Origin of the sequence: Pontibacter litorisediminis (assembly GCF_029360645.1) — a bacterium.
GTDB classification, from domain to species: Bacteria; Bacteroidota; Bacteroidia; order Cytophagales; family Hymenobacteraceae; genus Pontibacter; species Pontibacter litorisediminis.
The window spans coordinates 115,343-173,013 of sequence record NZ_JARDUA010000002.1 but is presented as its reverse complement, the minus strand read 5'-3'; the positions used below and the strand labels follow the sequence as shown (position 1 = coordinate 173,013).

General features: G+C 51.7%; 43 protein-coding genes and 1 tRNA gene (2 of these 44 running past the window's edge). 27 read left to right on the top strand and 17 right to left on the bottom strand.

Annotation, left to right across the window (positions count from 1 at the left end):
• The 8 genes from PXG97_RS06980 to PXG97_RS06945 all read left to right on the top strand — a co-directional run.
• Positions 1–147, top strand: the 3' portion of a protein-coding gene (locus PXG97_RS06980; RefSeq protein ID WP_276497031.1) for a hypothetical protein. The gene continues 111 nt to the left of window position 1, outside the view; only the last 147 of its 258 coding nucleotides appear in the window; its start codon lies beyond the left edge, outside the window; it ends in the stop codon at positions 145–147.
• 495 nt (positions 148–642) lie between these two features.
• The gene (locus PXG97_RS06975) at positions 643–1,866 is read left to right on the top strand and encodes a PP2C family protein-serine/threonine phosphatase (RefSeq protein ID WP_276497030.1); all 1,224 of its coding nucleotides are present in this window, start codon (positions 643–645) and stop codon (positions 1,864–1,866) included.
• A 147-nt stretch (positions 1,867–2,013) separates the two neighbouring features.
• Positions 2,014–2,601: a polysaccharide deacetylase family protein gene (locus PXG97_RS06970; RefSeq protein ID WP_276497029.1), complete on the top strand. Its 588-nt coding sequence runs from the start codon at positions 2,014–2,016 to the stop codon at positions 2,599–2,601.
• Positions 2,598–3,689 (top strand): glycosyltransferase, encoded by a 1,092-nt coding sequence (locus tag PXG97_RS06965; RefSeq protein ID WP_276497028.1) that lies wholly within the window; start codon positions 2,598–2,600, stop codon positions 3,687–3,689. Before PXG97_RS06970 ends, PXG97_RS06965 begins: the two co-directional genes overlap by 4 nt.
• Before the next feature lie 207 nt (positions 3,690–3,896).
• Positions 3,897–4,664, top strand: coding sequence for a TatD family hydrolase (locus tag PXG97_RS06960; RefSeq protein ID WP_276497027.1), 768 nt, complete (start codon positions 3,897–3,899; stop codon positions 4,662–4,664).
• Position 4,665: 1 nt separating this feature from the next.
• Entirely contained in the window at positions 4,666–5,736 is a 1,071-nt protein-coding gene (locus PXG97_RS06955; protein WP_276497026.1) for an asparaginase, read from the top strand.
• 64 nt (positions 5,737–5,800) lie between these two features.
• Positions 5,801–5,888, top strand: a tRNA-Ser gene (locus PXG97_RS06950).
• A gap of 450 nt (positions 5,889–6,338) precedes the next feature.
• Positions 6,339–8,075 (top strand): glycoside hydrolase family 15 protein, encoded by a 1,737-nt coding sequence (locus PXG97_RS06945; protein ID WP_338088600.1) that lies wholly within the window; start codon positions 6,339–6,341, stop codon positions 8,073–8,075.
• A gap of 243 nt (positions 8,076–8,318) precedes the next feature.
• Here the strand turns inward: PXG97_RS06945 and PXG97_RS06940 are convergent, their stop codons facing one another.
• Positions 8,319–9,266 carry a sterol desaturase family protein gene (locus tag PXG97_RS06940; protein ID WP_276497024.1) on the bottom strand — a complete coding sequence of 316 codons (948 nt, stop codon included), beginning with the start codon at positions 9,264–9,266 and terminating at the stop codon, positions 8,319–8,321.
• Positions 9,267–9,812: 546 nt separating this feature from the next.
• On the opposite strand from PXG97_RS06940, the gene PXG97_RS06935 reads away from it, so the two are divergent.
• The 4 genes from PXG97_RS06935 to PXG97_RS06920 all read left to right on the top strand — a co-directional run bounded on the left by PXG97_RS06935 (position 9,813) and on the right by PXG97_RS06920 (position 19,250).
• Positions 9,813–11,366, top strand: coding sequence for a GAF domain-containing protein (locus PXG97_RS06935; protein WP_276497023.1), 1,554 nt, complete (start codon positions 9,813–9,815; stop codon positions 11,364–11,366).
• A gap of 76 nt (positions 11,367–11,442) precedes the next feature.
• Positions 11,443–15,540, top strand: coding sequence for a chemotaxis protein CheB (locus PXG97_RS06930; protein WP_276497022.1), 4,098 nt, complete (start codon positions 11,443–11,445; stop codon positions 15,538–15,540).
• A gap of 302 nt (positions 15,541–15,842) precedes the next feature.
• Entirely contained in the window at positions 15,843–18,434 is a 2,592-nt protein-coding gene (locus tag PXG97_RS06925; RefSeq protein WP_276497021.1) for a phosphoenolpyruvate carboxylase, read from the top strand.
• 117 nt (positions 18,435–18,551) lie between these two features.
• On the top strand, positions 18,552–19,250 hold the full coding sequence (locus tag PXG97_RS06920) for a response regulator transcription factor (RefSeq protein WP_276497020.1): 699 nt from the start codon (positions 18,552–18,554) through the stop codon (positions 19,248–19,250).
• 77 nt (positions 19,251–19,327) lie between these two features.
• Here the strand turns inward: PXG97_RS06920 and PXG97_RS06915 are convergent, their stop codons facing one another.
• Positions 19,328–19,687 (bottom strand): STAS domain-containing protein, encoded by a 360-nt coding sequence (locus tag PXG97_RS06915; RefSeq protein ID WP_276497019.1) that lies wholly within the window; start codon positions 19,685–19,687, stop codon positions 19,328–19,330.
• Positions 19,688–19,974: 287 nt separating this feature from the next.
• On the opposite strand from PXG97_RS06915, the gene PXG97_RS06910 reads away from it, so the two are divergent.
• The 5 genes from PXG97_RS06910 to PXG97_RS06890 all read left to right on the top strand — a co-directional run bounded on the left by PXG97_RS06910 (position 19,975) and on the right by PXG97_RS06890 (position 24,152).
• Positions 19,975–20,661, top strand: a complete 687-nt coding sequence (locus PXG97_RS06910) for a response regulator transcription factor (protein ID WP_276497018.1) — start codon at positions 19,975–19,977, stop codon at positions 20,659–20,661.
• 296 nt (positions 20,662–20,957) lie between these two features.
• Entirely contained in the window at positions 20,958–21,587 is a 630-nt protein-coding gene (locus PXG97_RS06905; RefSeq protein ID WP_276497017.1) for a carbonic anhydrase family protein, read from the top strand.
• 844 nt (positions 21,588–22,431) lie between these two features.
• Complete coding sequence (locus PXG97_RS06900) at positions 22,432–22,770, top strand: hypothetical protein (protein WP_276497016.1); 339 nt, start codon at positions 22,432–22,434, stop codon at positions 22,768–22,770.
• A 92-nt stretch (positions 22,771–22,862) separates the two neighbouring features.
• Complete coding sequence (locus PXG97_RS06895) at positions 22,863–23,759, top strand: cyanophycinase (RefSeq protein WP_276497015.1); 897 nt, start codon at positions 22,863–22,865, stop codon at positions 23,757–23,759.
• 159 nt (positions 23,760–23,918) lie between these two features.
• On the top strand, positions 23,919–24,152 hold the full coding sequence (locus PXG97_RS06890) for a hypothetical protein (protein ID WP_276497014.1): 234 nt from the start codon (positions 23,919–23,921) through the stop codon (positions 24,150–24,152).
• A 660-nt stretch (positions 24,153–24,812) separates the two neighbouring features.
• On the opposite strand, the gene PXG97_RS06885 is transcribed toward PXG97_RS06890, so the two are convergent.
• The 3 genes from PXG97_RS06885 to PXG97_RS06875 all read right to left on the bottom strand — a co-directional run bounded on the left by PXG97_RS06885 (position 24,813) and on the right by PXG97_RS06875 (position 29,285).
• The gene (locus PXG97_RS06885; RefSeq protein WP_276497013.1) at positions 24,813–25,727 is read right to left on the bottom strand and encodes an isoaspartyl peptidase/L-asparaginase family protein; all 915 of its coding nucleotides are present in this window, start codon (positions 25,725–25,727) and stop codon (positions 24,813–24,815) included.
• A gap of 174 nt (positions 25,728–25,901) precedes the next feature.
• Complete coding sequence (locus tag PXG97_RS06880; protein WP_276497012.1) at positions 25,902–26,978, bottom strand: SDR family oxidoreductase; 1,077 nt, start codon at positions 26,976–26,978, stop codon at positions 25,902–25,904.
• A gap of 201 nt (positions 26,979–27,179) precedes the next feature.
• Positions 27,180–29,285 carry a sensor histidine kinase gene (locus tag PXG97_RS06875; protein WP_276497011.1) on the bottom strand — a complete coding sequence of 702 codons (2,106 nt, stop codon included), beginning with the start codon at positions 29,283–29,285 and terminating at the stop codon, positions 27,180–27,182.
• Between the two features lie 260 nt (positions 29,286–29,545).
• Here PXG97_RS06875 and msrA point away from each other — a divergent pair, with 260 nt between their 5' ends.
• The gene (gene msrA / locus PXG97_RS06870; protein WP_276497010.1) at positions 29,546–30,088 is read left to right on the top strand and encodes a peptide-methionine (S)-S-oxide reductase MsrA; all 543 of its coding nucleotides are present in this window, start codon (positions 29,546–29,548) and stop codon (positions 30,086–30,088) included.
• A gap of 263 nt (positions 30,089–30,351) precedes the next feature.
• Here the strand turns inward: msrA and PXG97_RS06865 are convergent, their stop codons facing one another.
• The 4 genes from PXG97_RS06865 to PXG97_RS06850 all read right to left on the bottom strand — a co-directional run bounded on the left by PXG97_RS06865 (position 30,352) and on the right by PXG97_RS06850 (position 34,754).
• Positions 30,352–30,618, bottom strand: coding sequence for a hypothetical protein (locus PXG97_RS06865; RefSeq protein ID WP_276497009.1), 267 nt, complete (start codon positions 30,616–30,618; stop codon positions 30,352–30,354).
• Positions 30,619–30,907: 289 nt separating this feature from the next.
• On the bottom strand, positions 30,908–31,993 hold the full coding sequence (locus PXG97_RS06860) for an ABC transporter permease (RefSeq protein WP_276497008.1): 1,086 nt from the start codon (positions 31,991–31,993) through the stop codon (positions 30,908–30,910).
• The gene (locus tag PXG97_RS06855) at positions 31,990–33,105 is read right to left on the bottom strand and encodes an ABC transporter permease (protein WP_276497007.1); all 1,116 of its coding nucleotides are present in this window, start codon (positions 33,103–33,105) and stop codon (positions 31,990–31,992) included. Before PXG97_RS06855 ends, PXG97_RS06860 begins: the two co-directional genes overlap by 4 nt.
• A gap of 2 nt (positions 33,106–33,107) precedes the next feature.
• Positions 33,108–34,754, bottom strand: coding sequence for an ABC transporter substrate-binding protein (locus PXG97_RS06850; RefSeq protein ID WP_276497006.1), 1,647 nt, complete (start codon positions 34,752–34,754; stop codon positions 33,108–33,110).
• Between the two features lie 658 nt (positions 34,755–35,412).
• On the opposite strand from PXG97_RS06850, the gene PXG97_RS06845 reads away from it, so the two are divergent.
• From PXG97_RS06845 to PXG97_RS06825, 5 genes are all read left to right on the top strand, one after another.
• Entirely contained in the window at positions 35,413–36,888 is a 1,476-nt protein-coding gene (locus tag PXG97_RS06845; RefSeq protein WP_276497005.1) for a hypothetical protein, read from the top strand.
• 928 nt (positions 36,889–37,816) lie between these two features.
• A complete protein-coding gene (locus PXG97_RS06840) occupies positions 37,817–38,389 on the top strand; it encodes a hypothetical protein (protein WP_276497004.1) in 573 nt (190 codons plus the stop codon).
• Positions 38,390–38,393: 4 nt separating this feature from the next.
• Positions 38,394–39,887, top strand: a complete 1,494-nt coding sequence (locus PXG97_RS06835; RefSeq protein ID WP_276497003.1) for a hypothetical protein — start codon at positions 38,394–38,396, stop codon at positions 39,885–39,887.
• 4 nt (positions 39,888–39,891) lie between these two features.
• Positions 39,892–41,385: a hypothetical protein gene (locus PXG97_RS06830; RefSeq protein WP_276497002.1), complete on the top strand. Its 1,494-nt coding sequence runs from the start codon at positions 39,892–39,894 to the stop codon at positions 41,383–41,385.
• Between the two features lie 37 nt (positions 41,386–41,422).
• Positions 41,423–42,757: an MFS transporter gene (locus PXG97_RS06825; RefSeq protein WP_276497001.1), complete on the top strand. Its 1,335-nt coding sequence runs from the start codon at positions 41,423–41,425 to the stop codon at positions 42,755–42,757.
• Between the two features lie 113 nt (positions 42,758–42,870).
• Here the strand turns inward: PXG97_RS06825 and PXG97_RS06820 are convergent, their stop codons facing one another.
• Positions 42,871–44,532: an amidohydrolase gene (locus PXG97_RS06820; protein ID WP_276497000.1), complete on the bottom strand. Its 1,662-nt coding sequence runs from the start codon at positions 44,530–44,532 to the stop codon at positions 42,871–42,873.
• A gap of 9 nt (positions 44,533–44,541) precedes the next feature.
• The gene (locus PXG97_RS06815) at positions 44,542–45,315 is read right to left on the bottom strand and encodes an AMP nucleosidase (RefSeq protein ID WP_276496999.1); all 774 of its coding nucleotides are present in this window, start codon (positions 45,313–45,315) and stop codon (positions 44,542–44,544) included.
• 90 nt (positions 45,316–45,405) lie between these two features.
• Here PXG97_RS06815 and PXG97_RS06810 point away from each other — a divergent pair, with 90 nt between their 5' ends.
• Entirely contained in the window at positions 45,406–45,855 is a 450-nt protein-coding gene (locus tag PXG97_RS06810; protein WP_276496998.1) for a type I restriction enzyme HsdR N-terminal domain-containing protein, read from the top strand.
• Between the two features lie 185 nt (positions 45,856–46,040).
• Here the strand turns inward: PXG97_RS06810 and PXG97_RS06805 are convergent, their stop codons facing one another.
• The 3 genes from PXG97_RS06805 to PXG97_RS06795 all read right to left on the bottom strand — a co-directional run bounded on the left by PXG97_RS06805 (position 46,041) and on the right by PXG97_RS06795 (position 50,259).
• A complete protein-coding gene (locus PXG97_RS06805; protein WP_276496997.1) occupies positions 46,041–47,915 on the bottom strand; it encodes an LTA synthase family protein in 1,875 nt (624 codons plus the stop codon).
• A gap of 131 nt (positions 47,916–48,046) precedes the next feature.
• On the bottom strand, positions 48,047–49,159 hold the full coding sequence (gene ald, locus PXG97_RS06800) for an alanine dehydrogenase (RefSeq protein ID WP_276496996.1): 1,113 nt from the start codon (positions 49,157–49,159) through the stop codon (positions 48,047–48,049).
• 227 nt (positions 49,160–49,386) lie between these two features.
• Positions 49,387–50,259: a DUF1573 domain-containing protein gene (locus PXG97_RS06795; protein ID WP_276496995.1), complete on the bottom strand. Its 873-nt coding sequence runs from the start codon at positions 50,257–50,259 to the stop codon at positions 49,387–49,389.
• 112 nt (positions 50,260–50,371) lie between these two features.
• Between PXG97_RS06795 and PXG97_RS06790 the strand changes: the two genes are divergently transcribed.
• Positions 50,372–52,780, top strand: a complete 2,409-nt coding sequence (locus PXG97_RS06790) for an alpha-ketoacid dehydrogenase subunit alpha/beta (RefSeq protein WP_276496994.1) — start codon at positions 50,372–50,374, stop codon at positions 52,778–52,780.
• Between the two features lie 139 nt (positions 52,781–52,919).
• On the opposite strand, the gene PXG97_RS06785 is transcribed toward PXG97_RS06790, so the two are convergent.
• From PXG97_RS06785 to PXG97_RS06775, 3 genes are all read right to left on the bottom strand, one after another.
• On the bottom strand, positions 52,920–54,179 hold the full coding sequence (locus PXG97_RS06785) for a serine hydrolase domain-containing protein (RefSeq protein WP_276496993.1): 1,260 nt from the start codon (positions 54,177–54,179) through the stop codon (positions 52,920–52,922).
• A 127-nt stretch (positions 54,180–54,306) separates the two neighbouring features.
• Complete coding sequence (locus PXG97_RS06780; protein WP_276496992.1) at positions 54,307–55,302, bottom strand: hypothetical protein; 996 nt, start codon at positions 55,300–55,302, stop codon at positions 54,307–54,309.
• 84 nt (positions 55,303–55,386) lie between these two features.
• Positions 55,387–55,929, bottom strand: coding sequence for a hypothetical protein (locus PXG97_RS06775; protein ID WP_276496991.1), 543 nt, complete (start codon positions 55,927–55,929; stop codon positions 55,387–55,389).
• A gap of 69 nt (positions 55,930–55,998) precedes the next feature.
• Here PXG97_RS06775 and PXG97_RS06770 point away from each other — a divergent pair, with 69 nt between their 5' ends.
• Together PXG97_RS06770 and PXG97_RS06765 are read left to right on the top strand one after the other, a co-directional pair.
• Positions 55,999–56,994 (top strand): acyl-CoA synthetase family protein, encoded by a 996-nt coding sequence (locus tag PXG97_RS06770; protein ID WP_276496990.1) that lies wholly within the window; start codon positions 55,999–56,001, stop codon positions 56,992–56,994.
• Between the two features lie 34 nt (positions 56,995–57,028).
• On the top strand, positions 57,029–57,671 hold the 5' portion of the coding sequence (locus PXG97_RS06765; protein WP_276496989.1) for a zinc-dependent peptidase. It continues 272 nt past the right edge of the window; the window shows 643 of its 915 coding nt (coding positions 1–643); its start codon is at positions 57,029–57,031; its stop codon lies off the right edge, out of view.

Below are 57,671 nucleotides of genomic sequence, written 5' to 3'. Positions count from 1 at the left end.
TCGCTTATACATAGAGGCTATGTTAAAATACTGTATCCTGACCCCGACACTGAGCTGGAATACGAGGAGGCAACCTTTGGGAAGCAGTGCCAGGAGTACTTCTTTCTGGCCACAAAGGCCGGCCTGGTGGTGCATAACTCTATTTAGGCTCCTGCCTTCCCCGAAATATTTGACTGTATTCTGATAAATATTTGATTACAAGATATTTAGTAGTTAAAGGGATGTGGCATGGTGAAGGGCATGGTTAGCAGGCTTTTTTGCTTCTTGGATTTTTCCGCCGGCAGACCTCAAACATTCTGGGTTTAGTAACTGTTATAAAGGCAATATGTAATATACTGATTTACATATGTATAAACCAGGAGGGCTCTTGTTGATGAACCGTGAACGAGGTGGCCAGGTGGTCAGAAACGCTCTTGTGCCGCTTTACTATCGGGCTGTCAGGGCTTTGGTTTTACTTGCGAAAACAGAAGCTTCTGATTCTTTGAAGGAAAGGTGCTGATGCGGGAAGGTTTTTAGTGAAGAAGTGCCGGTGGTAGCCTTTTTTTAGTACTTTTACCAAGTATACGTATTCGTCTTCTGGTACTTTCTGATATACTTATGAGTGGCGAATTACGTAGTGCTGAAGACCAAAAAAGATTCTGAATGTCTGATATAACTGTACCGAACCCGCAGCAAGAGCTTAGCCTGAAGAAACTGGAATTGTCGGCGCTGCTGGAGATCACACAGGCGATCAACGCTAACCTGCCCGAGGCTTCGCTGTACAAGATATACCGCTTTACTCTACTTGCCCAACTCAACATCGCGCGACTGACCCTGTTTGTGCATGACGAGAACTGGCAGTGTAAGATATGCGCCGGGTCCGACCAGGACTTTACGAGAGCATCGTTGCCGAAGGAGATTCTGCAGGTGAAGGAGATCACGAAGATGTCGAAACTGGCGGTGGAGAAGAAGTGGCGCTGCTTTGATATCCTGATCCCTATTTTGCACAATGGCAAGGTGCTGGCCTTCGTGATGATCGGTAAGATAGAGAAATATTCCAGCAGCCTGGATGCCCTTAACTTCATCCAGACGATCAGTAACATCATGCTCGTAGCCATCGAAAACCTCCGGATGGCCCGGCAGCGTCTGGCCCAGGAGTCTATTCGCCGCGAGATAGAGATTGCGCGCGAGGTGCAGTCCATGCTGTTCCCCAAGAGCCTGCCCAACGACAAGGATGTTACCATACATGCCAGTTACATTCCGCACTCCTCCATCGGCGGCGACTACTATGACTTTATTGAAATAGATGCCGACCAGTTCCTTTTCTGTGTGGCCGATGTGTCGGGTAAGGGGGTGCCGGCCTCGCTGCTGATGTCGAACTTCCAGGCAGGCCTGCGCACCATCCTGCGCCAGACCTCAGACCTCAACACGGTGGTGTCGGAGCTGAACCACCTGATCTTCCGCAACGCGATCGCTGAGAAATTCATCACCACGTTTGTGGCTATTTACAACCGCAGCACCCGTGAGCTGAGCTATGTGAACGCCGGCCATAACGCGCCCATATTACTGTATGAAGACAACACGCACACCCTATTGAACGATGGCTGCACCATGTTGGGCGTTTTCGATGTGCTGCCCTTTATGAAAGTAGGAAAGGTGCATGTGCCCGAGAAATCTATGGTGCTGGCCTATACCGATGGCCTGACGGAGGTGTTTGATGAGGAGGAGGCAGAGTTTGGCGTGGAGGGCACGATCAAGTTTATGATGAGCCACCGTTTCCTGAGCTCTAAAATGCTACACCTGCAGTTGCTGCACGAAATCAACCTCTACAACGAGGAGGCCAGCTTCAACGATGATATCACGCTGCTCTCGTGCCGGTTTAAATAGGTAAATTGTTAAATTGCTGCATGGTTACCTTGTTGGTTGGCGCGAGCAAGGTATACCCTTCTCTTTCACTTCAACAATTAGACAATTTAACCATCAACAATAAAATTGCTTCGCCTTTACAAAACGCCCTGGTTGCTGAAGAAACTGATGCCCGGATATACCTGGCACCGCGAGGGGCAGGGCAAGGTCCTGTACCTCACCTTCGACGACGGGCCCATCCCGGAGGTAACCCCGTGGGTGCTGGAGTTGCTGGAGAAGTATAGCGCAAAGGCTACTTTTTTCTGTGTGGGCGAGAACGTGGCAAAGCACCCACAGCTGGCGCAGCAGGCGCTGAGGCAGGGCCACAAATTGGCCAACCATACCTTTAACCACCTGAAAGGCTGGCAGACGCCGTTGCGGCAGTATGTGCAGAACACGGAAAGGTGTCAGCAGGAACTGGAGAAGCTACAGCCTGGCGCGCCCAAGCTGTTCCGTCCGCCCTATGGCCGCATCACCGGCAAGCAGGCGCAGGAGCTGCGCCACGGGTATGAACTGGTGATGTGGGATGTGCTCACCAACGACTACGACCAGCGCCTGTCGCCGGAGGAGTGCCTGCGCCAAAGTATAATAAGTACCCAAAGCGGCAGCATTATCGTATTCCACGACAGCCTGAAGGCCCAACGTAACCTGATGTATGCCCTGCCGCGGTATGTGGAGCACTTTTCAAGCCTGGGCTATACTTTCGACACCCTATGATCGTATCGGCAGCCTATTTTATACTTTACTTCTCCCTTTTTCTGGTGCTGCTGGCCCTGCTGGTGTTTAACCGCAAGCGCTATACCCTGGACTTCAAAGAGCACCCCCGCATCAGCATACTTATTGCCGCCCGAAACGAAGAGCACACGATCCTGCGCTGCCTGCACGCAATCGAGGCACTGGATTATCCCAAAGACAAGATCGAAGTGCTGATCGGGGATGATGCCTCCACAGACAACACCCGCGCGGTGATCGACGCCTTTATACGAGGCAAACCGCACTATACCTGCATCCAAATTACCCACACGCTGGGCAAAGCCAAGGGCAAGGCCAACGTGCTGGCCCACCTGGCCAAACTGGCCACCACCGATTTTTATTTTTATACTGATGCCGATATTGCCGTGCCGCGGGAATGGGTGCAGGCCATGCTCTCGGGTATGAAGGAAAACGTGGGGGTAGTGACAGGTATCACCACAACCGAGGAGCATAGCTTTTTTGCCAAACTGCAAAGTATGGATTGGCTGTATGCGCTCGGGCTGATGCAGGTGGTGTCGGATTTGGGGCTGCGGGTAACCACTATGGGCAACAACATGCTGCTGCGGCGGCAGGCGTACGAGGAAGTCGGCGGCTACGAAAGTATAAGCTTCTCCATCACCGAAGATATTGCCATCTTCAACGAGGTACTGAAGCGCGGGTGGGGCTTCCGGAACATCTATGATCCGCATGTGCTGGCGCTCTCCACACCTGCGCCCACCCTTACCGACTACCTGCAGCAGCGCCGCCGCTGGATGCGGGGCTCCATGCACCTGCCCTGGTACATGGCCATTATTTTTATACTTCACTCCGCTTATTACCCGATATTGTTGCCCTTCTTCACCTATACTTCGGTAAGCGTGATGCTGGCGATCTTTACCTTCAAGCTTCTGCTGCAGAGCCTCTACCTGCACCTCTGCCTTCGCCGCCTGGGGCGCAGTGCTCCCTGGTACCTTTACTTCTTCTTCGAGCTATACTTGGTCATCTCTTCTGTTATATTGATTATCTACTTTTTTCTGCCGCTCAAGATCAGGTGGAAGGGGAGAAAGTATTAGAAGTTGGGGAGTTAAGGTTCTGCTTTGATGTGTAATAGAGGGTGCCTGGTAAAATCAAAATCCTTCTGTTAAATCCTGTCCATCTTGCTCGATCTTGTAAATCCTGATTCAGACCAACCAACAAGTATAAAATCCCTAACTTGCAGGTATAAACCTGAAGTTACACTGGCATTGGTTGCTGATCAATGTTGAATGATGATAAAATACATGAATTTAGTTGATTCGCACGCGCATATTTATTCAGAGAAGTTTGATGCCGACAGGGCCGAGGCTGTGGAGCGGTCGCAGCAGGAGGGGGTAAACAAGGTTTACATGCCCAACATCGACCATACTTCCATAGATGCCATGCTGGAGGCCGAGGAGAAGTATAAAGGCACCTGCATCCCAATGATGGGCCTGCACCCAACCTCGGTGGACAAGGATTTTGAGCGCGAACTGTACCTGGTGGAGGAGTGGCTGGGCAAACGCTCCTTTGCGGCGGTGGGAGAGTGCGGCATCGACCTGTACTGGGACAAAACGTTTCTGCCACAACAGCAGGAGGCCCTGAAGGTGCAGGTAGAGCTGGCCAAAAAGTATAAACTGCCCCTTGTGCTGCACACCCGCGACTCGTTTAACGAAACTTATGAAATCGTCTCCGCCGCCCAGGACGGCACCCTGAAAGGCATTTTCCACTGCTTTAGCGGCACCGCGGAGGAGGCGGAGAAGGTGAAGGAGCTGGGTTTCCTGATGGGCATCGGCGGCGTGGCCACCTTTAAGAACGGTGGCCTGGACAGAGTGCTGCCCCACGTGCAGCTTGACGACCTGGTGCTGGAAACCGATTGCCCTTACCTGGCGCCGGCGCCCCATCGTGGCAAGCGCAACGAGCCGGTATACCTGCCCCTGATCGCGCAGCGTGTGGCGGAGTTGCTGCAGAAGCCGGTAGAGGAGGTAGCGGAAAAAACCACGGCCAACGCCCTTAACCTTTTCAAGCTATAGCATGCAGGTTGTAAAAGTAGACATAGACACCGCCGCGCCGCTCCACCCGGAAGCTTCCATACTTATTATCTACACCGGCGGCACCGTGGGGATGGTGTTTGATGAGAAAGAGCAGCACCTGGTGCCGTTCAACTTCTCGCAGATCGTGGACCATGTGCCGGAGCTGCGGCAGTTCAATTACCTGCTCACCGTGCTAAGTATAGAGCCGGCTATCGATTCTTCTAACGTGTCGGTGAAGGATTGGCTGATGCTGGCCCAGCTGATTGAGGAGAACTATGAGAAGTATGACGGCTTTGTCGTGCTGCACGGCACCGATACGATGGCTTACTCTGCCTCCGCCCTGAGCTACCTGTTGGAGAACCTGCAGAAGCCCGTGATCTTCACCGGGGCGCAGGTGCCGATCGGCCGCATCCGCACCGATGCCCGCGAGAACCTGATCACGGCCCTGCAGATTGCCGCCACTAAAAAAGAAGGGAAAAGTGTGGTGCCCGAGGTGTGCATCTATTTCCGGAACCTGCTGCTGCGCGGCAACCGCTCCAAGAAAGTGGAGAGTAGCCACTTTGACGCTTTTAAATCAGACAACTACCCGCCGCTGGCTGAAACCGGCATCGACATAGAGTATAGCTTCGAACTCATTCTGCCGCACCCGCAGCAGCCGTTTAAGGTGCATCATGCACTAAGTGATAAGGTAGCCATACTGAAGCTGTTCCCGGGCATCACGCCGCAGGTGGTACAAAGTATACTGCAGGCCCCGGGGCTGCAGGGGCTGGTGCTGGAAACTTTCGGCTCGGGCAATGCGCCCACCGTACCATGGTTTCTGGACTTGCTGCACGAGGCCCAAGACCGAGGGCTGCTTATCCTGAATGTGTCGCAGTGCGATGAGGGCCGGGTAGACCAGGGCCGCTATGAGACAAGCAAGTACCTGCTGAACATGGGCGTGGTTGGCGGGGCCGATATCACGACCGAGGCAGCTATATCCAAGTTGATGTATGTGCTGGGGCAGGAAGGACTTAGCTACCAGGAGCGGGTAAGCCTGCTGCAGCAAGACCTGCGTGGCGAGATCAGTTTATAGAAAGTATACTTAAACTATACTTGCAGAAGTGCTGTCGGTTAGTGTATATTTGCATCACCAATTTAGAGAGTTGTCCGAGTGGTCGAAGGAGCACGCCTGGAAAGTGTGTATACCCCAAAAGGGTATCGAGGGTTCGAATCCCTCACTCTCTGCAAAGCCTGCAAACGTATCGTTTGCAGGCTTTTTTTATGCCGCGCCTCCACCATCACTTCCTCCTTCAGCAAGGTGCCTTGATTGGCAAGTTTCCAAAGAGGCTGCTTTACCCACCAAAATGTATTGTGATAGGTTGTCTGCAGGAAATGTGCGGTGGCTGAAAGGTTTGCATTCACTTTGCCACCTACAATCAACCCTGACGCGCATACCAGCCCAAAGCCTGCCTTTCCCGATTTTGCATAATTACCTGCCGGCTGTGGTGCGAGCCGCCCTGGCAGGGGTGTATGCGCGACACATGCTTGAGCGGGGGCTCTGGGTGTTTTGCTATATACGAGCAGTGCTTTTTTCAGGGGAGGCGACAACCAGGCGCAACCGGCCATAGTAAACCATAACAATACCCTGGCAGCAAGGATGTGTGAGTAGCCTGGCGGGTTAGACTGGAGCCGTAGATGGTATCTCTTATGGAAGATCAAAACTTGAATATCCGCAATTTGGCCATGATTGGAGATAGACGCACCTGCGCGCTGTTAGACAAGAAGGGCAACATTGTGTGGTACTGCCCGAAGCGCTTTGACAGCCCTTCGTTCTTTGCCTCTCTGCTTGATGCAGCGCATGGGGGGGCTTGGTCTTTGGAGTTAGAGGGGCTCACCTTCGAGAAAAGATCTTACCTGGGGGAAAGTGCCTTACTTCAGACATACTTCTCCGGCACCAAGGGCCAACTTGTACTGGATGACTGGATGCCTCTGGAGGGGAGCTTCTACGGAATTTGCCGGAAGTTCTCTGCAGCCCCTGTTTCCTTCGTAAGCCATATCTCCTACCGCCCCAACTACAACAGGCGTAGGCCAGTACTGCATGCCTTTGGGGAGCGGCACGTTTCGCTCGAGTTTGATTTTCATTTACATGCCTCCCATAAGTTAGAGATCCAGGGAGACACCGTCATTTTTCGGGTACCGGCTGGCGAGGAGGCCTGGGTTATTCTGGCAGAAAAGATCTTAGATAACCCGGAAGAGGATCTGGTGGAGGCTAGGGAACTCACGTTGAAGAACTGGCGCAAGGTATCGGACCATATTACCTATAAAGGGCCGTATGAGGAGGAGGTAAGAAACTCGCTCCGGCTACTCCGCATGCTCACTTATACCGCGAACGGGGGGATTATTGCGGCGGCCACCACATCTCTACCAGAAGTGATTGGCGGTGTGCGCAACTACGATTACCGCTATGTGTGGCTCCGCGATGCAGCCATGATCGTTAGCGCCCTTGCCAGGGCCGGCAGCGACGGAGAGGAGGAGCGCCAATTCCTCAGCTTTATTTGCTCGGCCATGCACCGCATACGCAAACCGGTGGTGCCAATGCTTTCGCTGGACGAGCAGCCGGCAGGGATGCAGCAAGAGTTAGCCTTTTCAGGGTACAGGAACAGCACCCCTGTGCTGTACGGCAACGGGGCCAGTAACCAACTACAACTCGATGCCAACAGCAATGTTATCATCGCCGCAAAAGTTATCTATAACCGCTATGATACCCGGGAGCACTGGGAAACAATAGAAAAGCTGGCCGATTACCTGGTCGAGAACTGGTTTAAACCAGACCATGGTATCTGGGAAGAGTCTGTGAAGCACCATTATACCACCAGCAAGGTAGTGGCCTCCGTCAGCCTGAAGTACATAGCGGCACACTCACAGGACGAGCAGCAGAAAAAGCGTTGGCAGGAGGCGTCTGACCAGATCCGGGAGTATGTAGAGCAAAACTGCCTCACTTCCGAAGGGGCCTATGCTGTTTACCCCGGAAGTGAGGGGGTAGACGTAAGCGCCGTTCTGTTCCCCATCTGGGGCTATACCCAGGCCGATACTCCCCAGGTACTTAAAACGATCGGAAGGCTGGAGCAGGATTATTGCCAGGACAACCTTTACCGCCGCCATCTAGAGGAGTATGACTCGCAAAAGGAGGGGGCTTTCCTGGCAGGAACGTGCTGGGTGGCGCAGTACTGGGTGATGCGGCGGGACAGGGAGAAGTTTAAGCAAATTTTGGGCGCCGCCCTGCGCTTCATGAATGATGTAGGCCTGATGCCGGAGGAAGGCGATCCCGAAACCGGGGAGTGGCTGGGAAACGTGCCGCAGGCCTTCGTGCATGCCTCTTTAATAGGCGCTGTTATAGACTATAAAAACGAGTTCGAAAAAGAAGTAGAATGATTTCATGTCAAATGCTCTCTTATCTGGTCTTAGTTGAGCTCACATTGCATGGGGCTTGATAAGGCACGGGGTAGGGAGCGGTTTCTATGACGCGCTTGGGCTCGTTTACGCCCTGCAAGGAACATGAAGGCAGGCTCTTGCCAGGCAAAAAAAGTTAGAATAGAATAAAACCCGGGCCGCAACTTATGGCAAGGAGTGCAACAGCCGCAAAGGAGCATTTTCTGAGTATACTCTTACGCATTCTCACGCTTCCCGCTCCGGTACCGAGCCATCCGGTAAGCACCATGCGCGTTGCCGTTTAAAAGGCATAACCAGCAGGTTTAAGGGTGTCTGTTCCTTTGGGTCCCGGTAGGATGGCACCCCGATCGTGATGTCTTCCTGGGGCACGTCGAGCAGGAGTGAACGATGGAGTCTGTCCCACCAGGAAAAGATAACGGAGAAGTTGCTGTTTGTCTCCCTGGCTACGATGGAGTGGTGAATGCCGTGCATGCGGGGTGTCACCATTACGCGGCAAAGCTTTTCTTCCGTTTTGTAAGGCAGCCGTAGGTTCGAATGGTGGAAGGCAGTACAGCCCTCAAAGATCAGCTCATAAAAAAGTACAAGCTGGGCAGGAGCACCGACAAGGGCAATGGCAGCACTTCGATACGGAACAGAGGCGATGTTCTCGCCAATGTGGAAGCGCCAGGCAGTAGAAAGGTCCAGGTCCAGGTCGATGTGGTGCACGTTGTGGAAACGCCACAGCAAATCAGATTTGTGGAGCAGCACATGCCACAGGTAGTTGGTGTAGTCCAGCAACAGAAAGCCCAGGCTATAGCGGACCCATGCCGGTAAACTTACCCAGTTCAGCAAGCCCAGACGAGCCTTTGCCGCCTGCCGGGCCGCTGCGTACATGCAAGGCAACAGCAGCAACCGTAGAGCTGGCAGCGCCAGGGCCGCTACGCTGGCATTCTCCTGGAGGCGTTCTGTTTTGGGGCGGGTGCGTTTCCGTAGTTGGCGCTTTGCCTCAGCTACGAACAACACGGATGCAGCCAACCCCAGCAGGGGCATTCCCAGGCTGTCAAAATACGGAAACCGGAACCTCATATGCCCAATACTCGCAGCGCCTGCCGATGGTTGCAGCGGCAGCGAATAAACTGCAGGCGCGGCAACAGTTTGGGTGTCAATGCGCTGTGCAAGGGTTAGGGTGAACATAGGGCAAAGGGAGTGGCTTATAACCATGCCGGTGGTTGTCTTATCCCTAAGGCAGTGGCGGAGCAGGTTACGGAGATACCACGCAAAGCTACTATCGCTACCCATATGGGCTGCGGCTAAAGGGGTGTTGATACTCTGGTAACGAATGATTTAAATTGTGCAATTTGTTTTGACTGGGCGAATGGAACGTGCATGCTTTGTTCTGCTTGCCATAAAGTGTTTAATCTGTAATTTGTCAGGCACTTATATTGCCGGAATGAAGCATGAAAAGAAGGACATATGATTGATATTTCATTATAAGGTGTTAATTTTATGAAATCATGGACTGCCTTTGCATGAGGAGATGCACGGTTTCGTGCGGCATTTGCATAACTTTAAGAGCCTCGGCCTGTTAGTCCTGAAACACCGGGAGGTGGTTGTACTCCGGTTGGATAGGTCACGCGATTATGGAGGCGCAGGGGCTTATGTTTCCCGAGGCTATGCGAGAACCAACGCCTTCCGAAATTTTATAGCTGGCCCTGCTTAAGCCGAACTTTTATACACCCTATGGAGAAGCCTATACCACCCATCAACATCAGTTCCGGAAAGGATTATGACTCCGAGTTCTGCGGAAGCATACCACTTCACCTGGTTAACCTGGTGCAGCCGCATGGCGCACTGCTGGTGCTGGACAAGCAAGACCTCCGTGTTCTGCAGACAAGCGAGAATGTAGAGGCCTTTTTATCTATCAAGCCTGATGAGTTACTGGGGCAACCCTTCTCCAGCTTCCTGGTAGAGGGGCAGTATGAGGAGATTGTGGCAAAGATCGCTGCGCAAGACAGCCAGGATAAATTGCCTTTCACGCTGAATTTCAGGGGGGAGGAGAATGATATCGCCTTTTCGGCCCTGGTGCTGCCACAGCAGGAGTATGTGCTGGTGGAGCTCGAGGAGAAAACATCAAGCCCGGAAGAATCTTTTGTGCGCCTGTACCAGCACATTAAATACATTACCTCCCTTTTAAAGCAGGCAGGCTCTTGCCAGGAGATAGCGCAGCGGGCCGCCAATGAGCTGAAGCAGTTTTCCGGTTTCGACAGAGTGCTGGTGTATCAGTTCGATCCGATGTGGAACGGCATCGTGATTGCCCAGGCAAAGGAGGAAGACATGGCAGACTATTTGGGTTTGCGTTTCCCTGCCTCGGATGTGCCCAAGCAAGCGCGCGACCTTTACTACCGCAATCCCTACCGTCTTATCCCCACCCGTTCGTATACCCCCGTGCGGCTTGTGCCGGTAATCAACCCGCTCACGCAGCGCTTTACGGACTTGTCGGAAAGCAACCTGCGCAGCGTAGCCAATGTGCACCTGGAGTATCTGGCAAACATGAATATCGAGGCCTCCATGTCGCTGCCTATCATCATCAATAATACGCTGTGGGGCCTGATATCGTGCCACCACAAAACAGCTAAGTACCCAGGGTACGAGATGCGTTCTGCCATGGAACTGCTCACCGGGATTCTTTCGGCACAGCTGGAGGCAAAGCAGCGCGAAGAGGAAATGGAGCTGCGGGTACAGCTCCGGAACATACACGTAAAGCTGGTGGAGCAGTTATACAACGCTACCCACTTTGCCGATGGCCTGATGCAAGGGGAGCATAGCCTGAAGGAACTGCTGTCGCTGACGGGTGCCGCAGTGGTGTTTGAAGGAAACATTTGGTTGAGCGGCAGCACCCCCGACCAGCGTGAGGTAAAGGAATTAGCCTCCTGGCTACGCCGAAACAAAAACAGCGGCCTGTTTGCCACCAGCAATCTTCCACTCGACTACCCACACAGTAAACCCTACAAAGATGTAGCAAGCGGTCTGGTGGCTCTGCCCATCAACACCGAGCAGGGCGATTTTATACTTGGGTTCAGGCCGGAGGTAGCCCAAACTATTGCCTGGGGCGGCAATCCCGACAATGCCATACAGCTGGAGCCGGACGGGAAAAAGTACCACCCGCGCAATTCATTCGCCACATACCAGGAAACCGTGAGGAACACATCGCTGCCCTGGCGGCATGAGGAGCTGGAGGCCGCCGAGACGCTACGAAACGCCGTGCTGGAAAAGATAATAAGGGAACGGTATTAAAAGGTTTGCCTCGCACGAACCGTTATAGCATTAGCTGCAGATACCTAGTGAGCTACCAGCATTACGATTAGCATACATGACATCGACCACTTCAGCACCCAATAAAGAAAGCGTAAAGTCCGCAGCAGACCATTATTTAGTGGGGATAGGAGCCTCCGCCGGCGGGCTTGAGGCTATCCACAAGCTGTTCGACCATTTTCCCAGCAACTCCAGCTTTTCCTTTGTCATTATACAGCACCTTTCGCCGGACCACAAGAGCCTGATGGCGGAGCTGCTGAGCAAGCATACCCAGATGCAGGTGCAGGAAGCGGAGGATAATATGTTTACGCGCCCGAACTGTGTGTACGTGCTGCCAAGCGGTAAACAGCTTACCGTGGAGCATGGCCGCCTTCGGCTGGCTGACAAGGCTCGCAACCGGGAGCCGAATTTTGCCATTGACCTGTTTTTTGAGTCTATGGCGAAGAGCCGGGGCAGGCACGGAATCGGCATTGTGCTGTCCGGCACTGGTACGGATGGCACCAAGGGTGCCCTGGCTATCCGAAAGGCTGGGGGCATTGTGGTGGTGCAGGAGCCTGAAACGGCCAGGTTCAACGGCATGCCACGCAGCGCGATAGATGCCGGTGCGGCTGATTTTGTGCTGGCACCCGAGCACATGCCTGAAGAGATAATGGAGTATACGCGCAAGGTTCCGCTGGTGAAGAACCTGATCGACCAGGGCGAGGAAGGGCAGGACGCCGAGGTGCTGCGGGAGATACTGGACCTGGTGTGCACCCACACCCAGACAGACTTCACCAGCTATAAGGAGGCTACCCTGAACCGGCGAATCAGAAAGCGCATGGATACCCTGAAGGTAAAAGATTTATCCTCTTACCTGACCTACCTGCACGAGAACCCGGGTGAGATAAAAAAGCTATGCCAGGAGTTCTTTATTAACGTGACCAGCTTTTTCCGGGACACGGAGGCGTTTGAGTGCCTGGAGAAGGAAGTGATCCCGAAGATTATCGGAGGAAAGGCCGAGAATGAGCACGTGAAAGTGTGGGTTGCCGCCTGCAGCACTGGGGAGGAGGTGTATTCGCTGGCTATGCTCTTTAGTGAGGCATTCGAGAAGATGGGGCGAGAACCGCATGTAAAGCTGTTTGCCACCGATGCCGACCAACAGGCTATTATACAAGCGTCAAAGGGGAGCTATCCGCTCTCTATTGCCAAGCATGTGTCGCCGGAGCGGCTGAAGCGCTTTTTTCATTTGAGAGGTAACCGGTATTTTGTAAGTGAGGAGATCCGCAAGCTGGTGGTCTTTGCCCAGCACGACCTACAGAAAGACCCGCCTTACAGCCGTATCGACCTGGTGACCTGCCGCAATATGCTTATCTACCTGAACCAGGACCTGCAGAACAAGGTGCTGTCGTTGTTCCCCTACGCTCTGAACCTCGGTGGCTACCTGTTTCTAGGCTCCAGTGAGCACATCGGCTCCATGAAGTCATACTTCACGGAGGAGAGCCGCAAATGGAAGATCTTCCGGAAGATAAAAGATGGCAGAGGCATCAGGCAGAGCTACGGCCTTACCGACTACGGCAGCAACAGCAATGCTAACGGGCAAGCGGTGAAGTATAACATCTCGCCGGAGCTGCGCTACAACGAAGCCTTCATGGATGCCGTTTCCGAAGACTTTAAGGTAACAGCCCTGTATGTGGATGAGAGTTACCAGCTGTTGCACGGCATTGGCGATATCAACCGTTTCCTTAGGTTCCCTGACAAGCGCCTGCACTTCAACCTGATCAAGATGGTGCCTGAGGAGCTGGCCATTACCTTGAGCGTGGGCATCCGGAAAGCCCTGAAGCAGGACCGGAAGGTGGTGGCCCGGCAGGTGGCTGTGAAGTTAGGCAAAAAGGAGCAACTGGTGCATGTATCCATCCGCCCAACCACGCTGGAGAAGGGGCAGCCGAAGGTGATCCTGGTGCTGCTACAGGAAATGGGCGAGGTAGCGCCTATCCCAAAAGTTTCTGACCTCTCGTTTGTCTCCGACTCCGATTATTACCAGCAACTTACAGCACTGGAGGCGGAGCTGAAGGAAGCCCGCGAGGGGCTGCACCTGACGGTGCAGGACCTGAGCACGGCCAACGAGGAGTTACAGAGCACCAACGAGGAACTGATGTCCTCGAACGAGGAGCTGCAGAGTTCCAATGAGGAGATGCAGTCGCTGAACGAGGAGCTGCACACAGTTAACTCCGAGCACCAGCTGAAGATAAAGGAGCTGCAGGAGCTGAATGAGGACCTGGACAACTACATCCGCAGCTCAAACATCGGGCAGCTGTTCATAGACCATCACCTGGTCATCCGTAAGTTCACCCCATCAATAGAAGGGTTGATAAACGTCATCGACAGCGACATCGGCCGCCCGATCCATCACCTGTCGCATAACCTAAAGTACTCCCGCCTGATAGAGGACATCCGGGAGGTGAACAACCACTCCATGGAGAAGGAGCAGGAGGTGGAGACCAGCAACGGTAAGTTCTTCCTGATGCGCATCATCCCTTACCTGAAACATGACGGTAACAAGGATGGGGTTGTGGTGAGCTTCGTGGATGTAACTACCCTGAAAACGCTGAGCAACGTGGTGCAGGGCGTGCTGAACAGCTCGTTCAACAGCATCATGGCCTTCAGGGCGGTGCGGGACGAGGAGCAGAAGATTACGGATTTCGCCTGGACGCTGCTCAACAGGAAAACAGAGAGCCTGCTCGGGCAATCGCAGGCGGAGTTGCTGGGGACCAGTGTGCTGACGGTAATGCCGTTCCTGCGTAAGAGCGGCTTGTTCCGAAAGTTTACGGAAGTGGTGAAGACAGGTGAGCCCGTACACATTGAGCAGCAGTTGGAGATTGACGGAGGGAAGACCTGGTATGAGGTTGCCGCCGTCAAGATGGGCGATGGCGTCACCGTGACCATGGCCGACATCACCGAGAAGAAAAGCAGCGAAGACAAAGTACTGATGGCCTACGAGGAGCTGAAGCTGGCCGAGGAGAACCTGATCAAGCTCAACAACGAGCTGGAGAAGAGAGTAAGTGAGCGTACCAAGGAACTGTCGTCCAGCGAGGAGCGCTTCCGCATGGTATCCATGGCTACCAACGATGTGATCTGGGATTGGGACGTGGTGAACAATGAAATATGGTGGAGCGATAGCCTAAAATCCATGCTGGGCTACGAGGAGGAGGAGATGGGCAAGGGCATGGACGCCTGGTATGAACTGGTGCACCCCAACGACAGGGAGGAACTGGAGAAAAGCATCTCTGAGGCCATCAATTCCGGCCGAGACCAATGGACAGGTGAGTACAGGCTTCGGAAAAAGGACGGCTCCTATGCCTATGTCTCCAACAGGGCCCGCATCATGCACAACGAGTACCAGATGCCGTACCGGGTGCTGGGCTCCTTTATCGACCTGACGGACCTGAAGCTGACGCAGGAGAAACTGCAGGACACCAACGAGCACCTGCTGCGCGTGATCGAAGACCTGGATACCTTCGTCTACACCGCCTCTCACGACCTCAAAACGCCTATCAGCAACATCGAGGGCCTGCTGTTACTGCTGGAGGACCAGGTGGCTTCGGCCGGGCCAATCGCGGGAGAGCCCATACAGCCCGTCTTTGACATGATGAAGGGGGCCATTAACCGCTTTAATAACGTGATAAAGGACCTGACAGACATTGTGAAGGTGCAGCGTGACATAGACGGAAAGCCGGAGCTGGTGAACGTGCAGGAGGTGTACCAGGAAGTGATGGCGAGCCTGCAGGATGTGGTGGAAACGGAGAAGGCAGAACTAAGCGTTGACTTCAGCGAAGCCCCGCATATTCACTTCTCCAAAAAGAACCTCTACAGCGTGCTCTACAACCTCATCAGCAATGCTATTAAGTATAAAGTGAGGGGGCGCCCCCCGCTGGTCTCTCTAAAGACGGAACGGATAGACGGATATGTGCTGCTCACTGTGACTGACAATGGCCTGGGCATCAGTAAAGAGAACCTAACCAAGCTGTTTACGCTCTTCAAGCGTTTCCATGCCCATGTGGATGGGACAGGTATGGGCCTATACATTGTAAAACGCCTGGTGGATAACGCCAATGGCTACATCAACGTGAGAAGCGAAGAGGGGGCGGGCACCACTTTTGAAGTATACTTTAAAGGTTAAAGAGCGCACAGGCAGCTGTGGGTAGCCTGCTCTAGGTAAGGAGGCATTGTTGGAAATCCCGTTACCCGGGCGGGGCAATGGGCGGCGCGAAGTTAAGCTGATACCCTAAGGATGGGGCGTTGAACAGGCTGTATGGGAGGAGGGGCGGCTAAAGCGGCAGCTCCAGGTGTTAGAATCCAGCGCTTTGGTGCGGCTAGCATCAACCTTTCAGAGCAACTAAACAACAGACAGCCTGGTATAGAAAGAGGGCTTTACGCAACTGTACCAGTATACGAAACAGATTCAAACCAACCTTTCAACCTATGGCCACACCTGAAACCCTGCGTACCGATAATCCCTTAGAAGCATTCCGGATACTGGTGGGCACGCGCTATGAAATGTATAACAGCCTGTTCTCGTCATTGCCTTTCCATCGGGTAGAGAAAACAGGTGTATTGCTCTCGCTGCTGGTGCTCCATTGTGAGGACGGCTACCAGCGCCAGCAGAGCCCGGAAGAGATTATCCGGAGCTTCTTTGAACAGTATACCCATTACCGCACCGAGCAGGAGCAGAACGATCTGCTGTTCCGGTTCGTGCAGTATGCGGAGCGGCAGGTGGTGCTCTTCGATGCGCTGGAGGAGGCTGCTTTCCGGGAGACGCACGACATGCACGGCATGGGTACCCTGAAGCAGCTCAGCAGCACCGTAATGCAGCAGAAGGCCCAGGAGCAACTGGCGGTTAAGCTGCAGGATTTTGCGGTGCGTCTGGTGCTCACTGCCCACCCCACACAGTTCTACCCGAGCAACGTGCTGGGCATCATCAACGATCTGTCGCAGGCCCTGGCCACAGATAACACATCGCTGGCGCACTCATACCTGCGGCAGCTAGGCAAAACCCCTTTCTTTAAAAAAGAGAAGCCTACGCCCTATGAGGAGGCGGTGAGCCTGATCTGGTTCTTGGAGAACGTATTCTACCGTTCTGCGGGCAACATCATCTCCTCCCTCACGGCGCAGTTTCCGGGGGCAGTGCGGCCGGGCTCCGGCACGATTCGGATGGGGTTTTGGCCCGGTGGCGACCGCGACGGTAACCCTTTTGTGAAAGCCGATACCACCTTGCAGGTAGCCGATGCCTTGCGTGGAGCGGCAATCAGGGCCTACTACCATGATGTGCGCCGGCTGAGGCGACGCCTCACCTTCAAAGGTGTGGAAAACCTGATTAAGGACCTGGAGGCGAGGCTATACGATAACTTATTCTTACCGGACCACAAGCTAGACCTGAAGCAGGAGGACCTGCTGACACCGCTTCGTGAGGTAAGCCGACTCCTGCTGGAAGAGCACAACAGTCTGTTTCTGAGCCAGGTGGAGGCGCTTGTCTTTAAAGTCGAGCTCTTTGGCCTGTTCTTCGCCTCGCTGGACATTCGGCAGGACGCTTCGGTGCATGAGCGGCTATACGAGGAGCTGGCAGAGCGCACCGACCTGCTGCCAAAGGATTACGCCCAACTGCCGGACGGAGAGAAGGTAAAGGCCCTGCTAAGTATAAACCAATACCTAACGGCCGGCGTTTTTGCGGACGATGAGCTGCTGCAGGATACTTTGCTGACGGTAGCTGCCATTAAATCGATCCAGGAGCGCAATGGCGAAGAAGGCTGCCACCGTTACATTATTAGCCACTGCACCAGCGCCCTGAATGTGCTGGAAGTTTATACCTTGCTGCGCCTGGGCTGCTGGCAAACAGAACCCATTACGGTTGATATCGTGCCCCTTTTCGAGACCATCGCGGATCTGCGCCAGGCCGCCAGCGTGATGCGGGAACTTTACGAGAACCCCACCTACAGGAGCCATCTGAGCCGCCGGGGCGACACACAGACCATCATGCTGGGCTTCTCCGACGGCACCAAGGACGGCGGCTACCTGATGGCCAACTGGAGCATCTACAAAGCAAAGGAAGCCCTGACCGAGGTTAGCCGGGAGTATGGGGTGGAGGTGATCTTTTTTGATGGCAGGGGAGGCCCGCCGGCCCGTGGCGGCGGCAAAACCCAGCAGTTCTACGCCTCGATGGGCAGTAACGTGGCAAACAAGGAGATTCAGCTCACTGTTCAGGGACAGACGGTAAGCTCTAACTTTGGGTCAGTGGCTGCAGCGCAGTTTAACCTGGAGCAACTTCTGCACGCGGGCATCAGCAACACCCTCTTTGGCCGCAAAGCGCCCACCCTGCAGCCGGAGGAAGACCAACTGCTGCAGGAACTGGCCGAGGTGAGCTACCAGGCCTACTTTGAGCTGAAGAACCACCCGGTCTTCCTGGAGTACCTGAACTTTGTGAGCCCATTGCGCTATTATGGCGAGGCCAACATCGGCAGCAGGCCATCCAAGCGTAAAGCCGGGAAACTGAACCTGGACGACCTGCGCGCCGTGCCTTATGTAGGTTCCTGGAGCCAGCTGAAGCAAAACGTGCCGGGGTACTACGGGGTGGGCAAGGCACTGGAGGCGCTTCACCAGAAAGGCCACTGGCCAAAGCTGCAGCAACTTTACAAGCATTCGCTCTACTTTAAGACCCTGCTGGATAATTGCGAGATGGCCATGAAGAAGTGCTTTTTCCCGGTTACAGCTTATCTGGCGGAGCATCCCAAGTATGGAGCACTCTGGAGGCTGATCCATGAAGAGTATGAGCGCACAAGAAAGTATGTACTGCTGCTGGCGGAGGCAGACAGGCTGATGGCCGATAAACCGCTGGAGGAACTCTCCATTCAGACCCGCCAGCGCATCGAACTGCCACTTATAACCATACAGCAGTACGCGTTGTCACGTATACGTAACATGGAGGAGCAGGGCTCACAGCGGGAGGGCAAGCAGGTGTACGAAAAGCTCGTGGTGCGCTGTTCCTTCGGAATCATTAACGCCGAAAGAAACTCAGCTTAGGCTGGTGGGGCTTTTACTTTATAGTTCTATACTTCCAGAGGCCAGTGTTAAATGTCATTTAACAGGATAGCTGCACTTGGCATGTGCTTGCAGCCATCAGGATAAAGCAAACAGGTAATGGAGGAAATACCAGGAAAAGTAAAGGTTATTATCGCGGATGATCATTTTGTGGTGCGGGAGGGACTCAGGGTGCTGTTGGAGCAGGATGAGGGACTGCAGGTAGTAGGGGAGGCCAGTAACGGCAAAGAGGTACTCGGGCTGTTGCAGGAGATGGCGGCAGACGTCGTGCTCATGGACGTGAACATGCCGAACATGGATGGCTATCAAACCACTGAGGAGGTGAGCCGGTCTTTTCCGGGTACAAAGGTCATTGCCCTCTCCATGCACACCAGCTTGCCTATTGTGCAAAAGATGCTGGCCAGTGGTGCTGTAGGTTATCTCCTTAAAACGACCAGTAAAGTAGAGTTGACGGCAGCTGTTAAGTTAGTGGCTGCAGGAGGGCAGTACATCAGCGGTGAGCTCTCATTTAAACTTTTGGAGCATAACCTGAAGGGGTGTGCGGAGCAGGATCATGAAGGAACTGACGGCAAGAAGCTGTCGAGGCGGGAGGTGGAGGTGCTCACGCTGATCTCTGATGGCTACACCAACGCCGAGATCGCCGAGAAGCTGTTTACCAGCAAGCGCACCATCGAGACGCACCGCCAGAACATACTGGAAAAGACGCACACGAAGAATACGGCCCACCTCATCAAGTATGCCTTTGAGCACAGGATCATCGGCACCGACAAAGGCACCGGAGCCCCTGACGCCAGGTGAGCACCTGCTGTTACGTTGATTGCTTGCCATCATACGGTATCGTGCAACAGCTTTTGGCAGCATTAGCAGTAGGAGACTCAGGTGCTGCTACCTTGTTTCTTGCAGTGCTGGTAAGCATCAACAAAGCTTTTCTGGATGTGGAGTACCCCGATTAAGCCTGCGCTTCTGATTTGCCTGGTGTGCTCCTCGTTCAGTTTATAAAGTGCCAGGCAGCTGCCGGCTTTCTCGGCTGCAGAGGTTTGGCTGAGCAGGCAGCGCAGGGCCGTGGGGTTGAGAAAGGTGAGGTTCTCGCAATCGATCAGGATGTGCTTCGCCTTCTGTAGTATGGCTTCCCGGCACTTCGTTTCCAGATCGATTACCGTTTGGCTGCTACAGGGGCCATACAGCGTTAGCACCACGACATCCCCCATTAGCTGCGACAACACTTCCTCTCTCATTAGGTGACCTGGCTTAGGTGGTGTAATAATTGTTAAAAATACTTTTTGTTATATTTATTATAGGTGTGGTAAATACTTATTTTTTGCCGGGGTAAGTACGTAAATGTGCTGCGTAAGTAGTTGTGGCAGTGTTGGTAAGTTGAGCTTGTGCACGCGCCGGAGTGCTTGGTGGTGTAGTGCCGTTTACTCGAAGCTGGAGAGTTTTTAAGTATATTGTACACAATTTCTGGAGCAAGGCCAGTGTGCGCTGCCGCTGTCTCCGCCCCAACTGTACTTGCACCCAATACATGTCAGATCACCATACAATCAGGATTATACTTACCGATGACCACCGAATAGTGCGGGAGGGGCTGGCATGCCTCCTGCACTCCGAAGCAGCTATAGAGGTTGTAGGTGAGGCAGCAAACGGCAAGGAACTGCTGGAGCTGCTTCGTCACACGCCGGCCGATGTCGTGCTCTTAGATGTGCAGATGCCTATAATGGATGGTTATGAAACCCTGGAGCTACTAAAGGAGCACCATCCTGAGGTGAGGGTGGTTATTCTGACCATGCAGGACAACGCCATAGCCCTGCACCGCCTGATGGAGTGCGGTGCCACCAGTTACCTGCTTAAGGACGCCAGTAGAGTAGAACTTTGCTCAGCCATAAAGTTGGCTGCAAAGGGCACTGCTTTCATCAGCTCCGGCATGTCGATAAAAATGTTGCAGAAAGTGCTGCGCCCGACAGCGGATGGTGCAGTGGAAAATACGACTGTCAAGGAGTTGTCGAAGCGGGAGGTGGAGGTGCTCACGCTGATTTCTGATGGCTACACCAACGCCGAGATCGCCGAGAAGCTGTTTACCAGCAAGCGCACCATCGAGACGCACCGCCAGAACATACTGGAGAAGACGCACACGAAGAATACAGCCCACCTCATCAAGTATGCGATGCAGCGAAACCTCATCCCGCTTACTTCGAACCAAATAAGGAAGTAAACTACCTCATTAGTAGATTCCGGGTGGTTGGCAGAAAGTAACGCTCTGCCGACTTCTCACTTCATGCAAAGGGCCACTTGGGAGGCATTTACTGAGGCCCCTTTTCACGCCAAATAAGCTTTTTTAGGGCGAATACGGCAGGTTTAATGGCAGGACGTGTTATGTTCTTCGTTCTTCTGTGTAATTTTAAGGTGATGCCTGAGCGGCAAAACTTTGTAGGCGTAGCACAGTTAAAGGCAAAGGCCGCCGCAAGGGCATGCCATCAACTTTAAAAGTATTAGCAACAAGACCACCGCATGAGAACGCACACCAAAGAAACCCAGCAGAGCATGACGCCCGAAAAGGCGCTACAGTTTTTGAAGGAAGGTAACCAGCGATTTGTTAGCAACCTGAAAGCAAACCGCAACCTGCTGCAACAAGTGAACGAAACGTCGGAGGGGCAGTTCCCGTTTGCCACCATCCTGAGCTGCATCGATTCACGCACCTCCGCAGAGCTTATTTTTGACCAGGGCCTCGGCGATATCTTCAGTATCCGGATTGCGGGAAACGTATTGAACGAGGACATACTGGGAAGTATGGAGTTTGCCTGCAAAGTTGCCGGCTCTAAGTTGCTGGTAGTGCTGGGGCATACCCGCTGCGGCGCCATTTACGGGGCCTGCAACCACGTAGAACTGGGCCACCTGACGTCGCTGCTGCAAAAGGTGAAACCCGCCATAGACAGTGAAACGGAAACGCCGCAAAACAAGCGTAACGGCAGTAACGATGCCTTCGTCTACAATGTCACCGTTAACAACGTGCACCACACCATGGAGCGGGTCAGGAAGGAGAGTCCTATACTGGCAGCCATGGAGAAAGAAGGAGAAATCCTGTTGGTAGGTGGGCTGTATGAGGTGGAAACCGGACAGGTTACCTTTTACCAAGGCTAAGCCGGTTGCGTAACCTCTCTCCTGTGCCGAAACCCAGCCTAATGCCGCAGGAGAAGCTGGTACGTATGAGATGCCTTTCTTCCGGGCCTCATGGTTTGCAGTACCATCCGCACTGGCTACGGTGCCACTTGCAAGTTGCGGTAAATACGTAGGGTGGCTAGCATTTAAGTGGTATTTATCTCCGGTAAAGCCGTATTATCCTCTTCAGGTGCAGTACCTAAAGGCCTACCTGCGTACAAAGCTATAAAGCCCGTTAAACATAAAGCATGTGTGTTAGGCGTAGACGTTTAACCGGGCGTATGAAACTGGGAGTGACCATACCTGTTTTGGGTGCTGAGGATGGTCCTCCCATTTTTATTCATGCTTTACCGGCATGAGGCGTAAGTATAAAGCTTTTAGAATGACTGCAAAAAGACTTCCGCGTAAAGCAAATGCGCAAAAACAGGAATCCAGTGGGTTAAGCATTTACCTGCGCCGTAGGCAGGCTGAGGCAAGGGCTGTGAAAGTCTCCACAAATAGTGGCTGCATGCGGGGGAACGACCGCTATAAAGAAAATGGGAGCGCCTCTGTAGGAACCACACAGGAGAAAACTGCACAACAACCCCTTTCCTACAGCGACTTCATACGCTTTGATAGCGGACTTCCGGCGCAGCGGCTGTACACCAGCTCTCAGGATTTCCTTTAATTCTTCCCCAATTATACTATAAACCAACCAGATTGTGGCACCGGTGTATTACGCCGGTGCCACAATTATGTAAGGAGTGTGGCGCGGCCGCAGCAGCCGGCTGCAACTTTTAGGTGAGTTGTGGCAGTATTAGTAAGAAAACAATTTAAAGTGACGGCTATGGAGGACAAAGAAGAACTGACACCCATGGTGTCTGTGCTGGCTCAGCTGCGGAAAGAGGAATACCAGGAAGATTTTAGGGTTACTAAGGAAGGGCTCCTCTGTACCTTGGACGGCAAGCAGCAGTTCCGGCCCGAGCAGGTGCAGATAGTAAATTTTTACCGTTTCGAGGGGGAGAGTAATCCCGGCGACATGGCCATCCTTTACGTGCTGGAGACCGACAGCGGTTTAAAGGGCACTGTTTCGGATGCTTACGGGCCTTATTCCGATGAAACAGTCGAGACATTCATGAAGCAGGTAAGGGACCTGGGTAAGAATTTGGATAAAGACAGCGCATAATCTTGCCGCACACCCATTGCAATTATCTAGCACACGTATCTAGCACATGCTAGCAGAATGATAGACTTATAGAGTAACGGAGCAACTATAAAATGGCGAAACGCAAAGTATCTGATCATCATAAAAATAAAGCAGAAGCCCCAGTGCCAAAAGGACGGCTGCTGGCGATAGGGGGCAAGGAAAGCAAGGGAAACGGGGAAGAGCTAAAGCCAGAGCAAACAGGCAATTCTGAATTTGAAAGCGAGGAAATCCTGAAATTTTTTGTAGGTGAGCTGAAAGGCACTAACCCCACTGTTGCCGTCATTCCCACCGCCTCTAACATACCCGACGTGATGGGCAAGGAGTATACCAGGGTGCTGAAGGAGTTGGGGGTAAGTAACGTGGAGGTGCTGGATATCCGTTCCCGGGACGATGCCCGCGAACAGCATTATTACGAGATAGTGGAGAAAGCCTCGGCTATTTACTTTACCGGCGGTGATCAGTTGCGCCTGACCTCTATTCTGGGAGGGTCCAGCCTGTTGCAGTTGATGAAAGAACGCTTTACCTACGAGGACATCCTGGTTGCCGGAACCAGTGCGGGCGCGACAGCCCTCTCCACCCCCATGATTTATGAGGCCGATACCAAAGGCGGTTTTTTAAAAGGTGATGTGCGCGTAACGACTGGGCTGGAGTTTCTAAAGAACGTAGCCATAGACACACACTTTATAGAGCGCGGCCGCATGGTGCGCATGGCCCAGTGCATCGTAACGAACCCAGGCTGTATTGGCATGGGGCTGGAGGAGGACACGGCTGCCTACGTTACCGAAGGGCGCGAGGTAGAAGTGGTAGGCAGTGGACTGATCACTATTGTGGACGGCATGCGGCTCGCTGACACGAACATCTACAAGATAAAGACCGGGGAGCCTTTTTCTGCGCGTAACCTGTGTGTACACCTCTTATCACCGGGCGAGAAATACTCTATCCCAACGTTTGACCAGCTGCACGTGTAGCACATGCTGATGGCCGCGCCTCTGCCTAAACCAAGTGTCAGTCTGATAGCAGTGCTCCAAGGCAGTTTTTGGCTGGCTACGGGCCTATGGCCTTTTATACATCTTGAAAGCTTTGTGTGGGTTACCGGCCCCAAAGAGGATTACTGGTTGCTGTACACGGTGAGTGTACTTATCACCGTAATAGGGGGCACTCTGCTGGCAGCCGGAATCCGGAGGCACGTAACCTTGGAGCTTAAGTGGCTGGGAATTGCCGCCGCCGCCGGGCTCCTTGGCATTGACGTATACTATGCCCTAAACAACGTGATCAAGGACGTGTACCTGCTCGATGCCGTGGCCGAGGCAACACTGATATCCCTCTGGCTGTGGACAGGCAACAGAGAGCTAAGCGAATAGAGAGACAACCGCACCAGAAAACGAAGGTAGGTACGAAGCACCAAGAGCTCCGCTACGCACACGGCATTATCCATTGGTGCAGGAGCTGGAGAAGGAAGAGGAACGGGTGCTGAGCTCCGTAGCCTTGCGCCGGCGCAGCACCGCCATGAACTTGTTGCAGGAGTACCAGTAAGCTTCCGCTGCAACACAGGCTGGTATTCGGAGCCGACGGGGCCTTAAAAGCGCTTGCCCTTACCATACCTGCCTATGCCCTTGCCGGGGAGCAAAACCCTTACTGAAATGCTTTTGCTGACATGCTCTTAAAGTGGCTGAAATTTGAGAGGTGATCCGGAACCCGCTGCCGCTGGTGCATGTGGGCAATGAGCAGCGGAAAAGGCGAAAGTAGTATCTTGCCACCTGCAACAACGCCCTGGTGAAGGCTCTGGGTGAGGAGAATCACACGGTGTGGCTACCAACCTACGGGCACGCCCTGTGGCAGGAACTGTAGCAGACAGGCCAGAATAACAAACAAATCTGGGAAGAACCTGGCTTTAAAGTCATCATGTGGGAGGATTTTCACCCGGTTGCGATGTTCTCCGGCTCAGTGCAATATGTTAAAAAGTACGTGGCAAGAGAGAAAGCGAAGGACTAGCGGAGATTCGCCGCCTTCGCCTTACCAATCTATACTTTCTCGTTGTCCCAAAGCGCCACTACCGGATCTTCGCCGCCTATGCTATAGCCGCGCTTCATCAGGTTGGTGTTGAAAGCAAAGGCTATGGTGGCATCCTGATTGAGCGTCACCAAGCCCATGTCGCCCTTCAGAAACTCTTTGTGCATGGTTATTGCCTTGTCTGCGGCAGCCTGAAGCGCTTCGTTGGCATACTTTATCTGGGCGTATACTTCATGTGCGATTGCACCTCGCATGATCACTTCGCCATCTCCGGTGCAGCTAACGGCACAGTAGGGGCTGTAGGCGAAAGTGCCGCCGCCGATAATTGGGCTATCGGAAATGCGGCCCTTCAGGCGGTTCATTAAGCCACCTGTTGAAGTGCCCGCGGCCAGGTTTCCGTGTTGGTCCAGCGCGACAGCGCCTACGGTATCATGGCTCTTGCAACGCTCCTCCAATACACTATCATGCCAGTTCTTCAGCTTCTCCTCTGTCACGAAAAAGGAGGGGCTGACTAGTTCCAGCCCCTGTGCCAGCGCAAACTCCTCGGCGCCCGTACCTACCAGGAAACAATGTTTACAGTTCTTCATCACCTCAAGCGCTAACCTGATCGGACTGCGCACAAGCCGTACATTACCCACTGAGCCGGAGTTTAGGTTACTGCCATCCATGATAGCGGCATCAAAGTCTGTCTCTCCGAGCTTGTTGAGACTGCCGCCCCTGCCTGCGTTGAAGAGCGGGTTTTCCTCCATGCATGTGATGGCGGCAGCCACAGCATCCAAGGCACTGCCTCCATTCTCCAACACGGCGCTGCCGGCGCTAACAGCCTCTTTTACCCCTTTTCTGTACGCTTGCTCTTGCGCCTTGCTTACTTCTTCGCGCTTCACGGTCTCAGCACCTGCATGTACGGCAATGGCAAATTTCCTCATATGTTAAATGTATAGTTATGGTTTGGCGGGTGCCAAGGCTTGTACGCCAGGCAGGGGCTGTTGTTTGGCTGAACGGGAAGAAAACAGCGGCTGTTTGCTGTAGTGGTTTACCCGGTAAACACAAAAGCCCCTACTATTTAGCAGGGGCTTTTGTGTTTACTGTTTTATACTTCCTTACCGGTTCTTGTACATGTATCTCTCGCCAGAGTAAGTTCCTGTTCGGTAGTTGGGGTCACCCTCCTGGCGATTGTGGCGCTTCTTGTTCATCAGGGCTAATGCGGCTGCACTGGCAGCAGCCACGACGGCGCCCGTAATTACAGGATGCATGGACGCGCGGGTGTAAAGGCTTGTCTTCATCACGTGGCCTTTGTGGTTGCCGTGCACCATGCCATCTGTGCCTGGGCTGTGCAGTGAGCCTTTCTTGTGTCGGGCCGGCTCGTCCGTTACCTGCAGTTTCGTCATAAAGTTCTTGTTTACCCAATCCACCAGGCTAGGCGCATACTTGTTCAGGCTGCTCATCATCTTGGAGCCACTGCCAATAAAAATATCGCGCTCAGGGTGCACAGCGGCATGTAGTATGGCATTGGCAACCTCTTCTGGTTCATACACAGGTGGCGGTAAGGTAAGCTCATTCTCCGTATAGTTCCTGGCGTGCTCTGGGTAAGGGGTGTTTATGCCAGCCGGTTTTATAAGTGTCACCGATACAGGGGCCTCATCCTCCTCCAGTTCCATTCGTAGCGCATCGGTAAACCCTTTCACGGCATGCTTGCTGGCTGAGTACATCCCTTGCAGCGGAATGGCTACATCGGACAGCTCGCTGCCCAAGTTGATGATAGCGCCGCCCCGGTTGCGCAGGTGGCTTGCCGCTATCAGCGAGCCTGAAACTATCCCCCAGAAATTTGTATCGAACAAGCGGCGGTTATCCTCCTCACTTACCTCTGAGAGTTTCCCGTAGATAGACACCCCGGCATTATTTACCCAAGTATCAAAGCCCCCGAACTGCCTGATGGCCATCTCGGCCAGCCGTTGTACGTCTTCACGTTGACCAACATCGGCTACTACGTATACTGCCTCGCCACCATCCATGTTAATCTGCTCCACTGCCTGCCTTAGCGCTTCTTCGTTTCTGGAAGCCAATACAAGTTTTGCGCCTTTCTTGGCGGCAGCGCGTGCCGTTGCTAGTCCTATTCCACTGGATGCGCCGGTGATGATCATCACCTGCTGGCTGAGGGGTTTAAGTGATATTGCCATAATATAAAGTTTGTTTTCTCTGGTTTATACGTCTTTGTACTTTCATACGTGCGTTCTACCAGGTTTAGTTGTTGTGGGTGAGCTAACACGCACCTGCGCAGGGTAAGAGGACAGAATACAACTATAAGTGCAAAATAACTGCACTTATAGTTGTACAACAGATAGTTGTACAACAGAGTGTGTGGGTTGCCTGTAGCGCGCTTATGGTTGCCGCTTAAAGTATACCCGGAAGGTGGTGCCTTCGCCAAGGCTGCTTTCAACCTCGATTTTGCCACCGGCGTTTTCAATAATTTTCTTCACAATGTACAGGCCAATACCTGAGCCTTCCACATGGTCGTGGAGGCGCTTAAACATGGAGAATATCTTCTGCACATCAGCAGGGTTCAGGCCCAGGCCATTGTCTCTCACTACCAGTACAACAAACTCCGGTGTACTTTCGGAGGAGATCGTGATATAGGGTTTCCGGTCTGGGTGTCTGTACTTTAGGGCATTGCTGATGAGGTTGTACACCACGCTACGCAGGTTTTTGGCCGAAAACTGAATGGCGTTGGCCGGCGCCAGGTCTGTCACTATCGTGGCGCCAGACTCAGCGATGATAGGTTTGAAATCCATGCTTACCTCTGCCACCAGGTCCTGCAGGTTCACACTGGTTACATCCTCACCTTGCTCGCGCTGGATCCGGGTAACCTGTGTTAAGTCGGCTACCACTCTCTTAAACCTATCTATGGAGCTTTGGATGTATGTGGATAGCTGCTGCACCTCCTCCGAGGCAGCCACCTCGCGGGGCAGGTGTTGCTCTAGCTCCTGCACAAGACCCTCTATGTTGAATATAGGCGCCTTCAGGTCGTGAGAGGCGGAGTAGACAAAATTATCCAGGTCGGCATTGGTGGCCAAGAGCTCTTTGTTAATGGACTCGACCTGCTGCCGCGCCTTTACCTGGCCACTGATATCAATGGCCACGGCAATGACGCCTGTTACAAAGCCCTGCTCATCGCGCAGCGGATGGTACACAAAGTTAAGGTACACCGTTTCCTGCTTGCCGTTCCGCTCCAGCACCAGTGGCAGCTCATTGGCCACATAGGGTATTCCTGTATTAAACACACCATCCAGTAGGCTTTTGAAGCCTTGATCGATAGCCTCTGGAATGATTTCCAGGATAGGCTTGCCCAGGACGTGTTCTTGCTTAACACGCCAAATCTCGCAAACGCCGGGGTTGGCAAGGTCCACTATGTACTCAGGCCCGCGTAGCATTGTGATGCCTACCGGGGCCTGCTGAAAAATCTCATTCAGGTACTCTTGCCGCCTTACCAACTGCTCACGGGAAGTAACAATACCTATGGATGTAGCCAACTGCGCCGTTATCAGGCTTTGGAAGCTCTTGTAATCCTCATTGTACTCCTGAGAAGGGCTTATGCCTGTGATAAAGAAGCCAACCACCCGGTCTTGCCCGGGCTTTGTTATAGGGAGAACAACTGCCTGGTGTACCCCACCCACAACGGCTGTATCAGGAAGGTGCACAAGTATGCCGTGGGATTTAGAGTCGACCTTCGCCAGTGGCCAAACCATATCCTCTCCTCTCAGGTCTATGGATGCTGGGGTAAGAGACGCGGGTAAATTGCCCGTGTAGCCGGCCAGTTTCACTTCAGAGCTAACATGGTTACAGAGGTAAATCAGGCTGAAGGGCAAATCGTTGGAGTTATTGCTCAAAGTCTTGCAGGCTGTAGTGCCTAATTGCTCCATCGTCTGAACCTGCGACAGGGCGTCTGAAAGGTCCTTCAGGGTTTTGAGCCTTCGTTGGCCAAATACAAAGCTGGATTCCTCGTTGCAGGCACAAAAGATGCCCTCCACCTCTCCGGCATCGTTAAAGGCGGGGCTGTAGGAGAAGGTCCAGTAGGTTTCTTCGGCAAATCCTTTTCGCTCCAGGTACAGCTGCAGGTTCTCAGCAAAAAATCCTTCACCGCTTTCCAGAATGTTTTCAGTTATTCCGCCTATCTGCTCCCATATCTCAGCCCACTTTTCAGGGGCGGTGGCTCCGAGGGCGTCTGGGTGTTTTTTGCCCAGAGCAGGCAAGTAAGCATCGTTGTGGAACATGTAAAGTTCCTTCGACCACCAGATAAACATCGGGAAGGCAGAGTTGAGCATCAACCGGATGTTGGTCTTGAGGCTCTCTGGCCAGTGTTGCGGCTTCCCCAGCGGGTGCGACTCCCAGTCGTAAGCTCGCATCAGTGCTCCCATTTCACCTCCTCCCTGGAATACGTTAAGAGGATCGGTATGAAGGTTACTAGTGGTAGGGGCGGGTGTAGGCATTAACTAAGCGTTAAAGTATTGGTGTATCGGGTAAATTTACCACAATTTAATAGAATTGCTAAACGCAGCTAAAGGGGCTGAGGTTGAAGTTGTACAGAGTTTTGCATTTGTTTTGCTATTTTAGGGAGTGGAGAGCGGCGGGCACACGTAAAAGTTTTGAAACTTCACCATGCCTGCCTTGTTAACTGCGTAAACATCATGAAAAGAATAACCGGGGGATTTGCTAAGGCAGTACCGCTTTCGGTTCAAAGTTAGAAAGTATGGAAACAGCAACATTTGGTAATGGGTGCTTCTGGTGTACAGAGGCTGTCTTTCAGGAGCTGAAAGGGGTGGAGAAGGTAGTTTCGGGTTATACCGGCGGGCATATAGATAACCCCACTTACAAGCAGGTTTGCTCCGGCACAACCGGACATGCGGAAGTGCTGCAGGTAACGTATGATGCCAGCCAGATAAGCTATGAAGAACTGCTGGAGGTCTTCTGGAGTACCCATGACCCTACTACCCTCAACCGCCAAGGCAATGACGTGGGTACACAATACCGCTCAGCTATTTTCTACCATAACGAAGAGCAGCGACAGCTGGCAGAGAAGTATAAGCAGGAACTGGATGCCTCCGGTGCCTATCATGATCCTATCGTGACAGAGATTGTGCCGCTGGAGAAGTTTTACCCGGCAGAAGACTACCACATGAACTACTATAACACGCATGGACACGAACCCTACTGCAGCTTCGTGATACGACCAAAATTAGATAAGTTCCGAAAGGTGTTTAAGCAGAAGCTAAAAGCTTCGCAGGCAGGCTAAGTAGCAAGGTTTGGCAGCGACTGAGGCCGTGCAGGATCGTTGGGGAACACATTGATTAAACAAACTCTGCAAATGTGTTCCCTATGTTTGCCTGAAGAATAGGGATGGGAGTAGAAACCACCCCTTAATAGCCTGTGTTGGGCAAAACAAGCAAAAGCCCTGTAGGTGGGGAACTACAGGGCTTGCCTAATCTAAACACAAACAACCAACAAAATCTATTAATTAAAGGGGAATTGGGGTATAGTTTAAAGTAGTTTTTAAAATTAGTAGCGGATAAAAGGGGTAAGGCTAACTGATTCATAATTATCAGCCAGGCCAACAAAATAGTCGCCGATGAAGATACCGGACCCGCTGCTCACCGCGCTGGAGCCTGCATGGTAGGTTACCATGTTTCCATCAATGGTGGCATAGCCGGCCGGCTCCTCAACTTGCAGGGTAGCCTTAAGGCAGATGTTGCTAGGCTGAAGCGCCGCCTTTACCAGGCAAGGTTCAGCCAATTTCTTGGGTGAAGGGTTTAAAGCAGAGTTCATGTGACGATGGGGTTTTGGGTTCTAACACGTTACAAGTATAAGCAGACCCCCTCTTTGGGAACAGGAATAATAAGTGGCTAAAGTAACATGTAAGTTGTGGCGTATTCTTATTGTTTATTTTGTATAGAAAGGACTGTTCTGGAGTAAGGCCGGATCTATTCTCAAGATTTTTATTTTTATTATCTTGATTCAGTGGTTATAGTAAGGTGTTTTGCTTCGATTAGGCGGATGCAGGAAGTACTTTGTGGATGATAAGAATAACTAGTGGACAAGCCCTAAAAGTAACGTTTTAAACCTCGCTTTTAGAGCCGAAAGTTCTCGTGAAATAATAGCTGCAGGTATAGAGCGCTAGCACAGTAAGGCTAAGCATGCCACCCGGGAGGGCAACCAGCCACCAGGCAGAAGTGTTGCTCCGTATGCCCGAAATGGTGCGTCCCCAACTTACCAAGGTAGAAGGCACGCCGATGTTTAGGAAAGAAAGCGTGGACTCGAGCGCTAATAAACCTCCCAATCCGAAAGTAAACGCAATGAGAACCGGGCCTATCAGGTTTGGCAAAGTGTGACGCCATATTAGTTGCACAGGTCGATTCCCGATGCTCTTTGCCGCCTCGAAGTACGGGAGCTGCCTGATGCGCAGCATCTCGGCACGGGAGAGGCGGGCACTGGCGGGCCAAAGCGTGAGAACAAGCAGCAGCGAGAGCAGGGGCAGCGACGGGGGGATAAAGGAGGCCAACACCAGGATCAGCACAAAGCGCGGTATACTGGTCAGGGCTTCAGTCAACCGCATCACGCCCTTGTCTAAAGGAATAGGGATTTCCCTCTGCCAGGTGCTGAACCAGCGTTGTAGTATACTAAAGAGCACCCATAAAAGCACAAGCATTCCGGCGAGTAGAGCGAGCGAGAAGCTTATGTACCTAAATCCATCGTCTTGTTGATAGGCCTTTAGTGGCAGATGCAGCCCATAGTATAAAAATATTGGCAGAGCAATTACCCAATGCAGTACACGGTACACAGGCTGGCGCAGTCCTGTGTTGCCGAAATACCCTGCCAGGGTGCCTAACGCCATCCCCAGCGTTGTCGCCAACAACATAACTGGCAGACTGATCAGGAATGCGGTGCGGGCGCCGTAGAGCATGTTTGCCAGCAGGTCACGGCCCAGGCCATCGGTGCCGAGCAGGTGATCTGCTGCCATAGCCTCGGAGGTAAAAGGAGCCAGGAAAGGGTGCTGCAGGTCGAGGTAGTTGGGGGCAAAAGGCAATGGGAGCCAAGGCAGCAACATTACGAGCCCTATCAGCAACACCAGGTAAAGCAAAGCCAGCTTAAAACCCCATTTGCTTCGCCAAAGGCCTTTTATGCGTAGCCAGATTTGCCTCATGCCAGCTTTTGTTTAAGCCTCGGGTCCGCCCAGGTGTATGCCACGTCTGCTAAAGCATAAGACACCATACGCACCAGAAGCACTACTAGTATAATGGCTACCAGCACCGGATAGTCACGGGCCAATACCGACTCAATTAACAACCTTCCAATGCCGGGTATTGCAAAGATCGTCTCAACAAGTACGGAGCCGCTTACTAAGGCTGGTAGAAAATCAGAAACAATGGTAATGAGCGGCAGCAGTGTGTTGCGCAAGGCGTGCCTGCGGATAACCAGGTGCTCCGGCAGGCCTTTCGCCCTGGCCGTACGAATGTAGTCCGCCTGTAGCGTTGCCTGCAGCGCACCATGGATCTGATTCGTAAGGTAGGGTAGGTTGGCAAGCACCAGTGCTACGAGCGGCAAAGCCATGTACTGCAGTTTCTGGCCGAGCTGCTGCCAAAAGCTCAGCTGCCCCGGCATATAGTATCCCATGCCATACACCGGAAAAAGCTGCAGAAAGTCTGGGTTAGCCAATAGCACAAGCAACAGCAGGGCCAGCACCAACATCGGGATGCTGTCTATGAGAAACAGCATGGGCAACACCAGGCGGCGCAGCCATTGCATGCGTTTGCGCACCATCAGTATACTTAGCTCTAGGGCCAAAGCAACAGTCGCGCACATGCTTCCGAGCAAGAGCCAAAATGTGTTGCCAATACCCTTCCAAATCATCTCCTGCACGGGCTGACCTGTACGGTAGGAAGTGCTGAGATCGCCTGTAAGCACACTGGTTAGCCAGCGGTGGTACTGGTTAGCGGTGCCGTGCCAGGAAAACTGGGGAAGCAGGAAGTTGAGTGACTCCGGCTGCTTCTTAGCAGCTGTGGTGTCTAAAGTGCCAGAGGATAGGCTAAAGTAGAATAGGGGCAGGTCCTGGCCAGTTTTCTGCTGTAATTGGCGATAGGCCGCCTCACGGCTGCTCTGGCTGCTTTTGCTGTAAAACCCGGCCTCTGGGTTCAGCAAGCGCTCCTCCCCAAAAGAGCCCGGAAGCATCCTGCTCAGCAGAAATACCAGCGTTCCCAACAGCCACAGCGTGGGAAGCACCAGCAACAACCTCCTGAGCAGGTACAAACGCATCATGCTTAATCTTCATCTTTGAGGGTAAAGGCGCTAACGTCGTAGTTAGGCTTTAGGCCAGAGATCTTGGTATTTGTGAACCGGCGATGTATAGCCACTCGTTCTTTGGTGTAAAACATGGAAACAAACGCTGCCTCTTCGTGCATGATTGCCTGCAGGCGTTTTAGTAGGGTTGCCAGTTCATCCTGTGAGGTAGCCGTGCTGCTGATCTTGTCCAGGATCTGGTCGCTTTCCGGGGTGCCGAAGCCGGTGTAATTCAACCCGCCCTCATTAGCAAAATCGGTGTGCAGCAGAGGTTTGAAGTTGAACGCAAAAGGATTGCCGCCCAGCGAGCGGAAGAACATATCAAAGTCATGCTGCTTCGACCTGCTTGCCAACAAACTGCTTTCAACCCCCTGCACCTGCACCGGAATCCCTATGTTGGCAGCATTTTGCTGGAGTATAGTGGCTGCGTTCTCATGGGTGGTGCTCCCGGCGCGGTAAAGGACCTCAATCGTGAGCATCTGCCGCTGGCCATCAATGTTCTTGTACCAGCCATCCTGCTGCCGCACCCAGCCGGCAGACTTTAACAAGCTGCTAGCTTTATCGGGGCTATAGGTATAAGGCCGCAGGTCGGTATTGTAAAAGTGCGTTACTGTGGGTGGGATTGGCCCAACAGTAGGGGTGCCATATTGCTGCATAGCCACCTTTATCACGCTTTCCGGGTCAAGCAGGTACGCGATCGCCTGACGGGTGCGTTTGTCGGAGAACTTCTGCTTGCGCGTGTTAATACCGGCATACACGAACTCATAGGCATCGGGGGTATGCAGGGCATAGTCCTGCAGGAAAGCCTTCTGCTGCTTAAGCTGCTCAAACTCCGCTGCCGGAATCCCTTCAAGCACATCCAGTTGCCTGTTCTTTAAGGCCAGAAGGGCTGTTGTGATGTCTGGGATTACCTGAAAGCTAACGCGCTGTGGAATGGCTGTCAGATGTTGTGTGTTAGATGTGTTGTTCCCCCACCAGTCTTTTTTGCGCGTTAGCGTCAGGTATTGTCCGTTTTCCCAGTTCTCCAAAGTATAGCCGCCACTGCCTTGCAGCAGCTTTGGGTCCCGCCCAAAGGCAGGAGCGTTATACTTGGCTGCGAATGTCTTTAGTTTCTCATCGTTTTCCAGCCCGGAAAGATCCTCGTTCAAGTCAGCAACAGCAACGTGCTGCAGTAGGCCTTCAGGGTCATACAGATAGGCCGGCAGTATAAAGAAGTCGCCGGTCAGCAATTCCATTTCCGGGGCATACCCAGCGCATACTAACGTAAAGCGCCGCGGGTCTGCCTCATCGATCCTGATATCCTGGATGAACTCTAACTGAGGCCTCAGGCTCTCGTTGTTCAGCAACGGAGCTTTTGCCACCTTCAGCGTGAAAGCCACATCCTTGGCGGTAACAGGGCTGCCGTTTGCCCATTCAGCTTCCTTCCTGATAGTGTAGGTAAAGAGCGTTATGGAATCATGTCGCTCCACGATGGGCATGTCCTCAGCCAGAAATGGCTTGATTTCATTGGTGCCCAGGTCGGCGCTCAGCAGGCTCTGAAACAGCAGGTTTATAATCTGTAGCGCGCTCGCATGGTTGTAACTGACCGGGCTTAGTGTTTCCGGCTCAGCCGATAACCTAACCCGCACCTCTTCAGGTGCGCGCTCTGGCCGGCTACAGAATGTAAAAAGTAATAAGAGAAAGCAGGTTAGTGCTGTGTTAATTTTCCTCATGTACTTACCCTTTGGCTAAAAATTGTAAGGGCAAGTTAGGGAAAAGAAAGGGATTAATCTTCTTCCCAGGTTGCAGTGCCTCCAAATGCTGATATCTGCTGGTCGCTTTCAGCCGTCGATGTAGTTTTGGTTTGCTGGTTGGTCTGGGCTGTAGTTCCTGTGTTTCCTAAAGTCAGCAAATTAAGAATTAGGGAGATGATTATAGATACCATTTCTAAAAGGGTTTATGTTCTTTGATGATTGCAGGACAAAGTTGAGTATAAGAAGTTGGAGATTAAAGGAATATTCATGTATAAAAGTAACTAGGAAAACTTTTTGTTCTATTATATTTTATTCTATTCGGTAAGTTTCAGTTGAATAGATTGAGCTATTTAACTATTTTTAAAATGCCTAATGATCCTGTTAAGGTAACTAAATGCACCTTGCTCTGTGGGATGTACATTTTACAATGTTAATAAAAAAGGTATGTATGTACAGTCAATATACCCTTATTAATGTAACTTGAACAATATTTTTGACCACTATAAATTTTATTATTTGACCTGCCTTTGGGAAGGGCCTGAGAAGCTTTAAAATGGATGAGTTAAAATCGTTAGCAAAAATTGCTGTTGCAAGTAACAATTCTAAACAGATGTTACCCAACTTTAATAAAAGCAGCAAAGAGGGGATGTTTTATAATAATCTCATGCAAGATAATTATATGGATGATGCTGTAGCATCGATGGACCTGTATGGCTCAAGCCCCAATGATGTAAAATACAAAATGCTAAAAGTTAGGCTCAAGAAAAAGCTGTATAACTCATTATTTTTCTATGATAAGCATAAATTAAAGAAAGCCCATCAGAAGGAACAGGAATGTCTTCATTTACTTCACCACGCACACTTATTACTAAGGTTGAAAGAGCCTGTATTAGTCTTAAGTACAGCAGCTAAAGTCAAGAAAATTGCTGTTCAATATGAATACATCAATTTTGTTATTGCAGCTTTAGAGTTAGAGATGGACTGCTACTCAAAAACTGGTAGCATTAACAGCTTCTTACAGGCAAAACAAGAGCTTGAAAAATATTTGAATATAAAAAAGTACGAACGGGAGGCTATTACCTTTCTTCAGCTCCTGAAAGTAAAGTATAGTAAATCTATTAAACACAGAAGGGCTTACCTATCAAGTATCACAGACGACGTAGACAATCTGTACAGGCTCTGGAAGGCTGCAAAATCATTTGAGGCGTTTAATGCCTATTACAAGGCCAGCATTATTTTCCACGAAATGGTCGGAGATTTTTCTGCCATAATCGATCTAACAGTGTCTTCTGAAGATAAGCTGGCCTCAGGAGAAGTGAATAGCTTAAGGTTTGATTCAAATTACAATAAATTCATACTTGTTTACGCTCACTTTCGGGCGAAACAGCTTAAAGAGGGATTGCAATATGCCTCAAAGTTCCACAGCGATTTTGAAGAGAACACTCCTAACTGGTTTGCTTACACAGAAAACTATTTCCTGATAGCTCTGCACGCGAAAGAATATGAGCTAGCTGGTCACCTCTTGCATAAAGTATTTACAAATCCCCACCTAAAGAGACGGCCAGCGTTTGCCAGGGAGAGATGGACGCTATTTCAAGCATACTATAATCTGGTGGGCGGGCCTGGTAGCAGCAGTAACACAGTCAACCCTTTCCTCTTGTCCTTGCCTGAGTACAGCAAAGACAAACAAGGCTATAATGTAGCCATACTTGTCCTTCAGTTTATTTACTTCCTTCAAAAGAAGGAAACGGAGGCTCTTCTGTACCGCATCGAGAGCTTGAAAAAATATATCCTTACCCATCTTAGAGACACGTTTAGCTTACGAAGCAAAACATTTCTAAAACTTCTCATCCTGACGGTAACGCAGGATTTCGATGTCAAAACGATTAGCGTGAAAGGGCAGAAGCTGTACCAGAAACTAATGGACACTCCTGCACCGGGAGATGCTTATGCAGAGATTGAAATTGTGCCTTACGAGCATCTTTGGGACCACATCCTTTCCACATTAGAAGAAAACTATAACCAGTAAGTTATCCCGAATGAAGGATCTGCAGAGACTTGTACGGATTATTGATAGTTATAGCCCTACGTCTAGCCCCTTGATAAATCTACAGGATGACACCACACTTGAAACAAAACTTTTCAATCTCTTAAGGAACGAGAACGTGCATTCTGACGAAGCGGTGGCGGCGGAACTGTATGGAGACAAAAATATTACAGGCAGTTTTCGAACGTTAAAGTCCCGCTTCCGCAAAAAGCTACGTAACCACTTGCACTTTCTCCTGCTAGATGATAAAAGGTTTAGCAGCAACTCTATTGCAACCCAGCAGTGTATGGCTCTTCTACAGGAGGGATACAGCCTTCTTATACTTAGCGAGCATCGCATGGCTGAGAAGGCTTTTGATCAGATGCTTGAAGTTGCCGAAAAATATGAACTCATTGATTATATCATTAAGGCGTTAGAGTATATGCTAGTTCTGGCCACTAACCAAGGTGACATGCAAAAGTACAGGAAACTGGATTCGCAGCTGCTTAAGGCCATAGACAATAGGGACCATAAGCAGAAAGCCCTGAAAACTTACCAGCTTCTAACGGTGCAGCACAAAAGCAGTGTGCAGGCTAGGGGAAGTAACCTTAAGCATTACCCTGCTATGTTAGAAGAGCTGCGAAATTCGTGGAAAGAAACGGGTCTTTCTTCTATATATTACTATTATCACATTCTTCGGGTGCAGCACCTGGAGTTCATAGGCAACTTCGAGAGTGTCTATGAAGCAGTTGCAGAGACGGAGCAATTGTATAACAGCGGTAAGCTTAACGACGCATGGTATAATAAAAAACTGAATATCCTTATAGGTGCTTATGCCCTCTTACAAACAAAGAAGTATAAGGAAGGCATAGGGTATGCAGCAGCCAACTTAGATGAATTCATTCCTTACACAACTAATTGGTTCGCTTTTATGGAAAACTACCTCTTACTAGCGCTTCATGGAAAGGATTACGATCTAGCTGTGAAGCTGATAAACAGCTGCTTATCGGATAATCATTACACAAAGATTGTGGCCGCTATTCGGGAGCAGCTTGAATTGATCAGGAGGTACATGGTGTTACTGTTGACCGACCTGTTGCACATGGAAGACGTTCCTCAATGTTCTTTCCAAAATGAGCTTCCTGTCCTGTCCAAGGACAAATCCGGCTTTAATTTAGCGCTGCTGGTGCTGGACGTGCTGGAGAAGCTCTCCTCCGGGGAGCTGGACGACCTGGAGCCGCAGGCCGAGCGGGTGCGCAAGTACACCCAGAAGTACCTGAAGGGGGAGAAGGCCGAGCGCCCGCGCCTGTTCCTGCGCCTGCTGCAGCTGGCGCTGACGAAGCAGGACGCAGCCCTGGCAAGAGAGCAGGGGCAGAAGCTGCTGGAGAGGCTGAAGCGTACACCCCTGCCCGGAGATGCCTTCGCTGAGGTCGAGATCGTGCCGTACGAGCACCTGTGGGAGTACACGCTAGTTATCCTTGAAAAGAATAATAACTTAAGATAACAGAATGAAGGATCTGCAAAGGCTGGTAAAAATTATTGATACATACAGCCCCTCCGCAACCCCCTTGCTGAACCTGCAGGATGAGACTATTATGGAGACAAAGCTATTTAACCTTCTTAAGGAGGGGCAGGTTTGTTCTGACGAGGAGATTGCTCAGGCTCTTTATGGTAGTAGTAAAGCAGCGGCGAGTTACCGTATGCTCAAGTCGCGCTTTCGCAGGAAACTTCTGAACCATATTCACTTTCTGGACCTGACAAATAAGGATCTTGGCAACAGATTAGTAATTACACAACAATGTTTGTCTCTTTTGCATGAGGCGAACTTCCTTTACAGCATGAGTGAAGGTCGCATGGCGGATAAACTCCTTGATCAAATGCTAGACCTAGCTGAGCGGTACGAGCTAACAGATCAAAAGGTGAAAGCACTAGAGTTGAAGCAGCAAATCTGTATGAGTTTGCGTGATGAGCGGAAGTACAAGATAAACGATGAAGAGCTACTTAAAGCGCAAAAAGTAAGAGATATAGAAGCAAAGGCTCAAAGAACGTATCAGCTTTTAATGCTGCAGCACCATAATAGTGTTAAATCAAGAGGCCAAATGATGGAGCAGTATCCAAAAGTTTTGCAGGATTTGAGAGAGTCTTGGCATGTAACGGGGGCTTCTTGTGTATACTTTTACTATAATTTACTGCGCAATCATTACTTAGAACTACAAGGAGATTACAAATCAATTCTGGAAGCCGTTGAGGAGACAGAAAGGCTGCATCTGGAGGGTAAACTAAACGACTCGTGGTACAGCATGCTCTATAATAATTATAGCAAGGTGTACGCGTTACTGCAGGTTAGGGATTATGAGAGGGGGTTGATAGAGGCTGCGAAGCATTTAAAAAATTTCACGCCGCACAGCTATAATTGGTATGCCTTCATGGAAAACTACCTGCTGTTGGCAATCCATGGGAAACAAAATGAGCTAATGATAGAGCTTTTAGGGCAAGCTCTAGTAAATAATCAATACACAAAAATTTCTGTGTTAAACAGAGAGAAGTACGAGGTGATCAGGCGTTATGTAGTTCTGGTGCTCAGAAGTGAGTACGGTGGTGAACAACTGCATCAAGGCAAAAAGTTTACAGAACACCTCACCATCCTCCCCAAGGATAAATCCGGCTTTAACCTGGCGCTGCTGGTGCTGGACGTGCTGGAGAAGCTCTCCTGCGGGGAGCTGGACGACCTGGAGCCGCAGGCAGAGCGGGTGCGCAAGTACGCCCAGAAGTACCTGAAGGGGGAGAAGGCCGAGCGCCCGCGCCTGTTCCTGCGCCTGCTCCTGCTGGCGCTGACGAAGCAGGACGCGGCCCTGGCAAGAGAGCAGGGGCAGAAGCTGCTGGAGAGGCTGAAGGGTACACCCCTGCCCGGAGATGCCTTCGCTGAGGTCGAGATCGTGCCGTACGAGCACCTATGGGAGTACACGCTAGCTATCCTTGAAAAGAATAATAACTTAAGATAACAGAATGAAGGATCTGCAAAGGCTGGTCAAGATAATAGATGCTTACAGCCCCACTGCAACCCCCTTGCTGAACCTGCAGGATGAGAGTATTCTGGAGACAAAGCTATTTAACCTACTGAAGGAGGAAGCGGTCTTATCAGACGAAGAGGTAGCCAGGCAGATTTACAAGGATGATAAGTCTGCTAGTAGTAGCTTTCGGATGCTAAAGTCCCGGTTTAAGAAGAAGTTGTATAATCACCTACACTTCCTAAAAGTACCGGAGGCTCAATACCATACGATCTCCAATGCCGTTTATGCCTGTGCCACCCAATTTGCAGAGGTCAAGGCATTGATAATGTTTTCTGACTTCAAAGCAGCCCTGAAGCTTCTTGAACAGGTGCATGTTATCACTATCGAATATGAACTGACGACCCAGGAAGTCCTGGTGCTTGAAAACATAACGGCCTTGTATGCAGACTTAAATGAAGAGGCAGAGTATAACCAATACTTGCATTTACTGGAGCAAGCATACCGCAAGCAAGAGCAGGAGCGAAAAGCGCAGCTGCTGTTCAACAAAGTAATGTTTCTTTTCAAAAAGAATACCGCTCAGAGGAGCAAGCACCTGCAGACATCTTTAAGTGTTTTGCAGCAACTCGAGGGACTGTGGCAAGAAAGTGCGTCCTCCTCTATATTCAGTCTTCTACACAAGCTGCAGATATTCTATTTTGAACAGCTGGGCCAGTATGACAAGATAGCAAGTGCAGTACAAGAGGCTGATCTTCTGCTTTCAGAAGGGAAAATCAACAGGCACTGGTACAGAACCAAGTACTATGGTTTTGTTTTGGTTTACGCCTTGCTGCAGTGTCGCCAGTACGAGGAAGGCCTAAGGCTGGCAAAGGAGAAGGAGGAAGGAATTGCAAGGGAGTCTCATAATTGGTTTGCCTTCAGAGAAAACTACATATTGCTCGCCCTGCACAGCAAAAAGTATGCGTTAGTTGCAGACTTACTCGCTGAAGCGTTTCGGAATCACCACTTCCGGAAAATTCTGCTGGAGAGCCAGGAGCGATACGAACTATTAAGGAGGTTCCATGCGTTGGTAGCGGCTCCGAACAGAGCGGAACAGCCGGAGCTTTTAAAACCAATTGTACAGGAGTTCAAGCTTCTCCCCAAAGACAAATCCGGCTTTAACCTGGCGCTGCTGGTGCTGGACGTGCTGGAGAAGCTCTCCTGCGGGGAGCTGGACGACCTGGAGCCGCAGGCCGAGCGGGTGCGCAAGTACACCCAGAAGTACCTGAAGGGGGAGAAGGCCGAGCGCCCACGCCTGTTCCTGCGCCTGCTCCTGCTGGCGCTGACGAAGCAAGGCGCGGCCCTGGTAAGAGAGCAGGGGCAGAAGCTGCTGGAGAGGCTGAAGGGTACACCCCTGCCGGGAGATGCCTTCGCCGAGGTCGAGATTGTACCGTACGAGCACTTGTGGGAACTGGTGCTAAAAGTGCTGGAGCAGCGGCAGCAAATGCAGTAGTTGTGCTGGCTGTGCTGATTTTTTACTACATTTCAGGATGCAAAAGAACAACCCCACTGTTACCCGGGCCTGGTGCTTCTACGACTGGGCCAATTCTGTTTACTCACTTGTTATCACGTCAACTATATTCCCAATATACTTTAGCGCAGTAGCCAGGAAGCCGGACGGAACCTCTGTGGTTGAATTCTTAGGTTTTACCCTTGACAGCTCCGTTCTGTTCACCTATGCTATTTCGGCGGCTTTTCTAATTATTGCTTTTCTAAGCCCTTTCCTAACGGCCATAGCTGACTACAGCGGGCGAAAGAAGCTTTTCCTGCAGCTGTTCTGTTACCTGGGTTCGCTTTCCTGCGCAGGCTTGTACTTCTTTACAGCAGAGACTTTCAATATCTCAGTCGTGCTTTTTGTGCTGGCTACGGTTGGCTTTAGCGGCAGTATCGTATTCTACAATGCTTACCTGCCCGAGATCGCTACCGAAGACCAGTACGACCGCTTAAGCGCGCGTGGTTTCTCCATGGGGTATGTGGGCAGCGTAATCCTGCTAATCTTTAACCTGGCCATGATCATGCAGCCGGCCTGGTTTGGCATTGCCGCTGATAATACCTCTCTTCCCCCGCGCATCGCTTTTCTGAGCACAGGCATCTGGTGGCTGGGCTTTGCGCAGTATACTTTTTACCACCTGCCGGGCAACGTGTACCAGCGCAAGCCACAGGGCAGCTGGATCCTGAACGGCTTTAAGGAACTGAAAAAGGTGCTGGACCAGGTAAAAGGGCTGCCGCTGCTCAAGCGCTTCCTGCTGGCCTACTTCTTCTACAATATGGGCGTGCAGACGGTGATGTACCTGGCGGCGATCTTTGGAGAGGTGGAGCTGCGCCTGCCAAGCGACGTATTGATTGTTACGATCCTCATTATCCAACTCGTGGCTATTGCCGGTGCCTATGCTTTTGCCAGGTTGTCGGAGAAGTATGGCAACGTGCGGGCGCTGATCGTGGCGGTGCTGATTTGGGTGGGCATTTGTATTGGGGCATACTTTACGCATGGGGAGCTGCAGTTTTATGCGCTGGCAGCCGTGGTGGGCTCGGTTATGGGCGGTATCCAGTCTTTGTCGCGCTCTACCTACTCCAAGCTGATTCCGGCCACTACCAAAGACCACGCCTCCTATTTTAGCTTTTACGACGTTACGGAGAAGGTTTCGATAGTACTGGGTACCTTCGCCTATGGTATGATCGCCCAGCTCACCGGCTCTATGCGCAACAGTATAATGGCGCTCATTACCTTCTTTATACTGGGGCTGATCTTCCTGTTCCTGATGCGAAGCAAGCGTTTACTCGACGCGCAGCCGGAGAGTGCGCATGCCCTTAGCGGCAATCAGTAAACGTTTTACTTGTGCCTGGCTCTATAAACAGAAAGTCCGCTGAAGTATGAACTCCAGCGGACTTTCTGTATAATGAAGTATAAGCACCCTTACTGAGGGGCTTAAGTATAAAGTTACTTCTTGTAAACCAGTTTCCCGTTCAGGTAAGTGCGCAGCACCTGTGTCTCGCGCATTTGCTCCGGTGCTACCGTCATCAGGTCGCGGTCTACAAGTATAAAATCGGCAAACTTACCGGGCTCTATACTTCCTTTCTCCTTCTCCTCAAAATTTGACTTGGCCGCCCAGATTGTCATGCCGCGCAGCGCCTCCTCACGGCTCAGGGCGTTCTCCGCCTGAAAGCCGCCTTCCGGCCAGTTTTTCGCATCCTGGCGTGCCACTGCCGAGTGGAAGGTGTAGAAAGGGTTTATACTTTCCACAGGGAAGTCGGTACCCAAGGCCAGGTAACCGTTCTGGTCCAGCAGCTCCTTGAACGGGTAGGCATGCTTCACGCGCTCCTTGCCCAACCTGTCGCCGGCCCAGTACATGTCTGAGGTGGCATGGGTTGGCTGCACCGATGGCACGATGTCATACTTGCCAAACTTCTCCATGTCGGCAGGGTTGATGATCTGCGAGTGCTCAATGCGCCAGCGCCTGTCGTTTTCACCGCCCAGCACCTCGCCATAGATATCGAGCAGCAGGCGGTTGGCCGAATCCCCGATAGCATGCGTGTTCATCTGGAAGTTATACTGGTGCAACTTCGCGGCAATGTCGCGGAACTCCTGCTCCGAGGCCAGCAGGAAGCCATAGTGGTTGTGCTTGTCCGAGTAAGGCTTCAGCAGGCTGGCGCCCCTTGAGCCAAGCGCGCCGTCGGAGTAGATCTTGAAGGAGCGCACGTTCAGCCTGTCGGTTTTGTATGGGCCATTCTTGAAGTAATGGTCCTGGTTCTCCTGCGTCGGGTTCAGCATGGCGTACACGCGCATCTGCAGCTCCCCCTTCTGGTGCATGTCGTCGATCAGGTCCACCGTGGCTTTGTCCAGGCCAGCGTCATCCACGGTAGTCAGGCCCACGGCAAAGGTGTTGGCCTCGGCGCTTTTCAGGGCCTGGCGGCTTTCCTCCTCCGTAGGGGCAGGTATTTTGGCCGATACCAGCTCAATAGCGTTGTCCACCAGGATACCGGTCATTTTTCCATTCTCTACCTCAACCAAGCCGCCCACCATTTTGGTTTGCGGGGTGATACCTGCCAAATCCAGCGCTTTCTGGTTAGCCAGGGCAGCATGCCCGTCGATGCGGGTGAGGATAACAGGCGTGTCGGGGAAGAGCAGGTCCAGCGTATCCTTTGTTGGGAACTCCTTCACCGGCCAGTCGTTCTGGTCCCAGCCGCGGCCCGTAATCCACTCGGTGTTCGGGAATTTCGCGCGCTGCTCCGTCACCTTCTGCACCACCTCCTTAAACGACTCCGTGTCCACCAGGTCTGCCGACTGCAGCGACAGGCCGTAGCGGTAGAAGTGTGCATGCGCATCGATAATGCCCGGGTAAATGGTCTTGCCCTCGGCATCGAGCTCTTCTGTGGCTTTATACTTTCCCCGGATCTCCTCCGATGTGCCAACCGCCACAACCTTACCGTCTTTCACAGCAAAGGCCTCGGCTTTGTCGAAGTTATCGTTTACGGTGTACACGTTGCCGTTGTACACGATCAGGTCAGCTGCCTCGGAGCCTGTTTGGGTGCTGGTGCAGCTGCCGAGCAGGGTGCCGCCCAACAGCAGGGCGGCGGCAAGGGTGCGTAGGTTTCTGGTCATGGTATGGTTTTATTCGAAGCGCATGTGCTTTACAGATTCTCCTGAGTTGATAAGTTCCAGCAGTGAGTCGATACCGATGCTCAGGTGCTTATCCACGTAGTTGGTGGTTACCAGCTTATCACTTTCAGATGTTTTCACACCTTCCGGGATCATCGGGTTGTCCGACACCAGCAGCAGGGCACCGTGCGGAATCTCGTTGATGAAGCCCACCGTAAAGATCGTTGCCGTTTCCATATCGATGCCCATGGCACGGATCTGGCGCAGGTAATCCTTAAAGTCCTCATCGTGCTCCCACACGCGGCGGTTGGTGGTATAGACGGTGCCAGTCCAGTAGTCCATTTCATGCTTCTTGATCATGGACGAAACGGCGCGCTGCAGGCGGAACGATGGCAGGGCAGGGATTTCCGGTGGCAAGTAATCGTCAGAGGTGCCTTCCCCGCGGATGGCCGCGATCGGAAGGATCAGGTCACCGATCTGTGTCTTGCGCTTCAGGCCGCCGCACTTGCCCAGGAACAGGGCAGCTTTCGGCTTGATGGCGGAGAGCAAGTCCATTACCGTGGCAGCCATGGCGCTGCCCATGCCAAAGTTGATGATGGTGATGTTGTTGGCTGTGGCAGTTTGCATCGGCTTGTCCAGTCCGTTTATCTCCACTCCGAAGCGGTCGGCAAACATACGTACGTAGTTGATAAAGTTGGTGAGCAGGATGTACTCGCCAAACTCGTCGAGTGGCACACCCGTGTAGCGCGGGAGCCAGTCGTTTACTATTTCCTCTTTGGTTTTCATGAGTTTATTGATTAGTTAGGTATAAAAAAACCGCCTTGGCAGCAGGGGCTACTGGGGCGGATGGCGCAGGAAAAATGGCTAAATTGCAGCATGGATGCACTCAATTTACCTCCTTTTGATTACAAAGTTACGAAATCAGGCGCTAATTATCTGATTTTTGACATACTTCGGCGCAAAAACGTAGTGCTGACGCCGGAGGAGTGGGTGCGCCAGCATTTTGTGCATTACCTCATCAACACGCTGGGTTACCCCAAAAGCCTCATCAGCATAGAGCGCGGCACCAGCTATAACAAACTGCAGAAGCGCACCGACCTGTGCATCTATAACCAGGAAGGCAAACCGCACCTGCTGCTAGAGTGCAAAGCCGCCCATATACCCATTACGCAGGAAGTTATAAAGCAGGTGTCTACTTACAACCAAACGCTCCGGGCAAAGTATGTGGTTATCTCCAACGGGCTGCAGCACTACTGCTGGCAGGTAGATTTCGAAAGCCGGCAGTATGAACCGCTGCCGGAGGTGCCGGGGTTTAGTTTTGAATGAGTGATTGAGTGGATGAGTGAATGTATAAACAGATCCATATTTCCTCGCTCGAGTTCCGTCACGCCAGGGTAATAAGAAATTTATACTTTACTGAAGTATAACCCGGCCAGAGGCCAGCCTTTATTTTACACCTGCGGGATACGAGCCGAAGCGCGAATTCATTCACTCCTTCAGAACTCACTCAATCACTCCTTCCAAAAGTATAGCTTGTTGCCCACCATGCCGTTGCGGAAGTACTGCACCTGCGCCTTCAGCAACTCGCCGGACTGCGGGGCAGGGGAGGCAGCAGGAGAGAGGTCGGGGAAAGTATAAAACTGCAGCGCATCGTCCTGCTTTAGCTCTGTTACCTCCTCCGGCTGCACCAGCAGGTAAGAGGTGCCGTTGTAAAGTATCGCCTGGCCTGTGTTGGCTGTGTCCAGCAGCGAGTGCCCGAAGGGCAGCAGCTTGTTTGTCGGGATGTTCAGGTAATCCACCACCGTGGCCGGGATATCGGCATGCTGGGCTACTTTGGCGGCGTTTGTACTTTGTAAATCCTTGTTTGGATGAAACAGCAGCAGCGGCACCCGGAAGTGGCCCAGCTCATTCTGGTAGGCCGTGTCTGTGCTTTTCTGTGTGTGGTCGGCGGTTAGTATAAACAGTGTGTTTTCATACCAGGGCTGCCGCGAAGCTGTCTTAAAAAACTGCCGCAGGGCATGGTCCGCATACCCGATCGACTCGTGGATCTCCAACTCCCCCTTTGGGAAGCGGCCTTTATACTTGTCGGGTATCGTATAAGGTTGATGTGAGCTGAGGGTAAATAGTGTAGCCATGAACGGCTGCGGGAACGTCGTGAGCTCTTTAGAGACGTACTGCAGGTAGGGCTCATCAAATATACCCCACTGCCCGTCAAAGTCCTGCTTGCGCAACTCGTTAGGATACTCGTCCAGCCCATAGTATTCCTGCACACCGGCGCGGGCAGCAAAATTGTTGAATCCCATGGAGCCGTTGGCTGCGCCATGGAACATGGCCGTGCGATACCCGGCCTCTTGCAGCAGCAGGCCCAGCCCATAAAATTTGTTGGCTTGGTAAGGGGAGGTAATGAACGGCTCCGGCATCAGCGACGGCACCCCTGCCAGTATGGAAGGCAAGGACTCGATAGACTTTCTGCCGTTGGCAAAGGCGTGCCGGAACAGCAGGCCTTCCTGGGCCAGCGAGTCGAGGAAAGGCGTATAGCCCTGGCCGTTGTTCAGTGCCCCCACATACTCTGCCGCAAAGCTCTCCAGGATAATGATTACCACATTTTCCTTCCTCGGCGCTTCAACAGGCTGGCTGTACTGCTGCGGGTTAAATTGCAGCGCGGCCAGCAGCTCTTCGTCGGAGCTGAAATAACGCTTCTCCTCCAGGGTAGTTTTGCCGATGCCCTTGATGAAAGTAAAAGGGCTGTTGAGGGTAAGATGGCCCAGGGCGGCGGGTTCCTGTATAAAGGCATGGCTCGGGCGCAACGGCTTCAGCTGCAGTCCGCCGCGGATGCCCAGCACCGCAAAACCGATAACCAGCAGCAGGCGCAACGTGCGCAGCCATACCTTTGGTGTAGGTGCCGGCAGGGCAGGGGCCTTAGGAAAAGCTTTTGCCAAGCCAATCACCAACAGCACAATGCCCAGCGCCAGGTACCAGTAATAGCCCAGCAGCTGCACGAGCTGGGTGGCAATGTCGTCCGTAATAGAGAGCAGCTCGTTGCTGGTGCGGCGGCCGATAAACTTGAAGAACTCCACATCCACCACCGCCAGGGCAATGAAGGGAGCGTTGCAAAGGATAAACACCCACTTCAGCACGCGCTGGTAAGCCGGGTGCAACGTGTTGCCTACCGGCAGCAGCGAGAGCAGAATGAACAGCCCGTTGACGATAAGCAAGGCCGCCAAGTCAAAACGCAAGCCGTGAACGAAGGCAAAAAGCAACTCGCCTGCGCCTGCCTCGGCAAAAGCAGCGTAATTAAATACATAAAAAAGCAGACGCAGCAGCGTGTAGAGCACCAGCAACAGGCCCAGGCGGCGCAGCATCAGTTTAAAAGCCGTATCGAACATCTTTGTTCTTTTTCAGAAGAAAGTATATGGCTGCCGCAGGTTTATACTTATCCGGGGCAGCGATCGGGCAAAAATAAGAGCGCCTTTCTGACAATGTCAAAAAGGCGCCCCGTTTTATCGTAATTTGGTTGTTACAGCACGTTCTCGGCAGGAACAAACTCCAGGCCAAACGCCTCTGCCACGCCTTGGTAAACCACCTTGCCCTGCACTACGTTCAGGCCTTTCAGCAGTTCCGCGTTGTCGGAGCAGGCTTTTTGCCACCCTTTGTTCGCGATCTGGATCGCGTAAGGCAGCGTAGCGTTGGTAAGGGCCAGCGTAGAAGTATAAGGCACGGCACCCGGCATGTTCGCCACGCAGTAGTGCACCACATCATCTATGATATAGGTAGGGTCCTGGTGCGTTGTCGGCTTGCATGTTTCGATACAGCCACCTTGGTCTACAGCTACGTCAACCACCACGGTGCCTGGGCGCATCTCCTTCAGCATGTCTCTGGTGATCAGGTGCGGAGCCTTGGCACCCGGGATAAGCACAGCACCGATGATCAGGTCGTGCGTTGGCAGCAGCTCGCGGATATTATACTCATTCGACATGAAGGTGTTCACGTTGGCTGGCATGATATCGTCCAGGTAACGCAGGCGCTGCAGGTTGTTGTCCAGGATGGTCACATCAGCACCCATGCCGGCAGCCATTTTCGCTGCGTTGGTACCTACCACACCGCCACCCAAGATCATAACCTTGGCAGGACGCACACCCGGTACGCCACCCAGCAGGATGCCACGGCCGCCCATTGGTTTCTCCAGGTACTTGGCACCTTCCTGCACCGACATACGGCCGGCCACCTCAGACATCGGCACCAGCAACGGCAGGCTTCTGTCTGCCTTCTCCACTGTCTCGTAAGCAAGGCAAACAGCCTTACGGTCGATCATGGCTCTTGTCAGCGGCTCGTGCGAGGCAAAGTGGAAGTATGTGAACAGCAACTGGTCTTCCTTGATCAGGCTGTACTCAGACTCGATCGGCTCTTTCACTTTGATGATCATCTCAGCGATGCCGTATACCTCCTCGATGCTTGGCAGGATAGTGGCGCCGGCAGACGTGTAATCATCGTCCATAAAGCCGCTGCCCTCACCGGCAGTAGACTGTACGTAGACGGTGTGGCCATTGCGCACCAATTCAATCACACCGGCAGGTGTTACACCCACACGGTTTTCATTATTCTTGATCTCCTTCGGAACACCAATTATCATGTCGCGATTAGTTTAAAAAGTAACAAGTTTTAAGTTTAGCTGCGCAAAGATACCATTAGTTTACAGAAATAAAATACTTCTGCCCCAATGCCGGGTAAAGGGTTGATAAAGAGGGTTTAAATGTAGCAGAACGGTGCAACGGCTGCGGGTGTTTGGGGAGGGGGTAAAATGAAAAAAGGCAGCGATAAAATCACTGCCATTAGTACAAAATAAAACTATGAAAAAAACTATCTGAAAGGTGTCGGCTGTGCGCCTTCCCTTAACATATCTTTAGATGCCTTTGCCTCTTTCGCTTCCACTACAGTTGCCTTCAGGGTAAGCTTTAGGTTTGGCATGATTAAATCATTTGAAAGAACGGTTACTACCTCGTTTTGCTCACCTAACATTGCCGGTGCGTACCTTAGTTCCAAAGTGGCTACCTCGCCGGCCTTTATTTCTGCCTTGGAGACCCGGTGCACTACACAATTGCAGGCACTCTTCACGCCTTGTATCACCAAGGGTTTGCGACCGGTGTTCCGGATCAGGAATCTGGCTACAACTTTTTGTCCTTTTTCAAGTTTTCCAAAGCTGTAGTTCGTGCTTCCGACTGCCAAACGCGGCGAGAGTGCCTTTTGTTCCTCATTAGGCGCTGAATTCAAATCTTTCGGTCCGACCTCGCCTTTAATGTACAAAACATGCTGCGGTTTCTCAGAGTTGTTCGATAAAACCGTGATACTTTTATGGAACGGGCCCGGCCGGCCCGATGAATTATACACAGCTGTAATCGTGCCAGTTTTGCCCGGCAAGATCGGCTCTTTTGTCCAGGAGGGGGTGGTGCAGCCGCAGGAAGCCTGCACACCGGGTATAACCACCGGCTCGTTTCCCTCGTTTCTCACCTTAAAAACATAGGTGGCCTGCGTGCCTTCTGCTATGGTGCCAAAGTCATGGGTTTCCTTTTCAAAGGTCAGTTTCCCTTGTGCCTTAGCCGTGTTGCACACAAATATAAAACACAGCAACGTTAATAGAAATAGCTTTCTTTTCATAAAATAAGGGAAGAAGCAATTTGCACCAAAATTCAGTTGATTCCGGTGCAAAACAAATATACAACTATCTTTTTTCAAACATAGCGTTTCCCCTTTTTGCTAGCCGCCCCCAGGGGCCTGCAAATTTGAATTTAGGGGAATCTTATGTACTTTTGATTGGAAAAAACACTATTGGTTTAATCGAGACGACATGCAAACCGCTGAAGCATCTATAACTCAAAGAATAACCTCCGAAGAAATATTAAATGATTACCGAATTGCCTGGGAGAGCCGCCAGGCCAGCCTCACCGGCCGCAAGGAAGTGTTCATGGGCAAGGCCAAGTTCGGAATCTTCGGGGATGGCAAGGAAGTGGCGCAGCTGGCCATGGCTAAGTTCTTTCGGAACGGCGATTTCCGCTCCGGCTACTACCGCGACCAGACCTTTATGTTTGCCATTGGGGAGCTGACGCTGCAGCAGTACTTTGCCCAGTTGTACGCCCACACCGATGTGGAGGCAGAGCCCTCTACGGCCGGCCGCGCCATGAACGGACACTTCGGCACCCGCTCTCTGGACGATGAGGGGCATTGGAAGAACCTGATGGAGCAGAAGAACTCCAGCTCTGATATATCCCCAACAGCAGCTCAGATGCCGCGCCTGGTAGGCCTGGCCTATGCCTCCAAACTGTACCGCCAGAACCCCGCCTTGCAGGGCATGAACAACTTCTCCGTAAACGGGAATGAGGTGGCCTTTGGCACCATCGGTAATGCCTCCACCTCTGAGGGTATGTTCTTTGAGGCCATCAACGCGGCGGGGGTGCTGCAGGTGCCGATGCTGGTGTCGGTTTGGGATGATGCCTATGGCATTTCGGTGCCAGCGGAGTACCAGACCACCAAGGGCAGCATTTCAGAGATATTGGCCGGTTTCCAGCGCAACGCAGAAGGGGAGCAGGGCTACGAGATATTTAAAGTGAAAGGCTGGGACTACGCCGCCCTTTGCGAGGCTTACGAGGCCGCCGTGCGCGTGTGCCGCGAGCAGCACGTGCCGGTGCTGGTGCATGTAGAGGAGGTGACGCAGCCGCAGGGGCACTCTACCTCCGGCTCGCACGAGCGCTACAAGTCTAAGGAGCGCCTGGACTGGGAGGCTGAGTACGACTGCCTAAAGAAGATGCGCGAGTGGATCCTGAGCAACGAGATTGCCACGGCCGAGCAACTGGACCAGATTGAGGCAGAGGCCAAAGAAGCTGTGAAAGTGGCCCGTGGCAATGCCTGGAACGAGTTTGCCACCGATATCAAGAAAGACCACGACGAGGCGCTGCGCCTACTAGACGGGCTGGCGAAGGAAAGTGAGCACATTACAGAGCTAGCCACTATCACGGAGGAGCTTCGCAAGACGCTGAACCCGATCCGCAGTGACGCAGTTAGAGCCGTGCGCAAGGCTTTGCGTTATGTGCGCGACGAGAGAAGCCTGGCCAAGCGAGAGCTGATCGAGTGGCTGGAGCAGATATTGGGCGAAAACGCTGACCGCTACAATTCTTACCTGTATAGTCAGTCTGAAGAGGCGGCGCTGCTGGTAGAGGAGGTAAAACCTGAGTTCGACGAGAACTCGCCGGTCGTAGACGGCCGCGAGGTGCTGCAGGCATGCTTCGACGCCATCCTTTCGCGCGACCCGCGCGTTTTCGCTATTGGCGAGGACGTGGGCTTTATCGGCGATGTGAACCAGGCCTTTGCCGGCCTGCAGGAGAAATACGGAGAGTTGCGCGTAACGGACACGGGTATCAGGGAGTGTACCATCATCGGGCAGGGGATAGGTGCCGCACTGCGCGGCCTGCGCCCCATCACCGAGATTCAGTACCTGGATTACCTGCTCTATGCTATTCAGATCCTGTCTGACGACGTGGCTTCGCTGCAGTACCGCACCAAAGGCGGGCAGAAGGCGCCGCTGATCGTGCGCACGCGTGGCCATCGTCTGGAAGGTATCTGGCACTCAGGTTCTCCTATTGGGATGATCCTGCACAGCATCCGGGGCATGCACGTGCTGGTGCCGCGCAACATGACGCAGGCAGCAGGCTTCTACAACACCTTGCTCAAATCCGACGAGCCGGCGCTGGTGATCGAGTGCCTCAACGGCTACCGCCTGAAAGAGCGCATCCCGAACAACATCGGGGAGTTTACCGTGCCGCTTGGCAAGCCGGAGATTCTAAGAGAGGGCACAGACATCACCATAGTGACGTATGGCTCTATGTGCCGCATCGTAATGGATGCTGCCCGCCAGTTGGAGGAGTTTGGTATCTCGGCTGAGGTGATCGACGTGCAGACACTGCTGCCGTTCGACGTGGAGCATATGATCACGGACTCCATCCGCAAGACCAACCGCGTGCTGTTTACTGATGAGGACGTGCCGGGTGGGGCATCCGCCTATATGATGCAACAGGTGGTGGATGAGCAGGGCGCCTGGAGATGGCTGGATTCTAAGCCACAATGCCTGTCAGCGCAGGCCCACCGCCCACCTTATGGCTCGGATGGCGACTATTTCTCAAAGCCAAACCCGGAAGATGTGTTCGAAACGGTTTATGAGATGTTGCGTGAGGCTGACCCCAAAGCTTTCCCTGCGATCTACTAAGTGTCAAGTATAAAGTATAGCTAAAAATTGAAAGTCCCCGGTAGCTGCGGCTGCCGGGGACTTTTTTATACTTGTATAGCAAGGTAACATCTGGGCTATGAAGCCTTTTGATGCTTTTTAACTGTTGTTGGGTGCGGTATTACTCCGTGGCTTTGCTCAAGCGGTCTAGTTTTAGATAATATTCATCTAGTAAATCATAAACGGCTTTCTGGTCTTTGCCTGATAAACTAGAATCCCAGTCTGTATTAACTATAAAGTACCTGCCCATCTTTTTGTCTTTGTAAAACCAGATCACTGAAAACATTCCTGGGTCGCCACCGGTATGCCCGAAATTCCCTGTAGAACCAAACCCCATGGTGATTCCCTTGTTATACTCGTCACTGTATTCACTGGCGCTCCGGTTAATGAAGTTTTCTGCCGTAAGCTGTGGTGTGAAGTACTCTTTGTAACTCTGCTCAGAAAGCAGGGTTCCATTACCATAGTACCCTTTCATGAGTTCCATAATATACTTACCCATGTCTGAGCTTGTGGCCAGCAATCCTCCGTCCGGATACCCCATAAGTGAATAGTAGGGATAAGGAGTTTGTTTATCCTGATACGTGGGGGAATAGTTTGAGAAATCAATCGCATCAAAACTCCAACCTGACGAATTCATCTTCAAAGGGCGCAAAATATACTGTGTAGTAAACTCCTCATAAGTAGTGCCTACTGCTTTCTCTAACACCAATGCGGCAAGAGATGTCCCAACATTAGAATACTCATAGATACTACCTGGCTTCGTTTTCGAAAACGCCTCTTCCGAATACCATTCTCCACCGGTATCAAGCAGGTTCTTTAAAAATTCTTCTAAGGTTATTTTAGTTGATGGAGGGTTAAACCTAGTTGGTGAAATGTCTATGTGAAGATTATGAACCAGATTGTTTGTGTCTCTTAGAATCACATTTCTGGTAAGGTACGCTTCTGTGTCTACTATAGAAGACGTGTGCGTTACCAGATGCCGGATAGTAATGGGAACCTCGGGGAACTCTGGGTTGAACACGTGGAAGGGTAAATATTTAGTGACCGGATCATCTAAGTTTAGTTTGCCTAATTCCTGTGCTTTAAGAATGGCAAGACCAATGATTGTCTTAGAGACTGAGGCAATGTTCTGAACCGTGTTTTCCGTATACCGGGCGCTTGTCTTAATGTTAGAGACCCCAAATCCGTTTTGGTACAATACCTCTTTGTCGTTGACTAAAGCTACCCCAAAGCCATTGAAAGTTGCTGTTTTACTTATTTGGGTCAGTTTCTCTGTCAACTCTTGTTGAGCTCGCACAAACTCCTTTGAGTGTTGGTTCTTCGTCGATTTACAGGAGATAGCTGCAAAAGAGACAACTAAAAGTACAAATAAGTGCTTCATATTTTTAGTAGAGCACATTCTCCTTTGAAGTCTCATATGGAAGTATTGCATCCTTACGGTTCTGCTAAAAAGTGTAGCTGTCCTTCAGGCAGCTATAATTTTTAGGTCTTGTTATACCTTGTTCTTCTTATAGTTTCTGCACCCAAGCCGCTGCATTATTTTCAATAGGCTCGGTAGAGTATTTATTTAGGAAATTTACTACAAAGTCTTTTTCGTTAGGAAGTGCGCCAGAGCTTAGAATTTCTTTAAGAGTAAGTAAGTCATTACCGCGCAATCTTTTCATGACCGATTTGTTGAAACCTGTTTTATCAAGAATTTTCAGAGTCAGAACAGCTTTGAACGGGTTTGGATTGTTAACCAGTTTCGGCAGCAAATCCATCTGCTTTTCCCATTTTACATTTCCATCTGGATTGCTCAAGTACTGGTTTAGCGCAATTTGGATATTACTGTCATGCCTTAACAGCAAGGGCAGGAAATCTAAAAAGTCTTTGCTTGTTTTGATGTAATGGCTGGCAATAAAGTTGGCTGCCTGCATTAATGAATCATTATTGGAAAAATAAAGTACAGCGAGCACATCTTGCTTCGTTAATTGCTCTGAACTTTTCTTATATACATCGTAAGCTTGAAATATTTTTTGCTTATCAAGCTGAATGCCATAGTCCTTAAATTCAGTCTCTAAACTATCAAATATACTGTCGACTTGGGGTGTGTTATTTTCTGCAAATGCTTTAAGGAAGAATGGCAGCTGTTGCTTTTCGTAAAACCCTAGGTCAGAAAGAAGGAGGGTACTCCACTTGCTTTTATCTATAGTTACCTTTTTTTTCTCTAACCCCTTATATACAGCTGTTGTCCTAAAATCAGGATTATGGCGGAGGGTAATTAAAACTTTACCCCTAAGAGGTATCTTGTTGCCATCTGGATAACCCATCTTTGTAAGGGATTGTTGACAAATGCCCTCTGGGTAACTTGTGATCTCTGTTAGAAAATTTTTCCTTGACTGTTCCTTTAACCCCCACACTTCAACATAGCTATACTTCTTTTCCACGTCAATTGTATCTGCCTTTGTCTGTGCAAATACAAAAGAAGTATGTATGATTAGCAATAGTAAGATTAAGCTTTTCATTTCTATGTGTTGAATTAGGCACAACTACCTCGAAAGCGTGAGCATACGGTTATTGGCACTATGTGCAAAGAAGCGTGAAGGATCTTACTGTCCCTGGAACAGCACCACATCGTCTGTGTACACCACGTTGCTTTGGTGCAGGGCGCGGTCGTAGATGTAGACTTCGAAGCGAACAGTGTCGCGGGTAGGGTAGCTTTCGGAGGTGAAGCTGGTAATGGTATAGCGGATTTCGCCCTCCAGGGCTTCTGCTTTGCCATCGCTGGAGAGCCGCGGGAAGCGGCCGTTGAAATTTACAAAGGTAGGCTGATAGGTGTTGCCGCGCTTCACCTGCATGTTCACGATAAAGTTATCATAGTACTGGGAACCGGAGTTAAAGGGCGGTTCGAAGTCGGGTCCGCTCTGCGAACCGTTTTCACCACGGCTCAGGCCCAGGTCGCCGTCGCCGTCCTGATAGTCCACCGCAATTACCAGCGAGTCGAAAACAACCCGATTCTTGGTATAAGTATACTGTTCCACCCTGTCAAACGTAATGGCAGGTATATCGCTGTAGTTTGGCTCTTCGCGGCAACCGCCCAGGGCAAGCGCCAGCACCAGCAGCAGGGGGCTATACTTTAGCATGTATTTCATGTGGAGTATCAGAAAATGAAGCTAAATTTACTAAATCAAACGCAGGAAATATAGCAATTGTTGTATTCAATGGAATTTAAAACCCAGCACGCCAGCATTCTGTGTCAGCAGGAACCTTTTGACTTTCTTTCTACGGCTTTGGCGCTGTTCCGTTTCCAGGCGCAGCACAACCCCATCTACCACGAATACGTGCAGAACCTGCACGTAAAACCGGAGGAGGTGCAAGCGCTGGAGCAGATTCCTTTTCTGCCAATAGAGTTCTTTAAAGAACAGAAAGTGGTGACAGGTGTGTTTAAGCCCGAGACAACTTTCTACAGCAGCGGCACGACCAAACAAGCCCGTAGCCGCCACCTGGTTTCCAGCCTTAACCTGTACCATCAGGTGTCGGAGCGTATCTTCGAGAGCTTCTACGGGCCGCTTCAGGAATATGTGGTGCTGGCGCTGCTGCCGTCTTACCTGGAGCAGGGCGGCTCCTCGCTGGTAGCCATGGTCGACCATTTTATAAGACGCACAGGGCAGCAGGAGGAGGGGTTTTACCTGCGGAACCATAGCCAGTTGCTGGAGGCGCTGCGGCAGGCCAGAGGGCGCGGCAAGAAAGTGCTGCTGATAGGCGTTTCCTACGCCCTGCTGGACCTAGCCAAGGAACTGCAGGGGCAGGAGGACTTCACAGGCGTCACCGTCATGGAAACCGGTGGTATGAAAGGGCGCCGCCGTGAGATGATCCGCGAGGAGCTGCATGCCCAGCTCATACAAGGGTTTAATGTGGCAGCCATCCACTCCGAGTACGGCATGACGGAGCTGCTCTCGCAGGGCTACTCCAAAGGCGAAGGCATTTTCTGGCCCGGCTATACCATGCGTCTTCTGCTGCGCGATGTGAACGACCCCTTCGACATGAGCGGTAGCGTGCGCAGTGGCGGCATCAACGTAGTTGATCTGGCTAATATAGACTCCTGCGCTTTTATCGAGACAAAAGACATTGGCCGCCTGCACCCCAACGGCAGCTTTGAAGTACTGGGGCGCTTCGATAACTCAGATATCCGGGGCTGCAATTTGCTGGTGGGATAGCATCTAAAAGTATAGAACACCGTTTAAACTGCCCATGGGATACCTTGCCTTTATACTTTTTGTAGCCGTTATCGGCTTTGTTTTTTACCGCTGGGCCACCCGGCACAAGCGCCGCCGCAGGCAGGTGTTGGCATCGGAGTTTCCGGCGGAGTGGCGCAAGATCCTGCAGGACCGCGTGGGCTTTTACCATACCTTAAAGTCCGAGGAGGAGAGGCAGCGGTTTGAGAAAATGCTGCAGCTGTTTTTGTCTGAAAAGCGCATCACAGGCATAGATGTAGTGATAGACGACTTAACCAAGGTGTTGGTCGCTTCCAGCGCCATTATTCCTATCTTCGGCTTTCGCGATTGGGAGTATCGCCACTTGGGCGAGGTGTTGGTGTTCCCGGGAAGTATAAAAAAGTACAAAGACGAGAAAAGCGAGGCGGTGAGCGAGGTGCTCGGACGCGTGAACCCGTTTCAGAACGACCACTACGTTACCCTCTCCAAACCTGCCCTGGAGCAAGGCTTTAACGATATGGCCGACCGCAAAAACGTGGGCATCCATGAGTTTGCCCATATGCTGGATCAGGCAGACGGGGAGATAGATGGCACGCCAGCCGCCTATTTGCCTGAAGAGCTCGTGCAGCCATGGCAGGAGCTGATGTACCGTAAAATACGGAAGATCCAGCAAGGCAAGT

What these genes read in the sequence shown, in the direction of transcription:
- PXG97_RS06940 (WP_276497024.1), bottom strand. Translation starts at nt 9,266, where the DNA reads ATGTTCACCCTAACCCTTGCACAGCGCATTGACACCCAAACTGTTGCC.
- PXG97_RS06830 (WP_276497002.1), top strand. Translation starts at nt 39,892, where the DNA reads ATGAAGGATCTGCAAAGGCTGGTCAAGATAATAGATGCTTACAGCCCC.
- PXG97_RS06805 (WP_276496997.1), bottom strand. Translation starts at nt 47,915, where the DNA reads ATGTTCGATACGGCTTTTAAACTGATGCTGCGCCGCCTGGGCCTGTTG.
- msrA (WP_276497010.1), top strand. Translation starts at nt 29,546, where the DNA reads ATGGAAACAGCAACATTTGGTAATGGGTGCTTCTGGTGTACAGAGGCT.
- PXG97_RS06880 (WP_276497012.1), bottom strand. Translation starts at nt 26,978, where the DNA reads ATGGCAATATCACTTAAACCCCTCAGCCAGCAGGTGATGATCATCACC.
- PXG97_RS06835 (WP_276497003.1), top strand. Translation starts at nt 38,394, where the DNA reads ATGAAGGATCTGCAAAGGCTGGTAAAAATTATTGATACATACAGCCCC.
- PXG97_RS06935 (WP_276497023.1), top strand. Translation starts at nt 9,813, where the DNA reads ATGGAGAAGCCTATACCACCCATCAACATCAGTTCCGGAAAGGATTAT.
- PXG97_RS06885 (WP_276497013.1), bottom strand. Translation starts at nt 25,727, where the DNA reads ATGAGGAAATTTGCCATTGCCGTACATGCAGGTGCTGAGACCGTGAAG.
- PXG97_RS06960 (WP_276497027.1), top strand. Translation starts at nt 3,897, where the DNA reads ATGAATTTAGTTGATTCGCACGCGCATATTTATTCAGAGAAGTTTGAT.
- PXG97_RS06810 (WP_276496998.1), top strand. Translation starts at nt 45,406, where the DNA reads ATGGATGCACTCAATTTACCTCCTTTTGATTACAAAGTTACGAAATCA.
- PXG97_RS06905 (WP_276497017.1), top strand. Translation starts at nt 20,958, where the DNA reads ATGAGAACGCACACCAAAGAAACCCAGCAGAGCATGACGCCCGAAAAG.
- PXG97_RS06865 (WP_276497009.1), bottom strand. Translation starts at nt 30,618, where the DNA reads ATGAACTCTGCTTTAAACCCTTCACCCAAGAAATTGGCTGAACCTTGC.
- PXG97_RS06845 (WP_276497005.1), top strand. Translation starts at nt 35,413, where the DNA reads ATGGATGAGTTAAAATCGTTAGCAAAAATTGCTGTTGCAAGTAACAAT.
- PXG97_RS06875 (WP_276497011.1), bottom strand. Translation starts at nt 29,285, where the DNA reads ATGCCTACACCCGCCCCTACCACTAGTAACCTTCATACCGATCCTCTT.
- PXG97_RS06780 (WP_276496992.1), bottom strand. Translation starts at nt 55,302, where the DNA reads ATGAAAAGCTTAATCTTACTATTGCTAATCATACATACTTCTTTTGTA.
- PXG97_RS06860 (WP_276497008.1), bottom strand. Translation starts at nt 31,993, where the DNA reads ATGAGGCAAATCTGGCTACGCATAAAAGGCCTTTGGCGAAGCAAATGG.
- PXG97_RS06930 (WP_276497022.1), top strand. Translation starts at nt 11,443, where the DNA reads ATGACATCGACCACTTCAGCACCCAATAAAGAAAGCGTAAAGTCCGCA.
- PXG97_RS06910 (WP_276497018.1), top strand. Translation starts at nt 19,975, where the DNA reads ATGTCAGATCACCATACAATCAGGATTATACTTACCGATGACCACCGA.
- PXG97_RS06945 (WP_338088600.1), top strand. Translation starts at nt 6,339, where the DNA reads ATGGTATCTCTTATGGAAGATCAAAACTTGAATATCCGCAATTTGGCC.
- PXG97_RS06820 (WP_276497000.1), bottom strand. Translation starts at nt 44,532, where the DNA reads ATGACCAGAAACCTACGCACCCTTGCCGCCGCCCTGCTGTTGGGCGGC.
- PXG97_RS06775 (WP_276496991.1), bottom strand. Translation starts at nt 55,929, where the DNA reads ATGAAATACATGCTAAAGTATAGCCCCCTGCTGCTGGTGCTGGCGCTT.
- PXG97_RS06855 (WP_276497007.1), bottom strand. Translation starts at nt 33,105, where the DNA reads ATGATGCGTTTGTACCTGCTCAGGAGGTTGTTGCTGGTGCTTCCCACG.
- PXG97_RS06840 (WP_276497004.1), top strand. Translation starts at nt 37,817, where the DNA reads ATGGAAAACTACCTCTTACTAGCGCTTCATGGAAAGGATTACGATCTA.
- ald (WP_276496996.1), bottom strand. Translation starts at nt 49,159, where the DNA reads ATGATAATTGGTGTTCCGAAGGAGATCAAGAATAATGAAAACCGTGTG.
- PXG97_RS06920 (WP_276497020.1), top strand. Translation starts at nt 18,552, where the DNA reads ATGGAGGAAATACCAGGAAAAGTAAAGGTTATTATCGCGGATGATCAT.
- PXG97_RS06770 (WP_276496990.1), top strand. Translation starts at nt 55,999, where the DNA reads ATGGAATTTAAAACCCAGCACGCCAGCATTCTGTGTCAGCAGGAACCT.
- PXG97_RS06815 (WP_276496999.1), bottom strand. Translation starts at nt 45,315, where the DNA reads ATGAAAACCAAAGAGGAAATAGTAAACGACTGGCTCCCGCGCTACACG.
- PXG97_RS06825 (WP_276497001.1), top strand. Translation starts at nt 41,423, where the DNA reads ATGCAAAAGAACAACCCCACTGTTACCCGGGCCTGGTGCTTCTACGAC.
- PXG97_RS06900 (WP_276497016.1), top strand. Translation starts at nt 22,432, where the DNA reads ATGGAGGACAAAGAAGAACTGACACCCATGGTGTCTGTGCTGGCTCAG.
- PXG97_RS06790 (WP_276496994.1), top strand. Translation starts at nt 50,372, where the DNA reads ATGCAAACCGCTGAAGCATCTATAACTCAAAGAATAACCTCCGAAGAA.
- PXG97_RS06970 (WP_276497029.1), top strand. Translation starts at nt 2,014, where the DNA reads ATGCCCGGATATACCTGGCACCGCGAGGGGCAGGGCAAGGTCCTGTAC.
- PXG97_RS06975 (WP_276497030.1), top strand. Translation starts at nt 643, where the DNA reads ATGTCTGATATAACTGTACCGAACCCGCAGCAAGAGCTTAGCCTGAAG.
- PXG97_RS06955 (WP_276497026.1), top strand. Translation starts at nt 4,666, where the DNA reads ATGCAGGTTGTAAAAGTAGACATAGACACCGCCGCGCCGCTCCACCCG.
- PXG97_RS06895 (WP_276497015.1), top strand. Translation starts at nt 22,863, where the DNA reads ATGGCGAAACGCAAAGTATCTGATCATCATAAAAATAAAGCAGAAGCC.
- PXG97_RS06915 (WP_276497019.1), bottom strand. Translation starts at nt 19,687, where the DNA reads ATGAGAGAGGAAGTGTTGTCGCAGCTAATGGGGGATGTCGTGGTGCTA.
- PXG97_RS06925 (WP_276497021.1), top strand. Translation starts at nt 15,843, where the DNA reads ATGGCCACACCTGAAACCCTGCGTACCGATAATCCCTTAGAAGCATTC.
- PXG97_RS06785 (WP_276496993.1), bottom strand. Translation starts at nt 54,179, where the DNA reads ATGAAGCACTTATTTGTACTTTTAGTTGTCTCTTTTGCAGCTATCTCC.
- PXG97_RS06965 (WP_276497028.1), top strand. Translation starts at nt 2,598, where the DNA reads ATGATCGTATCGGCAGCCTATTTTATACTTTACTTCTCCCTTTTTCTG.